This window comes from Caulobacter sp. GW821-FHT10E02, from assembly GCF_059415225.1.
Genome location: NZ_JBWKMV010000004.1, coordinates 1 through 54,619, shown reverse-complemented (window position 1 = coordinate 54,619; position 54,619 = coordinate 1). Strand labels below are relative to the sequence as shown.

Sequence of the window (54,619 nt, the reverse complement as noted above, 5' to 3'; positions counted from 1 at the left end):
GCGCCAAGGGCTTCGGCGCGGCGCGCAAGACCGCGCTGACCCAGCCCGGTCCGTGGAACATGGGCCTGGGCGGCTTTGGCGAGATCCTGCCCTACGAGGACAACCGCATCACGATGAACCACGCGGTGAAGGACGCGTTCGGCCTGCCGACCCTGTCGTTCAACGTCACCATGCGTGAGAACGAGATGGCCATGCGCCGCGACATGCAGACGGCGGCGGTCGAGATGCTGGAGGCCGCCGGCTTCAAGAACGTCAAGGGCCACGACGGCGGCTACGCCCCGGGTCTTGGCATCCACGAGATGGGCACCGCCCGCATGGGCCGCGACCCGAAGACCTCGGTGCTGAACGCCCACAACCAGGTCCATGAGTGCAAGAACGTCTACGTCACCGACGGGGCGGCCATGACCTCGGCCTCGTGCGTGAACCCGTCCCTGACCTACATGGCCCTGACCGCCCGCGCCGCCGACCACGCGGTGAAGGCTCGCAAGCGGGGAGACATCTGATGCTGAACCGACGTGACACCCTGCGCGGCCTGGCCCTGGCGGTCGGCGTCGCCTCGACGGGCTGGGCGCAGCGCGCCTTGGCCGCCGCCGCGCCCGCCCCAACCCTGACCTGGACCCCGACGGCCCTGACCGCCGACCAGGCCCGGTTGCTCGACGTGGTGGCCGAGCTGATCATCCCGGCGACCGACACACCCGGGGCCCGCGAAGCCGGCGTCCCGCAGTTCGTCGACCGCGCGGTCGGCGACTATTACGACAAGGGGCAGGTCGAGCAGCTGCTGGGCGGCCTCTCGCGCATGGACGCCGACGCCCGCGCCGCGCATGGCGACGGCTTCGTGACCCTGGCGCCCGAGCAGCAGGTGGCCTTGCTGACGACCTATGACCAGGAGGCCGGCGCCGCGCGCGGGCAGGGCCAGTCACACTTCTTCCCGGTTCTGGAGGACATGGTCACGGTCGGCTACTTCACGTCCGAGGTCGGCGCGACCCAGGCCCTGAAGTACGAGCCTGTGCCCGGCGCCTATCACGGCTGCGTGCCGCTGGCCGAGATCGGGCGCGCCTGGGCGACGCGTTAGTGGAGAAGGGAGCCTAGACCGGCTCCCCAACCGCCTGGAAGCTGGCCGGGTCGAGACCCTCGTCGACGCCCTTCACGTACAGGCCCTCGGCGTGGTGGTGGTAGTCCTCGACCTCGTAGACCTGGCCGGAATAGACGCCCAGGTGGGGCAGGCTGACGCCGGTGCGCAGCAGCATGTCGCCTTGACGGAAGATGCGTTCGTTCATCGTGGGTCCCTCTCCTGCCCGCACAGGGTGCGGCGCCGAGGCCGATCACGCCAAGACACGACTTTGTCAGTTGCCGGAAGGGAACGATCCCAAGCGATCGCGCAACTGCTGGTTTTCCGCCTCCAGCGCGCTCAGCCGTTCGCGCAGCGGCGCGACCGCGTGGGCGATCTCGGCCTCGGTGAAGCGGGGCACGATGTGCTGCGGGCAGTTCCAGTCGAAGGCCGCCAGCCGCAGGCGGAAGATCCGTTCGGGCCGGGCGCGGTAGCCCGGAACCGCGACCCGCGCCATCAGGTCGGGCTCGGCGTCCAGGGCCAGGCGCTCGGCGTGGGCCAGGATCTTCAGGCGGGCGCGGCGGGGATAGTCGACCAGGATCAGGGCCACGCGGTCGTTGGCGTCCAGATTGCCCGTGCTGATGTACTGGCGGTTGCCGGCATAGTCGGCGAAGGCCAGGGTCGTCTCGTCCAGCACCTTGAGGAAGCCGGGCGGGCCGCCGCGATGCTGCACATACGGCCAGCCGGTCTCGGACACGCTGGCCATGTAGAAGCTGTCGCGCTCGGCGATGAAGGCGACTTCGTTCTCGGTGAAGGCCTCGGACACGCGATCGACCGCGCCGGGCGTCCACAGATGGTCGACGCCCATCTCGGCCTGGGCCGCGCGCACGCTGGGCGAGCTGGCCAGGTCCAGGAAGCTGTAGTGGCTCATGGAGCAGTCTCCCGGCGTCGCACCCGGACGGAGCGCGACGCCGGAAAGGATCCTATTCGATCAGGCTGGCGTCGAGGGTGATCTCGGCGTTCAGCAGCTTGGAGACCGGGCAGCCGGCCTTGGCCTTGGCGGCCAGCTCGTCGAACTGGGCCTGGTCGGCGCCGGGGATGCTGGCCTTCAGGGTCAGGTGCGAGGCGGTGATGGCGAAGCCGCCCTCGACCTGTTCCAGCGTGACCTTGGCCGAGGTGTCCATGCGGTCGGCCTTCAGGCCGGCTTCGCCCAGGATCAGCGACAGGGCCATGGTGAAGCAGGCCGAGTGGGCGGCGGCGATCAGCTCCTCGGGGTTGGAGCCGGGCTGGCCCTCGAATCGGCTGGCGAAGCCATAGGGATAGTCGGTCAGGGCGCCGCTCTCGGTCGAGATCGAGCCCTTGCCGTCCTTGATGCCGCCGCTCCAGGCGGCCGAGCCGCTTCTGACGATCTTCATGTCGGGTACTCCAGGTGGGGGAATGACGAGCGGCATCCACCATGCCCGGGCCGATGCGGCTTGAAGGAAACCGGCTTTTCGTAGGCAGCCTAGCCGCAGGGCGCGGTCTCGCCGGTCTCCAGGTCCACGCGGAAGCACTGCTCGCGACCGGTGTCCTCGTCGCGGACGATGATCGACAGGTCGTCGCCGTCGGCGTCGTGGGCGAAGTCCTCGACATAGGCGATGGCGGCCGCCTCGGGACTGGCTTCGTCGACGGGGCGGGCGTGGTGACCGTGGAGGTGCAGGGCGCGGACGGTGAAGGGCATGAGGCTGTAACGCGTCGGAAGGCGATCGGGATTCATCGCATGCGAAAACGGCGGCGGGATTGAACCCCGCCACCGCTTCGTTTCGTGCCGACTGGAAGCTGTCGCCTCAGATCAGATTGTATTCCGGCTTGGCGTAGGTCCCGATCAGGTCGACGCCGTAGACATTGTGCGTCAGCTGGTCGGCGAAGAAGGCGTCGGCCGACTTGGCGTAGACGCCGACATGCTCGTTCTCGGCCGCCGCCAGCAGGAAGCCGACCATGGCCGCCTTGGTGCCCTGGCCGTTCGCGCCGTCCCGGCCATAGTAGGCCAGGTAGTCGGTCCGGGTCATGCTGCCGCTGCCCAGGGTGACCGTGGCGTCCAGCAGGTCGTGGACCTTCTGGTCGGTCGGGGTCGCGCCGAAGATGCTGGCATAGGCCTTCTTGGTGGCGTCGAAGAGGCTCAAGGACCCGTACGAGGCGCTGAAGGCCGAGGCGCCTTCGCCGTTCTTGCCCAGGTTCACCGCGAAGTTGATGAAGCGGTTGATGGTGTCGAACGACTGGTAATAGGCGCTGTTCAGGTTGTTCTGGTTCGCGCCGTTCGGGTCGACCAGATAGTCCATGCCGGTCGCCGTCGGCGTCTTGCCGGTGAAGAACTGGTAGGAGAGGGCGGCCACCGCGCTGGTGCCGATCGCGGCCTTGGTCACCAGGCCGAGGGCGTCCGTGTAGCTGGTCCCCGAGGCCATGGCGCCGGCGATCGACTTGGTCATGGCGTCGGCGCCGGTGCTGAAGGTCTGCAGGCGCAGGACGCTGGCCATGGCCGAGGCCACGCGGCTGTCGACGATGGCGATGGCGCGGTCCGAGAACTGCAGGCCTTCGATATTGGTCAGGCTGTCGGCGCCATCGACGCCGGCGTTGTCCTTGACCTGCCAGCCGCCGGTGGCGAGCGCGCTGATGGCGTAGTTGGCGAACCGTCCGGCATAGGCGGCGGTGTCCATGCCCGCGCCGCCGTCCAGGACGTCGTTGCCCTGGCCGCCGGTGATGCGGTTGGCGACGGCGTTGCCGATGATGGTGTCGACGCCCGAGCCGCCGATGGCGTTCTCGATGATCGCGCCGATGGCGATGGTGACGTTGCCGGTCGAGCCGCCGACGCTGGAGAAGAAGCCTTCACGCAGGTCGATCGTCTGGGCGGTCTTGTAGCCGGAGAAGTCGAAGGTGTCGGTGCCGCCGGCGTCCCAGGCGGCGAACACCAGCTTGGTCGACGACGAGGTGGCCGAGAACCAGTCGCGGTCGGCGGTGGCGTTGAAGCCATAGACCGTATCGCCGGTGCGGGTGGTCATGTTGGCGCCGTAGGCCATCTGGGCGGCGGCGATGTCGTCCAGCAGCGGGGCGGAGGCATAGACCCCGCCGAACGAACCGCCGGTGTTGCTCTCGCCGAAATAGGACATCACCGTGTACTGACGGCTGTCCTCGTAATAGGAGGCGCTGGCGCCGTAGCTGATCGAGCCGCCGGTGCCGGCATTGTATTCGGACGGGTGGGCCAGGCCGATGGCGTGGCCGATCTCGTGGACCAGCACCATGCCGCCATAGTTCGAGGCGCTGGGGTTGCTGTTGTAGCCCAGGCTGGAATTGATCCAGACGTCGCCGGAGCGGCTGCTGGCCTGGGCGTTGCCCGGATAGTAGGCGAAGGCTGCCGAGCCGGACTCGCCGGTGCTGTAGTTGCCGAACAGGATCGAGGCGCTGTCGCTGTAGGCGGCCGGGCCCGAGATTCCGACGCCGGCGCGCACGAAGGTGACGTTGGCCACGTCCGACCAGCCCTGCAGGGCCTTCTCGGCCTGGAGGATCTGGGCGCTGTTGAATTGCGAGAAGCCGGCCGTGTCGCTGGGCATCGTGGCCGGGGCGGAGGCGCGGTAGGCGTAGGTCACCGTCGCGGCGACATTCAGGGCCGGGCCCCAGCCGGGCTCGCCGCGCAGCAGCTGCGAGGCCGCCTCGGCCACGGTCAGGCTGTCCTTGCCGGCGACCACACCATCGCGGGCGTCGGCGTTGACGAAGCTGTTCGGGGTCTGATCACCCGTGATCGTCACGGGTTCCAGGTCGGCTACGGGAAAAGGTTCAATACTCACGGACATACTCCACTCGCCCAACGCCAGGAGTATGTAGAATCGGGATTTCCCCTGCAATCTCGGCTATTTGCGACATCTGCGCGCAGTTGTCCGGCCAAGCTAAGCGCTGCCGGACCGCCCCTCTGCCCGCGACCATTTTTACAATTGACCTGCCTCTGTGGCGTTTGTGCCACACCTGAATCCGTGAAGTGCGCGTTTGTCGTGCTGAGGTCCCGGGGACGTGTCGGGCCCGCGACATACGACAGAGACTAGAGAGGGTTTTTACACATGAATATGCGGTTGCTTGCCGGCGTCGCCTTGATCGCGCTCGGCGCGGCCTCGGGCGCTTCGGCTCAAAGCGCCCTGAGCGGCTTTTATGTCGCGGGCGATGTGGGCTACCACGAGCCGAGGGATGTGAAGGCCACGTCCTCGAACGGCTATCAGTGGAATTTCTCGGGCGACAAGGACTGGGCCGGCTTCGGTCGCTTCGGTTACAAGTTCACCCCGAACTGGCGCGTGGAAGCCGAATACGGCTATCGCCCCAGCGATCAGAAGAGCGTCCGTGGCAATGGTCTGGCCGGCGCTCAGCCGATCGGCCTCTGCACCCCGGGCGTCGGCCGCTCGCCGGCCGCGCCGGACTGCGGTGAGATCGACGGCAGCCTGAAGGCCACCACCCTGATGGCCAACGTGATCTTCGATCTGGCCCCGGGCGGCACGTTCAACCCCTATATCGGCGCCGGCGCCGGTACGGCCTGGGTGCACAACAAGGCCTATGGCCAGCTGTCGGGCGTTCCGGCAGGCGGCGCGCGCTTCCAGAACACCAACTTCGACGACGTCGACCAGGCCTTCGCCTACCAAGGCATCGTGGGCGTGGGTTGGAACTTCGCCGAGAACTGGTCGATGGACCTGACCGGCCGCTACCTGGAAACCAAGAACCTCAAGTGGGGTTCGGTGACCCAGAACACGGGTCCGGCCGGTGGTTCGATCACCGACGTCGGCACCTTCTCGGGCAAGTACAAGGACGCTTCGGTGACCCTGGGTCTGCGCTACACCTTCGGGTCCGCGCCGCCTCCGCCGCCCCCGCCGCCTCCGCCCCCGCCGCCGCCTCCCCCGCCGCCCCCGCCGCCTCCCCCGCCCCCGCCGCCGATGCCGGCCGCTCCGGCGTATGAAGCGCGCGAGTTCGTGGTCTACTTCCCGTTCGATCAGTCGATCCTGACGCCGGAAGCTCAGGCCGTGGTCCAACAGGCCGCCGAATACGCCAAGGGCGGCAACGCGACCAAGGTCGTGGTGACGGGTCACACCGACACCTCGGGCTCGGACAAGTACAACCAGAAGCTCTCGGAACGCCGCGCCAAGGCCGTCGCCGATGGCCTGGTCAGCCAGGGCCTGAACGCCACGGCGCTGGCCGTCGACTGGAAGGGCGAAAGCGCTCCGGCCGTCGCCACCGGCGATGGTGTCAAGGAACCGCTGAACCGCCGTTCGACGGTCTCGATCAACTTCCAATAAGGAAGTCCCGATCGAAGGATTTGGGGGCTGGCCGAAAGGCCGGCCCCTTTTTCTATGGGCGGAGGGAGCCTGAAACGGAAAGACGCTCCCGATGGGGCGTCGGGAGCGTCCGATCCGGCGGACCAAGAGGGCGGAGGACCGCCGTCACGAAAACCGGCAAATAGGGGCGCCGGCCTCATGTGGACTTGAGCGGATTAGGAAGCGCGGGAACGGCAAAGGGTCCGTCGCGAGCGCTCCGATAACCGTGTTCGACTATACGCCGATACGCGTGTCGGGCGAGTCGAAACGGCGGGACTCGGTCAGGTGCGACAATTGGCGCGGCAGAGGCGAGGGGATGTCCAGCGCCCGGGCGACCAGATGCTCGGCCAGCAGCGGCGCCAGGCAGAAACCGCGCGAGCCCAGGCCCGTCAGCACCAGCACGCCGTCGTCGCGGATCCCGGCCAGCGGCAGGCGATCGGGCGTGGTGGCGCGGATGGCGGCGCGGCCTGCGAAGGGCTTGCCGGCCAGGCGCGCGGCCAAGTCCGGCAAGCCCTTGGCCAGGGTCTCCAGATTGCGGGCGTGGTCCTCGGGGCGGACGTCGGTGGCGGTCTGGTCGCGGTCGTGGGTGGCGCCGAACAGCACGCCGGTCCGGGTGGGGACGGCGTAGCCGCCGAACGCCGTGGCGGCGGTGGTCTCGCCATCGGTCCAGCTGGCCTGGCCGCGCACGGGCTTGAGGCGGATCTCGGCGGCGAGTTCGCCAGTCACCGCGCCGCCGGCCAGGGCCACGCGGTCGGCGGTGAGGATCAGTGTGCCGGCCTCGTCGAACAGGTTCCAGCCTTCGCCTTCACGCTCAAGGCGGGCGACACGGCGGCGGATCACGTTTCCGAACCAGGCGGTGGTGACCACGGCGGGCTCGATGACGAGGGCGCAGGCCATGGCCAGGGCGTCGTCGCGCAGGACCATCGTGTCCGGCTCGAACAGGTTCTGCTCGGCGACCTTGGCGAAGCGGGCCGGGTCGCGGTCGCTGGCGGGCAGTTGCGTCACCTCGCGGGCGATGATCGCGTTGGGCTCGGCCTCGTACAGCGTCACGGCGCGGCAGAAGGCCTGGGCGTACAGCGCCGCGCGCGGACCGCCGCCAGCGTCGAGCGCCGGGGTGACCAGGGCGGCCGGATTGCCGGAGGCGGCGACGCCGTCCGGATCGTCGAGGACGGTGACGGTCAGGCCTTGCGCGTGAGCGGCGCGGGCTAGCGATGCGCCAGCGATACCGCCGCCGATGATCGCGAGGGTTTGGGGGCGCGGCACGGTCTCACGCTCGCCGGGCAGCCAGGCTTCCAGCCGTTCGCGCTTGCGGCCGAAGCCGGGGCGCTTGGCGATCTCGAAGCCGGCGGCTTGCAGGCCGCGTCGCACGGCCCCGGCCACGGTGAAGGTCGCCGCGCGGACACCGGGGGCGGAACGTGCGGCGACCGCGGCCAGCACCTCTTCACGCCACATGGCCGGGTTTAGGGCCGGAGAGAAGCCGTCCAAGAACCAGGCGTCGGCCGCGCCGTCCCAGGCCTCCAGCGCCTCGATCACGTCCATGACGGCCAGGTCCAAGGTCGCGTCGAAGCCGGGCAGGTCGATGCGGTGGAAGCCGCGCGCCTTGCCGGGCCAGTGGTCCAGCAGCACTTGGGCGGCCTCGCCCAGCTCGGGCCAGTGGGCCAGGATGCGGGCGGCCTCGTCGCGCGCCAGCGGGTGGGCCTCGATCGAGAAGATGTGCAGGCGGGCGCCGGCCGGCTTCTCGCGCCGCCACAGGTCGAGCAAGGCGGCGATGTTCAGCCCCGAGCCGAAGCCCAGCTCGCCGACCGTGAAATCCTGGCTGAACCGTTCCGGCAGCCCGCAGCCGGTCAGGAACACCGCCCGCGTCTCGGCCAGGCCGTCGACGCTGGAGAAGTAGACATCGCCATACAGGCTGGACTGCGGCAGGCCGTCCTCGCGCCAGATCAGCGGGCCGGTAGGGGCGGTGGGGTTCATGGGGCTGCTAGAGCGCCGGGAGGCGGCGGGCGTCAACGAAAAAGGGCCGCCCGAACGGGGCGGCCCTTCTGGATCGCGATCCGGAGAGGCTTAGTGCCCCGCCTTCTTCTCTTCCGGCTTCGAAGCCGCGTCAGCAGCGGCCGTGGCCGAGGTCGCGGACGGGGTGCTCGTCGCGCCCGTGGCGGCGGCGTCGTTGGCGGTCTGGGTGGCGGCGTCCGCCGGATCGGCCGGAGCGGCGGCCGCGTCGGCGGCGGCCTTGTTGGCGTCGGCGGCGGCCTGGTCCTTGGCCGAGGCGGCGTCGGTCACGGTGGAGGCGTCGGCGGCGGCGGCCTTGGCGGCGGCGCTGTCGCCCTCGGCGTCTTCATGCTTGCCGCCGCAGGCGGCCAGCGACAGGGCCGAGACGGCCACGCCGGCGATGATGAGTTTGCGGATGGTGCTCATGAGGTGTCCCCTAAACGTCGTTGACGGCAAGGAATACCGGTTCGAAAGCGCGTGCAAGTTACGACGCGCTAACGTGCGCCTACTCGTTGGGGATCTGCGACAGCGCCTCTTCCAGCTCGGCGAAGCTGGGCTGGGCGGGCGAGGGCACGTTGCCGCGGCCGATCTCGACCGAGATCTGGGCGGCGTTGCCGTGCAGGTGGGCCACCAGGACGGCCTGGATGATCTTGTAGAAGGCGCCGTCCTCGTTGACGACGGCCTGCAGGCGCGTGGCCATCGGGCCGACGATGCCATAGGCGATGAACACGCCCAGGAACGTACCGACCAGAGCGCCGCCGATCATGCCGCCCAGGACGGCCGGCGGTTCGGTGATCGAGCCCATGGTCTTGATGACGCCCAGCACGGCGGCGACGATGCCCAGGGCGGGCAAGGCGTCGGCCATGCTCTGCAGGGCGTGGGCCGGCTCCAGCGCCTCGTGGTGGTGCTTCTCGAGCTGCTTTTCCATCGCGTCCTCGACCTGGTGGGGATCCTCCAGGTTCATGGTCATCATCCGCAGGGTGTCGCAGATGAAGTCGACGGCGAAGTGGTCGTGGGTGACCTTCGGATAGCGGGCGAAGATCGTGCTCTCGTGCGGCTTTTCGATGTGGCTTTCCAAGGCGATGACGCCCTTGGACTTCATGGTCTTGGTCAGCAGGAACAGCAGGGACAGCAGGTCGCGATAGTCGGCGGGCTTCCACTTGGGGCCCTTGAAGATCTTGCCGAAGCCGCCGGCCGTGCCCTTGATGACGACCATCGAGTTGGAGATCAGGAACGCGGCCACGGCCGCGCCGAGGATGGCCATCAGTTCGTGCGGGGCGGCTTCGATGATGACGTCGAGCTTGCCGCCACCCATCAGGTAGCTGCCGAACACCATGCCGAACAGCAGGACGATGCCAATGATCTGGAACATGGTGGTGTGGCCGACCCCGAGAATGAAGCCGCATGATCGCGGTTAATGATTAATCCAAGGTTCTCACGCCGCCGACTCCCGGTCTGTGACCTGCGACACATTGCGTGCGACGCTTGCGGGGTCTAACAACTGTTTGATGACTGGGGAGTCCAAAGAAGCGCGGGACAACCGCGGGGCGTTCGCCATCCTCTTCGGCGTGTCGGTGGCGACCGCGATGGGGAACAACGGCATGCTGTCGGTGCTGCCGGCCATCGGCCGCCAGATCGGCATCCCCGACGCCATGGTCGCGGCCATCTTCTCCCTTTCCGCCGTGCTGTGGGCGATCACCTCGCCGCTGTGGGCCCGGCAGTCGGACCTGCGCGGGCGCAAGCCGCTGATCCTGCTGGGCCTGGGCGGCTTCTGCGTGTCGATGCTGCTATGCGCCCTGGTGGTGTCGGCCGGCCTGCATCACCTGGCCCCGCCGATGGTGATCTTCTTCGCCTTCCTGCTGTGCCGGGCGCTGTTCGGGACCTTCGGCTCGGCGGCCAATCCGGCCACCCAGGCCTATATGGCCGAGCGCACCAGCCGCGAGGAGCGCACCCAGACCATGGCCACCCTGGCCGGCGCCTTCGGCCTGGGCACCGTCGTGGGGCCGCTGCTGGCCCCGCTGTTCGTGCTGCCGGGCGTGGGACTGGCCGGACCGATGTTCGCCTTCGCCCTGCTGGCGGCGGTGATGCTGGTCGTGGTCCAGCGCGGCCTGCCCGAGACCTTCAAGCCGGGCAACGCCGACACCCCGCCGCGCCGGCGCATTGGCCTGCCGTGGCGGGGCGGCGACGCGGCCTTGTGGAAGGATCCGCGCCTGAAGCCCTTCCTGATCTTCGGTTTCCTGGTCGCCGCCTGCCAGACGGCCCAGACCCAGACGCTGGGCTTCCTCATCATCGACAAGCTGGGCCTGCCGCCGGTCAAGGCGCAGGGCTACATCACCCTGGCCATGGCGGCCGGGGCCGTGGCGGCGCTGCTGGCCCAGTGGGGCCTGATCCGCATGTTCCGCATGGGTCCGCGCGACCTGATGCGCTGGGGCGTCGGCTGCGCGGCGGTCGGCAATATCGTGGTGGCCTTCGCGCCCGACTACGCCGCCGTCGCCATCGGCTACGCCATCGCCAGCCTGGGCTACGGCTTCGCGCGGCCGGGCTTCACGGCGGGCGCCTCGCTGTCGGTGGAGGCCAAGGACCAGGCCGGCGCGGCCGGGGCCATCGCCGCGATCAACGGCCTCAATGTCGTGGTCGCGCCGCTGTTCGTGCTGCTCTACGAGCGCATCGGCTGGGGCCCGTTCGTGCTGAACGCGGCGATCCTGGCGGCGCTGGTCGTCTACGCCCTGCGCCAGGCGACCTTGCGGGCGGTCGACAAGGGCGGCCCGACCGAGGAAGCGACGATCGCCGGGCTGGAGCGGTCGGACGAGGGCGGGGTCTAGTCGACCTTGCGCTCCAGGGCCTTGCGGTCCTTCAGCACGATGTGGCGAACGGTCGGCAGGGCGATCAGGCCTTCTTCCTGCAGCGCCGTCAGCGTCCGCGACACCGTCTCGATCGTCAGGCCCAGATAGTCGGCCATGTCTTGGCGGCCCATCGGCACGTCCAGTTCGGCGCGGGCGTTGGTGCGCTCGGCGATGTCGAGCAGCAGGCCCACGACCCGCTCCTGGGCCGAGCGGCGGCCCAGCATCAGCACGTGGTCCTGGCTGCGCTGCAGGCCCTCGGCGGTCAGGCGGAACAGGGCCCGGGCGGCGTCGCAGCGCTTGGACGCCAGGTCGCTGAGCGCCCCGCGCCGGATCATGCGGATGCTGGCGTCGGTCAGGGCCTCGGCGGTGATGCGGTGGGTCTCGCCCATCTCCAGGCCGAAATACTCGCCGGCGAAGTGGAACTCGTCGATCTGCCGGCGGCCGTCGCGCAGGATGCGGTAGGTCCGCACCGCGCCGGTGACCACCTGGTAGACATAGTCTGCGGCCTCGCCCTCGCCGAAGATCTCCTCGTCGCGCGAGAAACGCGGGCAGGCGCCCGGAATGGCCAGGACGTCGATGGTGGTGGGGACGGCGTCGATGCGGAGCGGAGACAGCATGGAAAGACCCTTCTGTTGGTAGGGTCATGCGCCTTTTCGCGGCGGCGGGACATTCGGGAGGCGCGCCTAAGGAAACCCCCTTACGCGGCCCTGCGGGTGGGGGCGTTTTGAGGCGGATCAACTCCCGGCGGCGCGCGCGCGGGCAGGATGATGCGATGTCGAACCGTCCCCTGATCCTGCTGCTCGTCGAGGACGAGCCCCTGCGCGAGGCGCTGCGCTTCTCGCTGGAGATCGAGGGTTATGCGGTAGGGACGCGCCCGGACGGGAGGCCGGTGGCGGCGGTGGTGATCGACGATGGCGGCGAGGCTTGGCCCGATCCCATTGAGGGCCGCCCGACCATCGTCCTGACCAGCGACGCAGAGCGGCTGGTGCGGCGCGGTGTGCGTGGTGTGTCGCTGGTGGAGAAGCCGCTGCTGGGCGACGCCCTGAGCCGCGAGCTCTCCACCGTGCTGGGCCGGGCTTAAGCGCCGCCCCGCGCCGACAGCGTCATCCGCACCAGGGCCGCAAGGTTGTCGGCCTGCATCTTGGTCATCAGCTTGGCGCGGTAGATCTCCACCGTCCGAGGGCTGATCCCCAGTTCCCGGGCGATGACCTTGTTGGCATGCCCCGCCACCACGCCGTCCAGCACCTGGCGTTCGCGTTCGGACAGGGTCTCCAGGCGGTGGAGGATGGCGGCCTGGTCGTCGGTGACCGGGGCGGCTTCGGCGGCCTTGATGGCGCGGCCCAGGGCGTCCAGCATCCGGGCGTCCGAGAACGGCTTCTCGATGAAGTCCACGACGCCCGAGCGCATGGCCTCGACGGCCATCGGGATGTCGCCGTGGCCGGTGATCATCACGATCGGCATCTTGACCTTCAGGGCCGCCAGCCGCGCGACCAGCTCCTGGCCGCTCATCTCGGGCATGCGCACGTCGGTGATCACCACGCCGGGCTTGGCGTCCGGCAGGGCCTCCAGGAAGGCCGGGGCGCTGGCGTAGGACACGACCTCGAAATCGGCCGACTCCAGCAGGAAGGCCAGCGACTCGCGAGCGCTCTCGTCGTCGTCGACCACGTGCACGACTTGGGGCGTGGCGGCGTCACTCATCGACGGTTTCCTTCTTGTGATCGGCGGGCGGCAAGGTGAAGCGGAACAGCGCCCCGCCGCCGGGATTTGCCTCGGCCCAGATGCGGCCGCCGTGCGCCTCGATGATCGAGCGCGAGATCGACAGGCCCACGCCCATGCCCTGCGGCTTGGTGGTCATGAACGGCTGGAACAGGCGCTCTCGCACCTCGTCGGCGATGCCGGGGCCGGTGTCGGCGACGCTGACCTGCGACCAGCCCTGGTCGGTCACGGCGCTGGTGATGGTCAGGGCCTTGCGGCGCGCGCCGCTCTCCTGCATCGCGTCGATGCCGTTACGGATCAGGTTCAGCAGCACCTGCTGCACCTGGACCCGGTCGGCATAGACGTCGTCGGCGGCCGCATCGAGCGACAGGCGCACATCGACCTGACGGTCGCGCTCGCCGATCAGAGCCAGCGCCGAAGCTTCCTCGATCAGCTTGGACAGGCTCTCGTCGGCCCGCTCGCTGGCCCCCCGGCGGACGAAGTCGCGCATGCGGTGGATCACCTCGCCAGCCCGCAGCGCTTGGGTGGCGGCGCGATCGATGGCGTCGCGGACCTTGGCCTGGTCGGCCTCGCGGCCCCGGTCGATCAGGCGGCGCGAGCCGGTCAGCAGGTTGGCGATCGCCGACAGCGGCTGGTTCAGCTCGTGAGCTAGGGTCGAGGCCATCTCGCCCATGGCCGTCAGGCGCGAGACGTGGATCAGCTCGTTTTGCAGCTCCTGCAGGCGGGTCTCGGTTTCCTGGCTCTGGGTCAGGTCGCGGATGAAGCCGGTATAGGAGGGCGTCGAGCCCTTGGTCTCGCCGACCGCCAGCTCCATGGGGAAGGTCGAGCCGTCCTTGCGCTGGCCCACCACCACGCGGCCGACGCCGATGATCCGCTTGTCGCCCGTGCGGTGGTAGCGCGAGATGTAGCCGTCGTGGGCGGCGGCGTGCGGCTCGGGCATCAGCATCTTGACGTTCTTGCCTAGGACCTCGTCCTCCTTCCAGCCGAACATCCGCTCGGCGGCGGGGCTGAACGAGGTCATGATCCCGGCGCGGTCGATGACCACCACGCCATCCGGAACCGTGTCGAGGATCGAGCGCAGGTGGTCGTTGACCGCCGCCTCCCGCCGCCGGGCGGCGTGGAACCAGCCCCCGCCGACGGCCATGCCGAAGCCGACCGACAGGAAGATCGCCGCGCACAGGCCGCTGACCAGGTTGAACGGGATCTGCCGCGTCACCCACCAGACGCTGCCCCAGGCGAAGGTGGTGGCGAAGGCCCCGGGGCCGAGACCCCCCAGCGCGGCGCTGACCAGCACGGCCGGTACGAACAGCAGGAACGACGAGGGCGCGGTGAACGCCGCCGGCAGGTACAGGCGCGCCACCGCCGTCGCCATCACCGCGGCGAAGGCGGCCAGATAGGCGGTCGGGTGCGGATCGCTGTACAGGGTCGAGGACAGGCCCCGGGCAGGCTTCATCGGTGTTCCCAGTCTGGAGCTCTTATAGCCGGCCGGGTTTGAGCCAGGTCAAGGCGGGGTCATTGCGTAGGCCGGAAGCTCGCCGCTCCAAGCAAAGAGGAGCTTCCGATGTCGGGCGGGCAAATGGCGTATCTGGGTCTGGTGATCACGGCGTTCTCGGCGTTCGCCGTGGTGCTGTTCGTGACCTACATCCGGGTGAACATGAAGTAGTCGGGGCGCTCCCAAGTCGAGCTGGGAGCTCCTCCACCCCCGATTTCCCCGGCGAACGCCGGGGCCCAGATCCATCCGGAGCCTTTGGGGTTTTCGCGACAGCCCTCGCGTCCAATCCTCAAGCGTTGGTGGGTTCGATCTGGGCCCCGGCATTCGCCGGGGAGATCGGGTTTTTGTTTGCCTTCATTTCAATGCGGCGTCCGCACACCGTCGCCGGCGCCGCGCGGTGGCTGACCAGCACCAGGCCTTGGCCGGTGCGGTCCAGGCGTTCGCGCAACCGCTCCATCACTAGGGCTTCGGTCGCCGCGTCCAGGCCCTCGGTCGGCTCGTCCAGCAGCAGCCACGGCGCATCGCGCAGATAAGCCCGCGCTAAGGCCAACCGTCGGCGCTCGCCGCCGGACAGGCGCTCGCCGTCGTCGCCGAGATAGGCGGCCAGGCCCTTCGGCGCGGCGCGGACGCGGTCGGCGAGGGCGGCGGCTTCGAGCACCTCCCACAGCTGGGCGTCGGTCGCCTTGGGCGCGGCCAGGCGCAGGTTTTCGCGCACGGTGCCGGCGATCAGGCCGGCGTCCTGCGGCAGCCAGGCGAAGGTCGAACGGGGCAGGGCGGTTTCGCCGCGCAGGCCCAGCAAAGTCTCGATGGCGGTGGTCTTGCCGCAGCCGGACGGGCCGACGACGGCGAGGCGTTCGCCGGGGTTCAAGGTCTGGCCGAGGATTGTCAGCGCGGGGACACCCTCACGCTCCGGTGCAGGCTTCGGCTGATGCTGGAGGATCGCGTCCAACCGCTCGCGCGCCTCACGCGCCGCGCCGTCCTGGTCGAAGGCATGGGCGAGGCCCGCCAAAGCGTCGACGCTCATGGCGGCGGCCAAACCGGCCAACGCGGCCAGCGGCGCGCCAGCCGGGGCGGCGCTGGCGACGGCGGCGGCGACGGCCGCGCCCAGGATCGCCGCCTGGCTCATCAGAATCAGACCCTGGGCGCGGGCGGCGGCGAGGCGGGCGGTGTCGAGTTCGGCGGCCTTGACGTTCAGGGTCTCGCCGGCCCAGGCGTCCAGGCCGTAGGCGCGCAGCTCGGCCGAGGCGGCGACCAGGGCTGCGGTCGCATCCTTCAGCGCTCCGACCTTGGCCTGGACGGCGGCGCGGGCCGGGGTGGAGAAGCGCTTGGCCAGGGCGCGGGCGATCAGGATCGCGGCGCTTGCGGCGAGCAGGATCACCACGGCCGGCAGCCAGCCGGCGAAGGCGGCCATGACCAGGCCCGAGCCCAGGCCGGCGACGGCGCTCCATGGCGCGGAGAGACGGACGAAGCGGGTCTCGATGGCGTCGACGTCCTGCACCAGCCGGGCCGAGGCCTCGCCGCGCGACAGAGTCAGCGACTCCGAGGGCGGGGCGGCGGCCAGGCTCTCGAACACCGCCGGGCGGATGGCGGCCAGGGCCCGCAGGGCGGCGGCGTGGCCGGACAGGCGCTCGCCGTAGCGGGCGGCGGTGCGCAGGATGGCCAGCAGGCGGATCATGGCGCTGGGGATCAGCACATTGAAGGTATGGGCCACGGCCAGGCCCGCCAGGCCGGCGGCGGCGCTGGCGACGATGAACCAGCCCGACAGGCCCAGCAGGATGGTCGAGGCCGCGCCCACGACCACGGCGCTGGCGATCGCCAGCCGCAGGGCGCCGGCGCGCTCGCGCTTCTGGGCCTTGATGAGCGTGTCGAGCGGGCTCACAGGCGGATCACCTGGTCGGCGAGGGCGGCGACGGCCTCGGAGTGGGTGGCGATCAAGGTCGTGCGGCCCTTGGCGGCGGCGCGGATGGCGGTCAGCAGTTCGGCCTCGGCCTTGGCGTCGAGATTGGCGGTCGGCTCGTCCAGCAGCAGGATTGGGGCGGGCTTCAGCAGGGCGCGCGCCAGGGACAGGCGACGGCGCTCGCCGCCGGACAGGCCGCTGCCGCGCTCGTCGAGCTTGAAGTCGAGGCCGCCGGGGCGGTCGAGGATCAGGCCCACGGCGCGGGCGGCTTCCTCGATCTCGGCGCGGCTGGCGTCACGGCGGGCCAGGGCAATGTTGTCGGCGATCGAGGCCGGTAGGATCAGCGGCGACTGCCCGGCCCAGGCGATGTCGGTCCCGCCCTCGATCCGGATACGGCCGGCGGTCAGGGGCGCGAGGTCCAGCAGCAGGTTCAGCAGCGAGCTCTTGCCCGCGCCGCTGGGACCGACGAGGGCAGTGATCGTCCCGGCCTGGGCGACGAGGTCGAAGCCGTCCAGCGCCGGCGCGTCGGCGTCGGGATAGTGGACCGTGACGCCTTCGAAGCGGATGGTCGGGGCCTCGCCCGGCGTAGAGGCCGGCTTCTCCGCTGGTGCCTCGAATGTCGCGAGGCTGGCCGATGCCGCCTCCGCCGCCTGGCGATCATGATAGGCGGCGGCGAGGCGGCGCATTGGGGCGTAGATCTCCGGCGCCAGGGCCAGGACGAAGAAAGCGCGCTTCAGGTCCAGGGTCTCGGGCGCCGGGAAGGGCAGCAGGCGCAGCAGGTTGAAGCCGCAATAGACCGCCACCAGCGCCACCGACAGGGCCGCGAAGAACTCCAGCGCCGCCGACGAGATGAAGGCCACGCGCAGCACGCGGATGGTGCGCTCGGCCAGTTCCGAGGCCGAGCGGCGCAGGGCGGCGGTGGTCGTCCCCTCGGCCTGGAAGGCCAGCACCACCGGCAGGGCGCGGACGCGGTCGAGGAACAGGCCCGACAGGCGTTCCAGGGCCAGGAACTGGGCGCGGCTCTCGGCGGCGGCGGCCGTGCCGGCCAGGATCATGGCGGCGATGAACGGCAGCAGCGTGCCCAGCATGATCGCGGCGCTGATCGGGCTGGCGATCGCGGCGACGGCGATCATCACCAGCGGCAGCACGGCGGCGGCCATCCGCGTGGGCAGGAAACGGGCGAAGTGGCCGTCCAGCGCCTCGACGCCCTCGACCAGGGCGGTGGCCGCTTGGCCAGACGGACGTCGCGGGCCGGCGAAGATGGAGCGGGCCAGATCGGCGCGGACGCCGGCCTTGGCCTGAGCGGCGGCCTGGGCGCCGGCCTCCGTGGCCAGGCGGGCCAGCACGCCGCGCAGCGCGCCGGCCACGACGATGGCCAGCAGGCAGAGGCTCAGAATCAGCGGTCCACGCTGGCTCGCGATCGCATCGACGCCGAACGCCAGCCCCGCCGCGAAGCCGATCGCGGCCACGCCGTCCAGCAGCACGAACGCCCGCGCACGGCCCATCGCCGGGCCGCCCTGGCGACTCGTCGCGTCAAGCCACGCCTTTGGCTCTACGGAAAGACCAATCTGTACTATTCGGGCGCCCATGGGTTGAGTGTAGGCTGCTTTCATCCGGAAGCCTTGATCCTGATCAAGGACCGGGCGGTTGCGGTGGTCTAGGGATGAGCCCTCGATCGGCGTGATCATCGGCCGTTCGTCTCGGAGCTGTCCATGGACCCCGCCGTCATCGACCTGTCGCGCCTCCAGTTCGCGCTGACCGCCCTATACCACTTCCTGTTCGTCCCCCTGACGATCGGGCTGAGCTTCATGCTGGTCATCATGGAGAGCGTCTATGTGATGACCAAGCGGCCGATCTGGCGGACCACGACCCGGTTCTGGGGCGTGATGTTCGGCATCAACTTCGCCCTGGGCGTCGCCACCGGCCTGACCATGGAATTCCAGTTCGGCATGAACTGGTCCTACTACTCGCACTATGTCGGCGACATCTTCGGCGCCCCGCTGGCGATCGAAGGGCTGATGGCCTTCTTCCTGGAGGCCACCTTCGTCGGGCTGATGTTCTTCGGCTGGGACAAGCTGAAACCCGTCAGCCACCTGTTCGTGACCTTCATGGTCGCCCTGGGCACCAACCTGTCGGCCCTGTGGATCCTGGTCGCCAACGGCTGGATGCAGAACCCGATGGGCGCGGCCTTCAACCCCGACACTATGCGCATGGAGGTCTCCAGCTTCCGCGACGTGCTGTTCAACCCGGTCGCCCAGGCCAAGTTCGTGCACACGGTCAGCGCCGGCTACACCATCGCCTCGGTGTTCGTGCTGGGCGTCTCGGCCTGGTACCTGCTGAAGGGCAAGCACAGCGGCGTGGCCAAGCGGTCGATGACCGTGGCCGCCGCCTTCGGCCTGGCGTCCTCGCTGTCGGTCGTCGTGCTGGGTGACGAGAGCGGCTACGCCCTGACCGACAACCAGAAAATGAAGCTCGCGGCCCTGGAGGCCATGTGGGAGACCGAAGCCGCGCCCGCCGGCCTGACCGCCTTCGGCATCCCGGACCTGAAGGAGCGCAAGACCCACGCCGAGATCAAGATCCCCTACGTCCTGGGCCTGATCGCCACCCGCAGCTTCGACAAGCCGGTGGAGGGCATCTTCTCGCTAGTCGCCAAGGCCGAGGACCGCATCGAGAGCGGCGTCGTCGCCTATGGCGCGGTCGAGGCGCTGAAGGTCGATCCGAACAACATCGCCGCCCGCGCCACCTTCGAGCAGCATCGCCGCGACCTGGGCTACGCCCTGTTGCTGAAGCGCTATGTCGCCGATCCGCGCCAGGCCTCGCCCGCGCTGATCAAGACGACCGCCTGGGACGCGGTGCCCAACGTGCCGGTGATGTTCTGGAGCTTCCGGATCATGGCCGGGATCGGGGTGCTGATGATCGCCATGTTCGCCACGGCCTTCGTGCTGGTCACCCTGCGCAAGCACGACACCAAGTGGTTCCTGGTCATCGCCGTGGCGGCCATCCCGCTGCCGTGGATCTCGACCGAGCTGGGCTGGGTGCTGGCCGAGGTCGGGCGTCAGCCCTGGGCGGTGGACGGCGTGCTGCCGACTTTCCTGGGCGCCTCCAGCCTCTCGGTGCCACAGCTGCTGACCAGCATCACGATCTTCACCCTGCTGTACGGCGCGCTGGCCGTGGTCGAGGTCGGCCTGATCCTGCGCGCCATCAAGAAAGGCCCGTTCGCCCAGCACGACCCCGTCCCGGACGGGGAACCGGCCGAGCCCGAACCGGCCGTGGCCTAAGGAGACCAGAACGATGGAACTCCCAATCGACTACGCCACCCTTCGCGTCCTCTGGTGGGCCCTGATCGGCATCATCCTGATCGCCTTCACCCTGACCGACGGCTTCGACATGGGCGTGGGGACCCTGCTGCCCTTCGTCGCCAAGGACGACGCCGAACGCCGCATGGTCATCAACACCGTCGGCCCGACCTGGGAAGGCAACCAGGTGTGGTTCATCGTCGGCGGGGCGGGGCTGTTCGCGGCCTGGCCGTTCGCCTACGCCATCAGCTTCTCGGGCTTCTATCTGGCCATGTTCGTGGTGCTGGCCGCCATGATCCTGCGGCCGGTCAGCTTCAAGTACCGCTCCAAGCGGCCGAGCGCGAAGTGGCGGGCGTTCTGGGACTGGGGCCTGTTCATCGGCGGCTTCGTGCCGGTGCTGGTGTTCGGCGTGGCCATGGGCAATGTGCTGCAAGGCGCGCCCTTCCGCCTGGATAGCGACCTGCGGTCCTTCTACGAGGGCGCCTTCATCGGCCTGTTCTCGCCATTCGCCCTGCTGTGCGGCCTGCTGTCGGTGTCGATGCTGGTCCTGCACGGCGCGGCCTGGTTGACGGTCAAGGCCGAGGACGGCCCGGTCGTCGAGCGCGCCCGCCGCATCGGCGAGATCGCGGGCCTGGCTAGCATCGTGCTGTTCGCGGCCGGCGGCTTCTGGGTGGCGTTCGGGGGGCTCGGCTTCCGGATCGAAGGCCTGGCCGACGCGGCTGGCCCCTCCAACCCGCTGCGCGGCGCTGCCGCCGTGCGGGCTCCGGGCGCCTGGCTGGACAACTATGGCCGCCACGGCTGGATGATGATCGCGCCGATCATGGGCTTCGTCGGCGCGGCGCTGGCTCTCTACGGCATGCGGTTCAACAAGGCTTGGGCGGCGTTCGGCGGCTCGTCTGCCTCGGCGGTGGGCATCGTCGCCACCGTGGGCCTGTCGATGTTCCCGTTCATCCTGCCCAGCAGCTTCGACCCGCGCTCCAGCCTGACGGTTTGGAACGCCTCGTCGACCCACCTGACGCTGTTCGTCATGCTGATCGTGACGTCGGTCTTCCTGCCGCTGATCCTGATCTACACGAGCTGGGTCTACAAAGTCCTCTGGGGCCGCAGCACGACCGGCGCCCTCACCACCAACCCCGACCTGTACTGAGGAGAACGACCCATGTGGTACTTCACCTGGATCCTGGGCCTGGGCCTGGCCGTCGCCTTCGGCGTGCTGAACGGCATCTGGTACGAGTTCAACCTCTCCGACGAGGGCGACGAGGGCCTGTCGGAAGAGCATTAGCAACCAAATCTGTCATCCCGGCCAAGCGCGAAGCGCGCCGAGCCGGGACCGCCGGAAGCTCTGAGCCTGTGGCGGTCCCGGCTCTCCGCTTCGCTGCGGCCGGGATGACAGTTTTTTCGGCCCGCGACATTGCACCGCGCCCCTTCGTGCTCAGCCTTAACGGTTGTTAAAGGCCATTCGGGCTCTTCTGGCATCCAGCCACGGAAGCGCGTCGAACACGCCGCTTCGGGCCACCATTCGACCCGGGGATACCGCCATGACCGACAACACCGCGCCCGCGCTGGAACTGATCTCGTTCTGCATCGGCGAGCAGGAATTCTGCATCGACGTGAAGACGGTCCGCGAAATCCGCGGCTGGACCCCGGCCACCCCGATCCCGCACGCCCCGGCCTATATGCGCGGCGTCATCAACCTGCGCGGCGCGATCATGCCGGTCATCGACCTGCGCAACCGCCTGGGCCTGGGCGTCACCATCCCCGAGACCCGCCACGTCATCGTGGTCGTCGAGTGCCAGGACCGCCTGGCCGGCATCCTGGTCGACGCCGTGTCGGAAACCTTCACCGTGCCGCGCGACAGCCTGCAGCCGGCCCCGGACGTCGGCGTGGAAGAGCTGCGCTACATCCAGGCCATCATCTCGATGGAAAACCGCCTGATCACCTATCTGCGCATGGACGACGTGTTCCCGACGGTGATCCGCGAAGCCGCCTAAGCGTCTTATCCAGGTCAAAGAAAAGGCCGCCGAGGGCAACCTCGGCGGCCTTTTCTGTGTCTGCTGCTCGGGGATCAGCTCTTGCGGACGATCCGGGCGGCGGCGGCGTGGAAGCCGGCTTCGGCGGCGGCCAGGTCGGCCACGGCGCCGTGGCGGTCGCTGGCGACGCTCATATTGCTCTTGGTGTAGCTCTCCGAGACCTTGCGGGCTTCTTGGGCGCGCAGGGCGGCGTTGGAGGCGGCGGTCTCGTGCCATTCGGCCAGGCTGTCGACGGTGACCTCGGCGGCGGCGTCCGGATGCGGGGCCACTTCACCGAAGCCGATGGCCACGAAGCCGTGGATGACGCCGTAGTCCTCTTCCGACAGCAGGAAGGTGATCTGGCGCTCTTCGGTCTGGCCGGTATAGGCGTCCTCTTCCGGGTCGAACTCGCGCAGCACCAGGATGTCGCCGACCTTGAACTCGCGGTCGTTGCGACGGATCTCGAAGCGCTTCTGGCCCGAGCGCACGGCGGCGAAATATTTGGGCCAGGTCTTGAGTTCGTGGCGGGTCATGGGCGGCGGACTTTTTCTACGGAAACGGGAAGGCGGGGGTTCTGGCGATGGAACCCTAGCTTGAGGTTAATGGCGATCGAAAGGCTGTGGATGGCTCCACGGCCAGGTTCTTATTCGTCGATGCAGAGCCGGACGATCTCGGCCCGCAGCTCGGGCATGCCCAGGCCCTTCTCGGACGAGGTGGCCAGCACGCGCGGGAAGGCGGCGGCGCGCTTGGCGATGGCCTTCTGGGTCTCGGCGACGACCTTGTCGACCTCGTGCGGCTTGATCTTGTCGGCCTTGGTCAGGACGATCTGGTACGAGACCGCCGCCGTATCCAGGGCGTCCAGCGCCTCCAGGTCGACCTTCTTGAGGCCATGGCGGGCGTCGATCAGCACGTAGACGCGCTTGAGGTTCGGGCGGCCGCGCAGATAGGCCCGGCCCAGGTCCTGGAACTTGTCGGCGATCGAGCGCGAGACGCGGGCGAAGCCGTAGCCGGGCAAGTCGACCAGGCGCACCTGCTCGGCCAGCAGGAAGAAGTTGATCTCCCGCGTGCGGCCCGGCTCGTTCGAGGCGCGGGCCAGGTACTTCTGCCCCACCAGGCCGTTGATCAGGCTGGACTTGCCGACGTTGGAGCGGCCGGCGAAGGCCACTTCCGGCAGGTCGGGCGCGGGCATGAGGTCCATGCGCACCGCGCCCATCATGAACGCGACGGGTTGGGCGAAGAACACCCGCGCCGTCTCGATCTGTTCCTCGGTGAAGTCGGCCGCGCCTGGGAGGATGGCGGGAAGGTTGGGTTCTTCGCTCATCAGGTGGCGTTAGCAGGTTTGCCCTGGATGCGGGCGATGATCTTGTCGATCGGGTTCTCGACCTTGTAGCGGCGCATGATGATGTACTGCTGGATGATGGTCAGGATGTTGGACCAGCACCAGTAGATCACCAGACCCACGGCGAACTGCGACAGGGTGAAGGTGAAGACGATCGGGAACAGCTGGAAGATCCGCTGTTGCATCGGGTCGCCCGCCGGCGGGTTCATCGCCGTGGTCAGCCACATGGTGAAGCCGTACAGCAGCGGCCAGACGCCGATGTGCAGGGTGGTCGACAGGAAGGCGCCGATCAGCGGGGCGTGGGCCGGATCCCAGGGGATCGCGCCGAACAGGTTGAAGATCGTCGTCGGATCGCGCGAGGACAGGTCGTGGATCCAGCCGAAGAACGGCGCGTGGCGCATTTCGATGGTGACGGTCAGCACCTTGTACAGCGAGTAGAAGACCGGGATCTGCACCAGCATGGGCAGGCAGCCCATCATCGGGTTGATCTTCTCCTTGGCGTACAGGGCCATCATCTCCTGCTGCTGTTTCGCAGGATCGTCCTTGTGCTTGGCCTTCAGCTTCTCGACCTCGGGGGAGATCTTCTTGATCTTGGCCATGCTCTCATAGCTCTTGTCCGCCATCGGATAGAGGATGAGCTTGAGCAGGACGGTCAGGGCCATGATGGCCAGACCGAAGTTGCCGACCAGCTTGTAGAAGATCTCCAGGATGTTGAAGATCGGGCGCGTGAAGAAGCGGAACATACCCCAGTCGACGGCGTCGTCGAAGCGCGGGATTTCGCTCTTGGCGCTGCTCCAGAACTCCCAGATGGCCGGCGGGGTCGTCGCGCCGTACTCGTACTTGCGCAGCAGCGGCACGGTCTTGGCGCCGGCGAACAGGCGGGTCTTCTGGATCAGGGTCGCGCCCGGGTTCAGGGCTTGGGTCGGGCCAACGATGTTGACGTCATAGATGTCGGTGCCCGACGCCTGCGTGACGCGGTACTGCGCCTTGATGGTCTGGTCCTGGTTGGGGATCAGGGCCGCCAGCCAGTACTTGTCGGTGATGCCGGCCCAGCCGCCGACCGAGTCGAAGGTCTCGAGCGGCTTGTCCTTCTTCCACTTGCCGTACTTGGACAGCTTCAGCTCGTGGTCCTTGCCCGCGCCCAGCACGCCGATGGCGCCCTCGTGGACGATCTGGGTCTTGCCCAGGTGATCGGTGATGCCCTGGCGCTGGACGGTGGCGTAGGGGGCCAGCTGGAAGGCGCTGGTGCCGTTGTTCTTGACGCTGTCGGTGACGGTGAACATCGCCTGGTCGTCCACGCCGATCAGACGGGTGAAGGTCAGGCCCAGGCCGTTGTCATAGGTCAGGGTGACGGGCGAGTTGGGACGCAGCACCTGGCCCGGCGCGGCGGTCCAGACGGTGCGGCTGTCGGGCAGGCCCGGCAGGTTGGCGCCGGCCCAGCCGAAATCGGCGAACCAGGCGTGCTCTGCCCCTTCCGGACGGAAGAGTTCGACCGGCGGCGAGTTCTTGTCGATGGTCTCGGCGTACTTGCGCAGGAACAGGTCGTCGATGCGGCCGCCCTTCAGGGCGATCGAGCCCGACAGGGCCGGGGTGTCGACCACGATGCGCGGGCTCTGGGCCTTGGCGGCGTCGCGCGACAGGCGCAGCGGGGCCGGATTGCCGTTGGCGTCCAGGGTCACGCCCGGCGTGGCCTTGGCCTGGATCTCGGCGGCCTTCTTGGCGCGGGCCTCGATCTCGGCGCGCTTCTGCTGCGGACCCAGGATGAAGAACTGGTACCCGATCAGGATCACGAACGCGCTGACGATGAACATCAGCGTGTTTTTGTTGTCGTTCTGCATGGAGCGCTTAACCGGAAACTGTGGGATCGGGTTGTTGGGAAGAGGCGGCTTCAGACGATTGGCCGGGGCGACGTTGGGGAACCTTGGCTCCGCCGCGATCGTACTCGGCGGCGAGGCTTATCAGCGCGGTTTTGACGTCGTCAAGCAAACGCCCCCATTCGCGCACGGTGGTTCCTCCGCGCGCTATGAACACATAGTCGTGCGAAGGGCGCGCATGAAGGGGTAGCACCAGCCGGGCGGCCTCCCGCAGGCGGCGCTTGGCGCGGTTGCGATCGACGGCCCCGCCGATCTTCTTGGTGGCCGTGAAGCCGACCCGGACGGTGGGGTCTTCGTCGTCAGGCCGCTTGCGCATCTGGATGAAGACCGCGCCGCGCGACAGGGCCGGGGCCTTGGCCGCCAGCAGGAAGTCGGGGCGCTTGCGCAGCCGCTCGAACTTCAAGGTTGTCTGGACCTCAGACATGAAAAAAGCCGCCTTTCCGGCGAGAACCTGAAAACAGGTCTGTGGGAAAGGCGGCTTTGATCATGGTCTCGCCTCCCGAAGGAGGAAGAACAATTAGGCGGTCAGGCGCTTGCGGCCCTTGGCGCGGCGACGCGCGACGATCTTTTGACCGTTCTTGGTGGCCATACGCGCGCGGTAGCCGTGACGGCGGGCACGCACGAGCTTCGACGGCTGGAAGGTGCGCTTCACGACGTGGCTCCGAAATGCATAAACGTTGGACGCGAGGCCAAGGGCTCCGCGAGTGAGGGGCGGTGGATAAAAGAACGGGCGAGGGATGTCAACCTGAGTCGGTTCAGAGGGTTAGGAAGTTTGCTCCGCCCCCTTCTCGCGAACTCCCTATACCCGTTTCCCCGGCGAACGCCGGGGCCCAGATTCATCCGGAGCGGTTTGGGATGATCCGGGATGCGTTCCTGTCCGCCCGTCCAGCGCCCGTGGGTTCGATCTGGACCCCGGCGTTCGCCGGGGAGAACGGAGGAGGGGGATGGCTCAGGGCGTAATCACGGCCTTCCCCACCACCTTCCGCTCGCTCAGCAGCTCGAACGCCTCCCGCCACCGCTCCAGCGGCAGCTCGGCATGCACATGCGGCCGGATCGTTCCCTCATCCGCCATCCGCCAGATCGCCTCGCCGTTCTCGCGGCCCTTCTCCGGAAACTGCCGGCCGTATTCCCCCGCCCGCACACCCATGACCGAGAAGCCCTTGATCAGCGGCATGTTGACCGAGACGTTCGGGATGCGGCCCGAGGTGAAGCCGATGACCAGCAGCCGGCCGTCGAAGGCGATGCAGCGGACGCTCTCGTCGAACACGTCGCCGCCCACGGGGTCGTAGATGACGTCGGCCCCACGGCCGCCGGTGATGGCCTTCACCTGCTCACGGAAGCCGTTGGTGACGTTGACCACCGCATCGGGGGCGTAGAGCGCCTGCACCGCCGCCAGCTTGTCGTCGGAGGCGGAAGCCGCGATCACCCGCGCGCCCAGCGCCTTGGCCAGATCCACCGCCGCCAGGCCCACGCCGCCGGCTGCGCCATGGATCAGCACCCACTGGCCAGGCTCGACCCGCGCGCGGCGGACCAAGGCGACATAGGCCGTAAGATAGGCCGCGCCATAGGCGGCGGCTTCGGCGAAGGACAGCCGCGTGGACTTGGGCTTCAAGGCCTCGGCCGACAACACCGCATACTCCGCGAACCCGCCCAGCCGCGCCCCGCCGACCACGGCGTCGCCGACCTTCAGGCTGGTCACGCCCTCACCGAGCGCGGCGACCTCGCCGGCGATGTCGAGGCCCGGCGTGAAGGGCAGGGGCGGTTTGAACTGGTACTCGCCGCGCGTCATCAGCAGGTCGGGGAAGTTGACGCTGGCCGCGCGGACGCGGACCAGCACCTCGCCGGGGCCAGGCTGCGGCGTCGGGACCTCGCGGACCGCGCAGCCGGCGAAGTCCGGCGCGAGGTCCTCGACGACGAGGGCGCGCATCAGGCCGTCCGCTGATCGAACGCCTGCCGCACCAGCCCCGCGATCTCGCGGCACGCCCCGTCGGCCGCCGGGATCGCGCCCGTGAAGGCCGTGAACCCGTGCGCCAGGCTGTCGTAGCAGCGATAGAGCACCGGCACGCCGGCCGCCTGCAGGCGCTTGGCGTAGCCCTCGCCCTGGTCGACCAGCGGGTCGAAGCCGGCGGTGGCGATGACGGCTGGGGCCAGGCCGCTCAAGTCTGCGGTCTTGTCCGGCGACAGGCGCGGATCGGCCGGGTCGGCGTCGGCGCCCATATAGTGGCCCATGAACCAGTCCATGGTCGCGCGGGTCAGCGGATAGGCGTCGGCATAGGTGGTCATCGAGGCTGTCTCGCTGGCCACGTCCACGGCGGGATAGATCAGCAGCTGGAGCGCCGGCTGCGGCTCGCCCTTGCGCTGCATCTCCTGGGCGATGATGGCGGCGAAGTTGCCGCCCATGCTGTCGCCGCCGATGGCCGGCGGGACCGCCGCCGCGCCGAAGCGCGGAGCGTTCTCGCGCGCCCAGCGATAGGCGGCCAGCACGTCCTCCAGCCCGGCCGGGAACTTGTGGTCCGGGGCCAGGCGGTAGTCGACCGAGATCACCGCCGTGCGGGCGATGCGGGCCAGGATCGAACAGAAGGCGTGGCAGGTCTCAAGGTCCCCGATCACCCCGCCGCCCATGTGGGCGTAGACGATCAGAGGCGCTGAACTGTCCTGGCTCTCGGGCCGATAGGCGCGGGCCGGGATCGGGCCGTTCGGGCCTTCGATCGACAGGCTCTCGGTGCGCACGCCCGGCTCCAGCGGCCCCTGGACGGCGGCCAGGCCCTTGGCGCTGCCGGCGACGGCCTCGGCGGGCAACACGCTGCTCATCGGCGGCATCTTCTTGGCCGCGTGGGCGAAGAACTGGAAGCGGGGGTCCAGGGTGCGGCCGCCCTTGTAGACGACCCCGCCGCCCGACATGGCCCGCAGGACCGGGCTGGGCAGCGACAGGATCAGCTTCAGGATGGTCTTCTGGGCGGCGTCCGAGGCCATTTAAAACTCCCCACTCTCTGCGTTCTTGTTGTTGTCGTTCTTACAGTCTTGGCAGTGCCGGCAGCCCACCGAGGATCAGCTTGACCGCGAAGTCCGCCGCGCTCTGGGTGTCCACCGGCCGCCGCTCCAGCATCTTGTCGCCGATCTCGCGGGCCACGGCGATGCAGGCGGTGGTCAGGTAGTCGAGGTCGACGGGCGGGGCATGGGTCTGCTCCAGCACCCGGGCGAAGGCTTGGCGGACCTCGTCGAACACGGCGGTGACCTCGGGCGTGGGACGAGCGTGCGGAATCTGCTCGCCCGGCGGCCGGTTGATGCGCCAGCTCTCCTGCTCGGTGGCCACGAAGTTGAAATAGGCCAGGATCGCGCCGCGCACGAAGCTCTCGAAGTCGGTCGCCTTCTCGGACTCGGCGCGCAGGAGCGGCCGGAAGCGCCGCGCGCCGTCGTCGGCCAGGGCGTCGAACACCTCCTCCTTGGACTTGTAGTAGTTGTAGAAGGTGCCCGAGGCCAAACCCGTGCGGCGGATGATGTCGCGCACCGTGGCGGCGTCGTAGCCCAGCTCGCCGAACACCTCGCGCGCGGCGTCCAGGATCGCCTGGCGGTTAGCGGTCTTGGTGCGTTCCCGCTTGCCCGGCCGCTGGTCGATATGGGGCTTGGGGAAGTAGGCGATGTTCGACATGGACCGCGACTCAGGAGCGGGACGTTCGTGACGCCCCGTCACGATCACAGCCTTACTCCGCGGCAACACGCAAGACTTTCGCCGCTCGCGGTTGAATCGGCAGCGGGTTTCCGGCGGCTTTGGCCCGCTTCACACCGCGCTTGAGCTCCTTGCGCAGATCAAAGGCGTACTCCCCGCAATTGATCTGGATGGTGTGCCGGGCCGAGGCGACATAGTGCGACTTCACCCCCTGGTGCATGGCGTCGCGCTCGCGGGCCATGGTCGCCGGATCGGGTATCGCATAGCGGCCGGTCAGGTAGGCGGCGATCAGCTTCGACTGCTCCTCGGCGATCGGCATCATGGCGCACAGCGGCTGGACCAGGGCGACCATGAACAGGTTGTCGAAGCGCGGGTCGATCATCCGCTTCCACAGGGCGATGTCGTTGTCGGGCGCGTCGATGGTCAGCTTGTCGAAGAACGGGAAGGTGATCTTGTAGCCGGTGCACCAGATCACCGCGTCGGCCTCGACGGATGAGCCGTCCTTGAAGAACACCTGCTTGCCGTCGAACCGCTCGATGTCGGGCTTGATGGTCACGTCGCCCGAGCCGATGCGGTTGTAGAGCTCGTGGCTGATGGCCGGGTGGGAGGCGCCGAAGTCGTGGTCGGGCTTCGGCAGACCGTGGTCCTCGGGACGGCCGTGCACGGCGGCGATCTTCTTCTCGATGGCCTTGGCGACCATCTTGCCGGGCAGCAGGCGCGCCATCAGCGGCGGGTCTTGGCTCGGGTGGTTGTTGAAGAAGTCCAGCACGTCGGAGCCGAAATAGCGCGGCACCACCCAGTAGCCGCGGCGGACCGACAGATAGACCCCGTCTGTATTTTCGCGCCGGCCCAGCTCGCAGGCTAGGTCCAGCGCCGAATTGCCGAAGCCGACGATCACCACCTTCTTGCCGCGCAGGTCGTGGGGCGTGGCGGGGTCGATATAGTAGTGGCTGTGCATCTCCAGCCCGTCGAACTTGCCGGGCGGCTTGGGCTCGGGCCAGCGCGGGTCCCAGTGGTGGCCGTTGGCGACGCAGAGGGCGTCGTAGAGCCGCTTCTCGCCGGTCTCCAGGGTGATCTCCCACAGGCCGTCCTCGCGCCGCTTGGCCCAGGTCACCGCGCACTGGAAGGTGATCCGGTCGCGGAAGCCGAAGTGGTCGACATAACTGTCGAAGTACGTGGCGATGTGGCTGTGGTGCGGATAGTCCGGATAGTCGGCCGGCATCGGGAAGTCCGAATAGGCCATCTTGTCCCGGCTGGTGTTGATGTGCAGCGAGCGGTAGGCGCTGCTCATGCCGTTGGTGTTCTGGAACACCCAGTTGCCGCCGACCCGGTCCGAGGCCTCGAAGCAGTCGAACGGGATACCGGCTTCGTGCAGTTGCTTGCAGGTGGCGATGCCCGAAGAGCCCGCGCCGATGACGCAGACCTTGGGCAAGGCGAAGGCGGCGGAGCCATCGGCCATCGAGCTTCCTCCCGTCGCCTGCCGTGGCAGGGCGACTTATCGTTGTTCACCGATGATGAACCCGTTGGGAGGGGCGTCAATGTTGACGCTGGGGGAGGTCAGGACTTGATCGGCTGCTCGATCTCGTAGACCGCCTCCAGCACCGCCTCGAACTTGGTCCGGAACAGCTCCTGCGCGTCCTGGAGGCCCTGGTTGTAGTAGTGCGGGCCCAGCCGTTCGCTGATGAAGTCCAGCAGGAACTCGGCGTCGAAGCCCTTCACCTCCAGGTCCAGCTCGGTCCGCAGATAGTCGGACAGAGCGCCGGCCAGCTGCGTGCGGGTGGCCTTGTCGAAGGTGATCTTGGGCATCGGGAACTCTCAACTGGCCAGCAGCGGCTCCGTCTTGATCTCAGCCAGGGCGGCGACTGGCAACCGTCCGCCGGCCGCTTTCGCCCGCGCTTCGCCCTTGGCGATCTCCTTCTTCAGGTCGGCGCAGTAGACGTTGAAGTCGACCTGGATCGTGTGGCGAGCGGAGTCGTAGAACTGCCCCGTGTGGCGCTCCTCGTCCTTGGCGGTGATCCGGATCATCTCGGCCTCGCTCGGCGGCGCGTACTTCCCCGCCAGATAGGCCGCCGCCAGCTTGGCCTGCTGCTCGGCGAAGTTCACCAGGGTCGGCAGGGGCTGGGCCAGGCCCATGAAGAAGAGGTTCGGCACGCCCGGCTTCATCATCCGCTTGAACAGCGGCAGGCGGTGGTCGGCGTCGGGCAGCAGGGCCGGGTCGTCGAAGAACGGGAAGCTGATCTTGTAGCCGGTCGCGAAGACGATGGCGTCGACGTCCTCGACGGTGTCGTCGGCGAAGCGCACGCGCTTGCCCTCCAGCGCCTTGATCGCCGGCTTGAACTTGATGTCGCCGCAGCCGGCGCGGGTCAGGAACTCGCCCGAGACCGACGGGTGGGCCTCCAGCGGCTCGTGGTCGGGCTTGGGCAGGCCGTAGTCCTCCATCTTGCCGATGGTCTTCTTGATCACCGAGCGGGCGAGGGACAGGCCAAGCTTGCGCGGCATCCAGGCCGGCATGGCGGATTTGTCGGCCGGCTTGCCGTTCAGGTACTTGGGGAACACCCACACCCCGCGCCGGGCCGAGACCCACAGGTTTTTCGCGATCGGCCGCTGCGAGAGCTCGCTGGCGATGTCCATGGCCGAGTTGCCCATGCCGACCACCACGACGTTCTTGCCGCGCATGTCGACGGGATCGAACGGGTCGGAATAGGCGTGGGCGTGGAAGGCCGGGCCGTCGAACTCGCCCGGATACTCCGGCACGCGCGGGTCCCAGTGGTGGCCGTTGCAGACGAACAGCACGTCGTAGAGCCGCGTCTCGCCGGTCGACAGCGTCACCGACCACAGGCCCTCGTCGGTGCGCCTGGCGCTTTCGACCCGCGTGTTGAAGGTGATCGTCTCGCGCAGGCCGAAGTGGTCGACATAGTCCTTGAAGTACTGGAACAGCTGCGCGTGGTGCGGGAAGTCCGGCCAGTCCTTCGGCACGGGGAAGTCCTCGAACGCCAGCCGCCACTTGCTGGTGTCGATATGCAGGCTCTCGTAGCAGGCCGACATGCCGTTGGGGTTCTTGAAGTACCAGTTGCCGCCGATCTCGTCGGACATCTCGAAGCAGTCGTAGGGGACACCGTAGTCCTTCAGCCGCTTGATCGTGGTGAAGCCGCTGCAGCCCGCGCCGATGACGCAGGCCTTCGGGAGCTTGAGCGACATTCCACCCTCCTGACTTATCGTTGTTCAGGAGCGTATCAGCGTTATCCGGACCGGCAAGCGGACCTTAGGTCAGCGGAAAGCGCCCGCCCCTCGCGGGACGGGCGCTCCGGCTTCAGCCTAGCAGCAGGGGCCGCCGTTGCAGCAGGCCGCGCCCAGGGCGCAGCAGGCTTCGACCGCCTTGTGGACGGCGTCCGGGGCGGCGGCATAGGCGGCGGTGGCCGAGGCGAGCAGCGTCAGCGCCGCGATCGAGAAGATGCGTTTCATGATGAAATTCCGATTTTCAGGTTGATGTGTTGGTAGCCTGGAAATGCGGGTTTCAGCGGGGAGGTGGCGGCTCCGGCGTGATGTCGCGGCCGATCAGGCGCGGGATGGGCGCCTGTTCCGGGACCGGGGTCTCGAGCCGCACGGGCTCGGCCAGGGTCTCGGCCGGGGTGGGAATCGCGACGCAGGCGACGGCGCAGGCCTGCGGGCACATCGACTTGTCGAGGTCCTGGCACGGCGCGTCGGGGCAGCAGTCCATCGGCATGGCCATGGCCGGGGCGAGCGGCGCGACGACCAGCAGGACCGCCGCCAGCAGGGACAGCAGTCGGGCCAGGAAACGCGGACGGAACGCCGGGGCGGTCATGCAGTCACGATAGCCGCGCGGGCGTCGGCGGCAAGCTTGGCCGGCTACTTAGGGAGCTCAGCGGAAGCGGGGCGCGGTCCAGGTGGCGGTGCAGGAGGCAGAGCACTGGGCGAACAGGCTGCCGCAGCTGCCGTCGTCATTGTCGACGCTACAGAAGTAGAGCTGCTTGCTGCACGCGGCCCGGCACTGGCCGGCGTCGCCGCCGGGGCGCTGGGAGGCCAGCGGGACCAGCGGGGGCAGGACGTAGCTCTGGGTGTCGATCGGGGTTTGCGCGACGACCACCGGCTTGGGCTTGGCCACGACCTTGGCCGCCGGGGCGGCGAGGGCCGGGCCGGTGACGGCCAGGGTCAGCAGGACGAGCAGGGCGCGGCGCATGGGGGGATCATGCGCGAACAGGGTAAAGGGCCGATTAACCATGTTTCCCCTTCTCCCCTTGCGGGAGAAGGTGGCGGCGAAGCCGACGGATGAGGGGTTTCTCGGCGGCGCCGTGCAACCCCTCACCCGACCCACTTCGTGGGCCACCCTCTCCCGCAAGGGGAGAGGGGTTATTTGGTCAGCATCTCCCGCCCGGCCCAGACGCTGTGCGTCCCGCTGCTGAGCTTGTGCGGCAAGGCCACCCGACACACGATCTTGAAGCTCTTCGCATCGACGATCGCGCACTCGGAGGTCCCGCGGTTCTCGTCGATCAGGAAGCTCACCAGATATCCGTCGTCCTCGTCCACCGCCCCGACGCGCGGCGCGAACGGGGCCTCGCTGGCGTAGACGCCTTCGGGCAAGGCGATCTCCCAGCTCTCGCCCGTCTCCAGGTCGTGCTTCACGAAGCCGTTGAACAGGAACCAGCCCGGCTTGGACGTCGTCGAATAGGCGTAGCGGTACGGCTTGCCGGCGTATTTCTGGTTGAACATGCCGAACTCCAGCACCCGTTCGTCCAGGTGCTTCTCGGTCGTCTCGCCGGTCTTCAGGTTGAAGCGCCAGCGGTGCAGCTTGGAGCGGAAGCTGTGCTCGTCCAGATAGGCCATCAGGTGGTTGTGGCCGTCCGGCGCGGTCTCCAGCGGGCGCGGGATTGGGTTCTCCTGGAAGTAGCCGTCCAGCACCACCTCGTCGCCGTCCTCGTACGCATTCAGCCAGTGCAGCACATAAGTCGGCGCGGCCTCGAACCAGCGCGGCTCGCCGCCCTCGCGTGGCACCAAAGCAAAACGCGACGGCAGGCCCTTGTGCAGGCGCACGGCGTGGATGCCCTTGGCCATCAGGTCCTGGTCCCAGAACACCGGCAGGTCGTTGAGGATCGCGTACTTGGACGAGAAGGCCATGTCGTGCGGCAGGCGCGGACCCGGGAGGGGCACGCCCTGATAGACGCCGCGCTTGCCGTCCGCGCCGACCACGCCGTAGTGCATGTAGGGCCAGGTCTTGGAGTAGTTGAAGAACATCAGCTCGCCCGTGGCCTCGTCGACCTTGGGGTGGGCCGAGACGCCTTCCAGCGGGGCCCAGGACGCGACGCCCAGGTTCTCCAGGGTCAGGGGATCCAGCCGATAGGCCTCGCCGCACTGGTAGAAGGTGGCGATGGCCTCGCCGTTGTGGACAACGATGTCGGTGCTGGCGGTGTCCTTCAGGCCCCCATGAGCGCCGAAGCCGGGCAGCTTGGAGGTCCCCGGACCGTCCATCAGCCCGCCCCATAGACCCTCGCCGGCTTCCTGCTCAGCCTCGAAACACCGTGTACGGATGAAGCGGTTGCGGTAGGTCGCTTCCCCGCCCCGGAACTCGATCTGGCAGACCATGCCGTCGCCGTCGAACGGGTGGTAGCGGCCGACCGGGTCGTGCACCGGGTTCTCGGTGTTGCGCAGATAGACGCCGTCCAGGTCGGCCGGAATGGCGCCTTCCAGCACCTCCAGGTCCCAGGCGTTGACCTCCTCGTGCAGCGGCGTCCAGGCGCCGGTCATGTACGGGTGGTTGGTCGGCGACAGCGAGGTCCGCACCTTGGGCAGGCGATCGACTTTCATGGGCGGCTCCTCCTTAGTTGCGGAGGACCCTAGATCTAGTCAGTCCTGTTGTGCAAGTTTCCCCTTAGGGCCACGCAGCAGGATCGGCAGGCAGATCAGGCCCAGCACCGCGCCGACCGTCCAGACCAGGCCCGGGAACACGCCTCGGCTGGCGAAATAGACCTGGGCGATGACCACCGGACCGATCACCGAGGCCAGGCTCGCCAGGCTGGCCATCACGCCCTGCAGCCGGCCCTGCTGGTCCTCGCCGACCTGGGCCGACAGCAGCGAGGCGATGGCCGCGTGGCCGATGCCGCCCAGGCAGAAGAAGGGCAGCAGCGCGAAGGCCATCCAGCCCTTGCTGGCCAGGGCGATGGCGACATAGGCGAAGGCGTCGCAGACGATGGCGATGGCCAGGGTCTTGCGCTCGCCGAAGCGCTCGGCGACCGGTCCGGCGACGAAAGCTTGCGAGAGCGCCGTGAACACCCCGAACCCGGCCAGCGAGAAGCCGATGGTCCACGGATCCCAGTGGAACTTGTCCTCGCCGTACAGCACCCAGATCGTGCCGCCGACCTCGCCGACGATGGCCAGGATGACGAAGGCGGCCATCAGCGGCAGCAGGGCGGGGAAGGCCGTCGCCCAGCGCAGCGAGGCGAACGGGTTGAACGCCGCGCGATCGAATGGCTTGGCGCGGGCCTCGGCCAGGGTCTTGTGCGACTCCGGCAGGATGAAGACGGCCATCAGGAAGTTGACGCCGTTCAGCGCGGCGGCCGCCAGGAACGGTGCGCGGGTCCAGACCTCGCCGAGAAAGCCGCCCATCACGGGTCCGAGGATGAAGCCGACGCCGAACATGGCGCTGAACAGGCCGAAACGGCGGGTGCGCTGCGCCTCTGGCGTGATGTCGGCGATATAGGCCTGGGCGACGGCCATATTGGCCCCGGTGATGCCGGCGATGGCGCGGCCAACGAACAGCCAGGCCAGGCTCGGCGCCAGCGCCATGAACACATAGTCGATCGCCGCCCCGGCCAGCGAGACCAGCAGCACCGGCCGGCGGCCCAGCTTGTCGCTCAGCGCGCCCAGCACCGGGGCGCACAGGAACTGCATCAGGGCGTAGAGGCCCAGGAAGGCCCCGAACCGCCAGCCGAGATCCCCGGTGTGTCCGACCTCGCGCAGCAGGCTGGGGATGATCGGCATGACCAGGCCGATGCCGACGGCGTCCAGCATCACGGTGCCGAGGATCAGGGGAAAGGCGAGTTCGGTGCGGCTTTTCATAAAATTTATCATCGATAAAGTTCCTTATCGGCGATAAAGTCCGGATCGGCCGCGAGGTCAAGATGATTCAGATAGGAACTCCATGAAGGTCGACCGCCAGCGCATTCTCGACACGGCGCTGGAGGTGCTGAACGAGGTCGGCATCGACGCCCTGTCGACCCGCGCCATCGCCCAGCGCCTGGGCGTGCAGCAGCCGGCCCTCTATTGGCACTTCAAGAGCAAGCGCGCCCTGCTGGACGCCATCAACGGCGAGATCCTGGCCCGGGCGCATGAGGCCCGTGTGCCGAGGGCCGGCGAGACCTGGCAGGACTTCGTGCGCCGCAACGGCCGCAGCTTCCGCACGGCGCTGCTCAGCTACCGCGACGGCGCGCGGGTCCATGCCGGCACCGAGGCCGATCCGGGAGACCTGAACCACGTCGAGACCCAGGCCGCCTTCCTGGTCGCCGCCGGCTTCACGCCCGGCCAGGCCATGCAGCTGTTCGTCGCCGTCGGCCGCTACGTGGTTGGCTGCGTGCTGGAAGAGCAGGCCTCGCCGATCGACGGCTCGATCGAACAGACCCAGCTGGACGAGGCGGCCAAGGCCTATCCGATCCTGTCGGAGGCCATCGCCTACTACCGGACGAGCGGCCACGAAGGCCTGTTCGAGCGCGGGCTGGACCTGATGGTGAAGGGCGCGGAGGTGGAGCTGGCTACTGCGCCGGGCTGACCCGCCAGACCGCATTGCCGACGTCGTCCGCCACCAGCAGCGCCCCCGACGCATCCACTGTCACGCCGACCGGACGCCCCTGCGCCTTGCCGTTTTCATCCAGGAACCCCGTCAGGAAGTCCTCGACCCCGCCGGCCGGCTTGCCGCCGGCGAACGGCACGAAGATCACCTTGTAGCCCGCTTGAGGGTTCCGGTTCCACGAGCCGTGCTGGCCCACGAAGGTCCCGCCCTGATAGTGGGCCGGGAAGCTCTTGCCGCTGTAGAAGGTCAGGCCCAGCGAGGCGGTGTGGGCGCCCAGGGCGTAGTCGGGGACGCTGGCGCGCTCGACGAGGTCGGGGCGGCGGTCCTTGTCCCTGACCCGCTTGTCGACGTGGCGGCCGTAGTAGCTGTAGGGCCAGCCGTAGAAGCCGCCCTCGCGCACCGAGGTCATGTAGTCGGGCACCAGGTCGTTGCCCAGCTCGTCGCGCTCGTTGACGCTGGTCCACAGCTCGCCATTGGCCGGGTTCCAGCCCATGCCGTTGGGATTGCGCAGGCCCGAGGCGAAGACGCGCGAGTAGCCGGTGGCCGGGTCGACCTGCAGGATGGCGGCGCGGTTGGTCTCGTTCTCCATGCCGTTCTCGCCGACATTGCTGTTGGAGCCGACCGTCGCGTACAGCAGCTTGCCGTCCGGGCTGGCGATGATGTTCTTGGTCCAGTGGTGGTTGATCGGTCCGCCCGGCAGGTCGGCGACCTTGCGCGGCGTGGCCCAGATGCGGGTCACCCCGGTGGTGTAGGGGAAGGCGACGATGGCGTCGGCATTGGCCACGTAGAGGGTGTCACCGACCAGGGCCATGCCGAACGGCGAATAGAGCCCGGTCAGGAACGGCGTCTTCATCTCGGCCACGCCGTCGTGGTCGGCGTCGCGCAGCAGGGTGATGCGGTTGGCGCTGGGCACGCCCGCGCCGGCCTTCTTCATGATGATCTTCTCGAAGAAGCCCTTGATGCCGTGCGACGGCTCCTTCTTGGGAGGGCCGTTGCTCTCGGCCACCAGCACGTCGCCGTTGGGCAGGACGAGCAGCCAGCGGGGGTGGTCCAGGCCTTGGGCGAACGGCTGCACGCGGAAGCCCGCCGGGGCGCGCGGCGTGACGCCGGCCGGCCAGCCGACGACCTCGGAGACCTTGACGGTCGGGATCAGCGACTTGCTGGGCTTGGGCAGCGCCGGATTGGCGCCGTAGCCGACGCTGCTGTTCTGCTGGCCGTTACTCTGGCCGCAGGCGGCGACGGCGGTCAGCGCCACGCACGTGATCAAGATTTCGCGAAACCGACGGTGCATAGGACGCTTCCCTCTTCAGCCTGCGTTCAACGTGCAGGCCCTTTGATCTGTTCTGGTTATTGATACGGTTCGGCGATGGTGAAGTTCCAGTCCACTCCTTTTGATCGACGCGCGCTGCTGGCCAGCCTTGTGGCGCTGCCCATGCTGGCGGCTTCGCGCAAGTCCAAGCCGGCGCCGAAGCCTGCCCCGCCGCCGCCTCCGCCGGTGGTGACGGTGCTGGGTGACTCGATCACGGCGGGCCTCGGCCTGGCGCAGGACCTCTCCATGCCCGCGCGGCTGCAGGCGGCGCTGGAGCGGATGGGCGCGCCGTCGCGGGTGCGGAACCTGGGCGTGCTGGGCGACACGAGCGCCAACGGCCTGGCCCGGGTCGATCGCGTGCCGGCCGAGAGCACGGTCTGCGTGGTGGCCCTGGGCGGCAACGACCTGCTGCTGGGCGTCGACCCGTCGATGACCAAGGCCAATCTGCGGGCCATCGTCCAACACCTGAAGTCCAAGAACATCCGCGTGGTGCTGGCCGGCGTGCGGGCCCCGGGCCTGCTGGGCGTCGACTACGCCCGCCGCTTCACCCAGCTCTATCCGGACCTGGCGCGGGAGCAGGGGGTGTTCTACGCGCCGGACTTTCTCACGGGGGTGATCGGCGTCGCACGCTACATGCAGCGGGACGGGATCCATCCCAATGCCGACGGCGCGCGGATCATCGCCGATCGTCTGGCGCCGGTGGTGGCGCAGGCGTTGAAGGCTTAGGCCCGGATACGAAAACGCCCTCCGCCGAGGTCCGGCGAAGGGCGTTCTGGTTCGATCCGGTTAGGACCCTACTCGGCGACGTGCGGCTTCTTCACCGCCACGTGGTGGTGGCCGCCGAAGATCCGGCCCATCAGGCGCTCCGAGCGGGTCTTCAGGCCGTCCATCAGCACGAAGACCACCGGGATGTAGAGCAGCGACAGCAGGGTCGAGGTGATCAGGCCGCCGATGACCGCGATGGCCATGGGAGCCCGGAACTCGACTTCCGCGCCCAGGCCGATGGCGGTGGGCAGCATGCCCGCGCCCATGGCCACGGTGGTCATCAGGATCGGCCGGGCCCGCTTGTGGGCCGCGTCGACGATGGCCGTGCGCTTGTCTACGCCGTGCTCCTGCATGGCCATGATCGCGTACTCGACCAGCAGGATCGAGTTCTTGGCCGCGATGCCCATCAGCATCAGGATGCCGATCAGGGTCGAGATCGAGAAGCTGGAGTGGGCCAGAACCAGCAGGCCGAAGGCGCCGCCGATGGCCAGCGGCAGGGCCACCATGATGGTGATCGGGTGGGCGAAGCTGCGGAACAGCAGCACCAGCACGACGTACATCAGCAGGATGCCGGTGATCAGCGCGCCCAGGAAGCCGCTGACCATCTCGGCGATGAACTCGGCGTCGCCGGCGGCCACTTCCTTGACGCCGGTCGGCAGGTTCTTGACCGAGGGCAGGGCGTGGACGCGCTTGGCCGCCTCGCCGACGACGATGCCGTCGAGTTCGGCGGTGATGGTGGCCACGCGCGAGCGGTCGCGGCGGTCGACCTGCGAGGGACCGGCGCCGAAGCGGACGTCGGCGACGGCGTTCAGCGGCACGGGGCCGTTGGCCGACGGCACCTGCAGGGTCTGCAGGACGGCGATGTCCTCGCGCGCGCCCTGGTCCAGGCGCAGGCGGATCGGCACCTGACGGTCACCGAGGTTGTACTTGGGCAGGTTCTGGTCGACGTCGCCGATGGTGGCCACGCGGACGGCTTGCGAGATGGCCCCGGCCGAGACGCCGGCGCGGGCGGCCTGGTCGGGCTTGGGCGTGACGACGATCTCGGGACGGGCGATCGAGGCGGTGTTGACCACGTGGGCCAGGCCCGGCACGGCGCGCATCTCGGCCTCGACCTTGCGGGCCGCGGCTTCGAGGGCTGGACCGTTGTCGCTGACCAGGCTGAGCGTATAGCTGCCGCCGTTCGACGGGCCGCCGCCGTTGTTGCTGCCCGCGCCGATGCGCGCGCCCGGGATCTGGGCGAACTGGTCGACCATCTGGCGGCTGAACGCCTGCTGGCTGATCCGCTCGCCCTTCTCGGTCAGGTCGGCGGTCACCGAGCCCTTGTTGACGGCGTTGTTGCTGCCGACCGAGGCGTAGACGCCGACCACTTCCTTGCGGGCCATCAGCGCCTTGGTGACGCGCTGCACGACGGCGTCGGTCTCGTCCAGGGTCGCGCCCGGCGGCAGCTCGATCGAGAACTGCGACCGGCCGCGGTCGGCCTGGGGTTGGAACTCGAACGGCAGGCGGGTGGCCAGGAACACCGAGATGATGAACATCGGGATGCCCATCGCCAGGACCTTCCAGCGATTGTTCAGGCCCCAGTTCAGGGCCTTCAGGTACGGACCCATCCACGCCGGGTCCTTGTCCTCATGCTTGGCGTCGGCCTTGAGCATGTAGGCGCCCATCAGCGGCGTCAGCAGGCGGGCGACCACCAGCGAGAACAGCACCGAGACGCAGGCGGCCAGGGCGAAGGCCTTGAAGAACTGGCCGATGATGCCCGGCATGAAGCCCACCGGTGCGAACACCGCCACGATGGTGAAGGTGGTGGCCACGACGGCGAGACCGATCTCGTCGGCCGCCTCCATGGCCGCCGCGTAGGGGCTTTTGCCGCCGCGCATGTGGCGGACGATGTTCTCGATCTCGACGATGGCGTCGTCGACGAGGATGCCGACGGTCAGCGACAGGGCCAGCAGGGTGACGCCGTTCAGCGACTCGCCCATCGGCGCCAGGACCGCGAAGGTCGGGAACAGCGACATCGGGATGGCCACGGCCGCCAGCAGGGTGGCGCGCCAGTCGCGCAGGAACAGCAGCACGACCAGCACCGCCAGGATGGCGCCGATGATCAGGGCCTCCATCGAGGCGATATAGCTCTCCTCGATGTATTTCACGTTCGAGGTGATCTCTTCGATCTGGACCTCGGGGTGTTCCTTGTCGAGCTTCTCGACGGCCTTGCGGACCTTCTCGGCGGTCTGCACTTCCGAGGCGCCGCGCGAGCGGATCATCGAGAAGGTGACGACTTCCTGGCCGTCATAGCGGGCGCGCGAGCGGGGCTCGGCCCAGTGGTCGTTGACCTGGCCGATGTCGGCCAGGCGCACGGTGCCGCCGCCGGTGACCGGCACGCGGGTCTCGCGCAGCTGCTCGACCGAACCGGCCGCGCCCAGGGTGCGGATGGCGCGCTCGGCGCCCGAGATGGTCACCCGGCCGCCGGGCAGGTCGGCGTTGGACGAGACCAGGGCCTGGCTGACGGCGGCGGCGGTGACGCCGCGCGCGGCCAGGCGATCGGGATCGAGAGCGACCTCGATCTCGCGGCTGACGCCGCCTCGGCGGTTGACCTCGCCGATGCCGCGGATGGCCAGCAGGGTGCGGGAAACGTCGTTGTCGACGAACCAGCTGCGCTGCTCGGGCGTCAGGGTCGGGGCCTTGACCACATAGGTGATCAAATCATCGCCCGAGATGTCGACGCGGGTGACGGTCGGCTCCTGCATGTCCTGGGGCAGTTCGCCCCGCAGGTTGGACATGGCGTTGCGCACGTCGTTGGTGACGCGCTCGTGGTCGACGCCCAGCTCGAACTCGATGACCGTGGTCGAGGCGCCGTCGACGACGGTGGAGTTGATGTGCCGGACCTGGCCCAGGCCCGCGATCGAGTCCTCGACCAGGCGGGTGACCTGGGTCTCGAGCTCGCTGGGCGCGGAGCCCGGACGCACGGCCGTGACCACGACGATCGGCAGGTCGACGTCGGGGTTGTTGTTGATCCGCATGCTCTTGAAGCCGGCGACGCCGGAGACGCAGAGCAGGATGAACAGCAGGATGACGGGGATCGGGTTCTTGATCGACCAGGACGAGATATTGCGCATGGGGGCTCGTCCTTAGCGCTTCGCGGCGGTCGGGACGGCCTGACCGATGCGGACCAGATCGCCTTCGCCCAGGAAGCCGGCGCCCTCGACCACGACCTGATCGCCGGCGGTCAGGCCGGTGGCGGCGACGCGGTCGCCGGTGTTGGTCAGGATGGCGATGCGGCGGAAGTGGACCTTCTTGGCGGCGTCGACCACGAACACGCCGGGGCGGTTCTCGCGGTACAGCACCGAGGCGCTGGGCACGACCAGGGCCGGCTGGTCGCCGGCGTCGATCGTGGTCCGGGCGAACATGCCGGGACGGAAGCCGCCCATCGACGACAGGGCCACGCGGGCGGTGCCCAGGCGGGTCTGGTTGTTGACTTCCGAGGTGACGATGCGGACGCGGCCGGTCATGTCGCCGACCTTGTCGGAATAGACCTTGGCCGGCATGCCCGCCTTGATCGACGCCAGGTCGGTCTCGGGGATGTCGGCGTCCAGCTCCAGGCGGCTGTCGCGGACGATGCGGAACAGCTCCGCACCGGCGGTGACGATCTGGCCCTTGGTGACGCTGCGGCGGCTGATCAGCCCGCCGACCGGCGCGCGGATCGAGGTCTGGGCCACGCGGGCGGCGGTCTCGCCGCGCGCGGCTTCGGCGGCGGCCAGGTTGGCGGCCGAGGTGCCCTGGCGGGCGACGGCGGTGTCGAGGCCGGCTTGGCTCAGATAGCCCTTGGCTTGCAGTTCCTTGGCGCGGTTCAGCGCGGCGCTGGCCTCGGCGAGCGTGGCCTTGGCGCTGGCGACGCTGGCGTCCTGCTGGCGCAGCTGGGCGCTGATCAGCGCGCTGTTCAGCTGGACCAGGACCTGGCCGGCCTGGACGGTCTGGCCTTCCTCGGCGTTGACGGCGACGGCGGTCAGGCCGCCGGTCTCGGCGCCGACCGGCACCTCTTCCCACGGCGAGATCGTGCCGGTGGCGTTGATCTGGCGGGCGATCGGCTGGCTGGTCACCGTGGCGACGCTGACGGTCGCCGAGGCGCTCGGCGACGGCTTGGTCTTCTTCTCCGGCTTCTTCCCGCATCCTGCCAGAGCGATCGCGCTCACGCCCAGGACCAAGACCAGCGCGCTCAGAGTCGGGCGGCGCCCATTGATCCCGTTAAGCACGAACATTTCCCCAGCAACAAATTAAGCCCGACGGCCTTCTAGCCGACAAACCTCGGGTCGCTGAGTTAATTTGCCGTAAGACGATAAGGGGGAGGGTTTTCCCTCTCCCCTTGTGGCCCTAGAGGCGCTCGATGATCGTCACGTTGGCCAGCCCGCCGCCTTCGCACATGGTCTGCAGGCCATAGCGCGCACCGCGGTCCTTCAGGGCATGCACCAGAGTGGTCATCAGCTTGGCGCCCGAGCCGCCCAGCGGATGGCCCAGGGCGATGGCGCCGCCGTGGACGTTCAGCTTGTCCGGATCGCCGCCGGTGACCTGCAGCCAGGCGGTCGGCACCGAGGCGAAGGCCTCGTTGACTTCATAGAGATCGATGTCGCCGATCTTCAGGCCCGCCCGGTCCAGCGCCTTCAGGGTGGCGGGGATCGGAGCCTCCAGCATGATCACCGGGTCGTGGCCGATCACGGTCATGCTGTGGATTCGAGCCAGCGGCTCGACACCCAAAGCCTTCAAGCCCCGCTCGTTGACGATCATCACCCCGGCCGCGCCGTCGCAGATCTGGCTGGAGGTGGCGGCGGTCAGGCGGCCGTCCTCGGTCAGGAGCTTCACCGACCCGATAGATTCCAGCGAGGCGTCCCAGCGGATGCCTTCGTCCTTGTCGTGGGTCTCGGTGACGCCGCCCTCCAGGGTCACCTCGATCGGCACGATCTCGGCGGCGAACTTGCCATCCTTGGTGGCGGCCATGGCGCGCTGGTGGCTGGACAGGGCGTAGGCGTCGAGTTCGGCCCGCGACAGGCCGTACTTCTTGGCGATCATCTCGGCGCCGGCGAACTGGCTGAACTGGATGCCCGGATAGCGCTCTTCCATGCGCGGGCTCTTGTACGTCCCGAAGCCGTTCTTGTAGGGCAGGGCCGAGGACAGCCCCATCGGCACGCGGCTCATGCTCTCGACGCCGGCGGCGATGACCACGTCCATGGCGCCCGACATCACGGTGGCGGCGGCGAAGTGGATGGCCTGCTGCGACGAGCCGCACTGGCGGTCGACCGAGGTGGCCGGCACGCTCTCGGGCAGGCTGGAGGCCAGCACCGCGTTGCGGGCGATGTTGATGGCCTGCTCGCCGACCTGGCCGACGCAGCCCATGATCACGTCTTCGATGAGGGCCGGATCGGCGCCGCTGCGCGCCACCAGGGCGTCCAGCACGGTCCCGGCCAGATCGGCCGGATGCCAGCCCGAGACCTTGCCGCCCTTGCGCCCGCCGGCCGTCCGCGCGGCCGCCACGATATAGGCTTCGCCCATGGGATCCTCCTCTTGCTTGAGAGGAGTGAAACAGCCGTTCGAGCCTATGTCAGCGGTGACGCGGCGTCAGGGCGATAGGGCTTTGGACGTCGGCGGGGCAGGGCGCCGAAGAACAGCGCGGCCATGGTCAGGTAGCTGAAGACGCCGCCGCCCGCGATGTAGCCGGCGCGGTTGGAGAGGCGGTGGTCGAGCAGGGTGGCCAGCACTAGGATCAGGGTCAGGCCGTGAAAGCCGCAGGCCCACATCGGCCACCAGCGATCCGAACGCAGGGCGATGAACAGCAGCACCACCATCAGGGTCGAGTCGACCACGAACACGGCGGTCTGCGGGCCGAACCGCTGCAGGTTGTTGTAGAACAGGCCGGTGGCGAACCAGGCCAGGATCATGGCCGCGCCGCCCAGGCGCTCGGGCCAGCCGCCGCGCCACAGGGCCACGCCGGCCGCGGTCAGCAGCGCGGCGAGACTGGCCCATTGATAGAGATAGCTGAGCGGCGACATCGCGCCAGGGTGGCGCCATTCTCTAAGATTGCAACGACCCTCGCCGATCGAGACGGCGAGGGTCGCGCGATACTTGGTCTAGGAGGGTCAGGCGGCGACGGTCAGACGGCCGCCGGAGGGTGCCTCGAGCATGCCCGCCGGCTTGACGACCGGCTCGCCGAACGACACGGCCGACAGGCCAATATCGTGCTGGGCGACCGACAGGTGCTTGTGGGTGACCACGATGTTCTCGCGAGCCGCGCCCAGGGCCTGCATGGTGTTGATCGCCGACATCAGGGCGTCCTGACCGATCAGGGCCGAGAGGTTGGCGTCCTGGCGGGTGGACGGCATCAGGCCAGCCAGGGCGGCGGTGCTGGTGATGGCGGCGTCGATCGCCTTTTCGGCGGCGAACAGAGCTTCGGCCACGGTCTCGGCGGCCAGGCGGCGTTGCTTGAGCATGAGAAGTCTCCTCGCGCCGAGCAGTCCCGGCGCGTTGTTGATGTGAAAATCGGGATGGAATGGACGCCCCGGCTCCCCGAAGGCGGACGTCTTAGGGAAACAGGCCTTGCAGCGCGTGGAGCCCGGCCAGGATCGAACCGAACGCGAAAGCGGTCACGATCATCACGGCCGCGATGAAGGCCAATCGGAGGGGAAGGCTCAGATGATTGGGCCGTCCGCCTCCGAGTCCGAAGAGGAGAAGTCCGACAGGAACGTCTCGTCCATCACCGCGCTGGCGATGCACAGGATCTCCCGCAGGATCAGTTCGCTCGGCTTGAACGAAGCCTGCTTGCGGGTGGCTTCCACCAAGTCGTGCACCATCGACGCGCCGACCGGCGTCACCGACAGGTTCTGCAACTGGCGCTCGAGCTCGCTCCACGTGATGGGGGGCAGGGTCTCGGCCGAATTCAGCCGGGGCCACGTGTGCTGGAAGCTCTTCACTTCCTGGCGCAGGTGAGCGGCTCGGCCGATCGCGTCCTTCTGATGGGGGGTCAACTCGTTCACTGGGAACTCCTTCCTCGATGAGGTCAGCAGACCGCGAGGAAGGATGTTCGCCTAGCCGGGCCGCGTCGGACCCCGACGCGATCGGAGGGGGGGCGCCCCCCTGATGGGGGCCCTGATCGGAGCCCCCCTGACTGGCCCGGTCGAAGACACGGCGCGCCGCGTCGTAGCGGTCGGCCGCGCCAAGACGCTTTCGGGCTTTGTCCAGATGCCAGTCGACGGTGTGCTTGGAGAGGCCCAGTTCACGGGCGATCTCCTTGGAGCTCATATGGCGATCGACTAGGCGAAGGCATTCGCGCTCACGCTCGGTGAGGCGATCCAGACCGTCGGTCTGGTCAGGCAGGGTGTGAGCGCCCTTATCCATCGCCTGGGACCATATGCAAACGTAAGGGACCGGCCAAGCGCCGGAACATTAAACCTTGGCTATGAGCCGCGCGGTAGATCGCCGCCTTCCAGCGTCGAGGACACCTTCCAGAGGTCGACCCCGCCTTCCGAGGCATGGCGATCGATCCGCGCCAGCTCCTCGGCCGAGAAGGAAAGACCCTTCAGCGCGGCCAGGGAATCTTCCAGCTGGGCGACGGTGCGGGCCCCGACCAGGGCCGAGGTGACGCGCGGATCGCGCAGGGTCCAGGCGATGGCCATCTGGGCCAGGGTCTGGCCGCGCTCGGCCGCGATCGCGTTCAGGGCCTTGATGCGTTCGAGATTGTCTTCGCTCAGCAGATGGGCGCCGAACGAGCCGTTCTTGGTCACGCGGGAGTCGGCCGGCGCGCCGTTCAGGTACTTGTTGGTCAGCAACCCTTGCGCCAGCGGTGAGAAGGCGATGCAGCCGACGCCCAGGTCGCCCAGGGTGTCGAGCAGTTCGTCCTCGATCCAGCGATTGACCATCGAATAGGACGGCTGGTGGATCAGCAGCGGCACGCCCTCGCTCTTCAGGATCGCGTGGGCCTGGCGGGTCAGCTCGGGCGAGTAGGACGAGATGCCAACGTACAGCGCCTTGCCCTGGCGGTGCAGGTGGGCCAGGGCGCCCATGGTCTCTTCCAGCGGCGTCGTGGGGTCGACGCGGTGCGAGTAGAAGATGTCGACATAGTCGACGCCCATGCGCTTGAGGCTCTGGTCGCAGCTGGCGATCAGGTACTTCCGCGAGCCGCCGATGCCGCCATAGGGGCCCGGCCACATGTCCCAGCCGGCCTTGGTCGAGATCACCAGCTCGTCGCGGTGGGCCTTGAGGTCGGTCGCCAGCACCTTGCCGAAGTTCTCCTCGGCCGAGCCGTAGGGCGGGCCGTAGTTGTTGGCGAGGTCGAAGTGGGTGACCCCCAGGTCGAACGCCCGGCGCAGGATGGCGCGGCCGGTCTCGAACACGTCGGCCCCGCCGAAGTTCTGCCAGAGGCCCAGCGAGATCGCGGGCAGGTCCAGGCCACTGCGGCCGGTGCGGCGATAGGGCATGGCCTTGTAGCGGTCGGCGGCGGCGACATAGGGGGTCTGCATGGTGTTGTCCTCAAGCCTCGCGACGCGCGGCTTCGCTTTCGGTGTCGGGTGACGCGGCGCGGATCAGTTCCAGCACGTCGAAGATGATCTCGCGCATCGCGGACGAGGCGCGCTCGGCGTCGCGGGCGATGATCGCCTCGGCCACGTCGGCGTGCGACGGGATCGAGGCGGTGCGGCCCTTGATGCGGTTGGTGAAGCGGATCGAGATGCGCAGGGCGGTGTTCACCAGCTCGTGCAGCTCGCGATAGAACGGGTTCTTGGTCGCATCCAGGATGGCGACGTGGAAGGCGATGTCGGCCGCCAGCGGGTCGTCCTCGCCCAGGGCGGCGGCCTGCATCCGGGCCAGGCCCTTGCGGATCGCCTCCAGCCCGGCCTCGTCGGCGTTGCGCGCGGCCAGGGCGGCGGCGGCCGGCTCGATGCCCAGCCGCATCTCGGTGAAGTCGGCCAGCAGGCGCAGCGAGAACTTGCGCTCCAGCAGCCAGCGCAGCACGTCGGGATCGAGCATGTTCCACTCGGCCTCGGGCTCGACCACGGTGCCGTGGCGCGGGCGGGCGCTGAGCAGGCCCTTGGCGGTCAGCATCTTGACCGCCTCGCGGGTGACGGTGCGGCTGGCGCTGAACTGCTTGGAGAGCTCGGCCTCGGTCGGGAAGCCCGCGGCGGTGAAGTCGCCGGTGACGATGGCCTGACCCAGTTGCTCGACCAGTCCGTAGGTCAAACTCTGGCCGGGCTGGGTGCGCATGGACGTCCTTCTGGGATTCTCGGATGGCGTGAATACAGCCGCGCCGCCCCGGTTCGGCAAGAGTGTTCAGACCATAGGTCAGACCAAACTTCAGTCAGCCTGGCTGCGGAACCGCTCGATCAGGAAGGCGGTGGCCGGGCCGGGCGGGGTGTCGCCGCGATAGATGGCGTGCAGGGCGTAGACCGCGTCGTTGAGGTCCGGCATGTCCAGGCGCTTGAGGCGGCCGGCGGCGATGTCCTCGCGGACCATCGGTTCGGGCATGTTGCCCCAGCCGAAGCCCTCCTTCAGCAGCAGGTGCTTGGCCCCCAGATCGGCCAGCCGCCACGTGTGGACGCTGCCGACCGCGAAGTCGCGGCCCTCGGTCAGCCTTGAGCGGTCGGTGAGGACCAGCTGGGTGTGGCCGCGCGCCGCGCCGGGCGGGTTCGCGCCCAGGGCCAGCGGATGGTCCGGGGCGGCGACGGGGATCAGCAAGGTCGAGCCGACGGCGATGGTCTCCAGCGCGTCGCCGCCGTTGACGACGTCCAGCGGCCCGGCGATGCCGACCGTGGCCCGGCGCTCCAGCACCATCTGGGTCACCGCGCCCAGGCCCTCGACATGCAGGCGCAGGGTCACGGTCGGGAAGGCTTCGCGGAAGGCGCGCAGGGCGTCGACCACCCGGGCGGTGGGCAGCATGACGTCCAGCACCAGGTGGATCTCGGCCTCCAGCCCCTGGATCAGGCCCTTGGCCATGGCGCGCAGGGAGGCGACGTCGCCGGCGATCACCCGGGCCTGGGCCAGCACCACGCGGCCGGCCTCGGTCAGCACCGGGGTCTTGGCCGCGTCGCGGTCGAACAGCTCCAGGCCGAGCTGCGTCTCCAGATTGGCGATCGCGTAGCTGATGACGGAGTTGGCCCGGTTCAGCCGCCGGGCCGCGCCGGCGAAGCTGCCGGCCTCGACCACGGCCAGGAACACCGTCAGCTGGTCGAGGGTAGGGGTGCCGGGCTCGATGCTCACGATCGTCTCATTCGAAAATCTCGAACGTAATAGACGATTTTATTCGGCTGTTTCGCAAGCCCAAGCGGCGCCAAAAGGCCGCCCAACGACGGGGCATGACGCTTCCGCCTGAAGACACCGAGGAATAGCCGTCATGGCCAAGGTTCTGGTTCTCTATTATTCGTCCTACGGTCACCTGGAGACGATGGCCAACGCCGTCGCCGAGGGCGCGCGCGAAGCCGGCGCGACCGTCGACATCAAGCGCGTGCCGGAAACCGTGCCGCTGGAGATCGCCAAGGGCGCCCACTTCAAGCTCGACCAAGCGGCTCCGGTCGCGGCCGTGGAAGATCTCGCCAACTACGACGCCATCATCGTCGGCGCCCCGACCCGCTTTGGCCGCATGGCCTCGCAGGTCGCCGCGTTCTTCGACCAGGCCGGCGGCCTGTGGGCTCGTGGCGCGCTGCACGGCAAGGTCGCCGGCGCCTTCACCTCGACCGCCACCCAACACGGCGGCCAGGAAACCACCCTGTTCTCGATCATCACCAACCTGCTGCACTTCGGCACGACGATCGTGGGCATGGACTACGGCCACGCCGGCCAGATGACCCTGGACGAAGTCACCGGCGGCAGCCCCTACGGCGCCACCACCATCGCCGGCGGCGACGGCTCGCGTCAGCCCAGCGCCAATGAGCTGGACGGCGCCCGCTATCAAGGCCGCCGCATCGCCGAGACGGCGATCAAGCTGCACGGCTGATTTCAGCCATCCGGCTTTTTAGCCGGTCACATTGTTAGCGACCGGCAGTGAGGGGCCGGCCGGCTCCTTCCCCCTCCCGGGAGCCGGTCGGTCCCTTTTTCGTTGCACTAGGAAAAGGAGTCTCATCATGCGCCGCCGCAATGGCCTTCTGGCCGACCTCTGGCGAGGTTTCGTCTTCATCGTCACCATCCGGGCGATCGCCAAGCACTACCGCTCGCGCCGTCTCTACCTGGCGGAGCGCTGACCCACCCGCAGCGCCGGTCTCGGGGGAGGCCGGCGCGGGCGGCGCTGATGGTTATCGAGCACTAACCATGTCTATTTGAGTTGTGCTATTTTGATACAGGGTTATGATTCAGTAGTTAGTTGATCTGTACTTTATGATGAACAAAATAGTTTGAGTTGTTAATTATAGAATCTTGAAAATTAAACGAAGCCGTAAGCTCGTTATGCGAGGTTGGTCTCAGGCAAAACGCCTACCGGCCGTCAAAAAGACGCCGGAATACCTCGAATAGGAGTTTATCTCGTTATGGCGCTGAACAGCATCAACACGAACTCGGGCGCGATGATCGCCCTGCAAAACCTGAACTCGACGAACAGCGAGCTGCAGGTCACTCAGCAACGCATCAACACCGGCAAGAAGGTCGGTTCGGCCAAGGACAACGGCGCCGTCTGGGCCATGGCCAAGAACCAGACCGCCTCGTCCTCGTCGCTGAACTCGGTGAAGGACTCGCTGCAACGCGGTCAGTCCACCATCGACGTGGCCCTGGCCGCCGGCGATACGATCACCGACCTCCTGGGCAAGATGAAGGAAAAGGCCCTGGCCGCTTCCGACACCTCGCTGAACACCGCCTCGTTCAACGCGCTGAAGGCTGACTTCAACTCGCTGCGCGACCAGGTGCAGAAGGCCGCCGACAACGCCAAGTTCAACGGCGTCAGCCTGGCTGACGGCAAGGCCTCGAAGATGACCTTCCTGGCCAACTCGGACGGTTCGGGCTTCACTGTGAACGCCCAGACCCTGAACCTGGCCGGCCTCGGCATCACGAGCCCGAACAACACCTTCACGTCGGCCTCGTCGGCCAAGTCGATGATCGCAACCATCGACAAGGCTATCGGCACGGCTACCAACAAGCTGGCCTCGCTGGGCACCGCCTCGACCGGTCTCGACACCCACCTGACCTTCATCGGCAAGCTGCAAGACAGCCTGGACGCCGGTGTCGGCAACCTGGTGGACGCCGACCTGGCCAAGGAAAGCGCCAAGCTGCAGTCGCTGCAAACCAAGCAACAGCTGGGCATTCAAGCTCTGTCGATCGCGAACCAATCGTCGTCGTCGATCCTGAGCCTGTTCCGCTAAGCCGGACTTCGTCGACTTCAAGGTCGTCGAAAGGGCGAGTCTCCGGACTCGCCCTTTTTCCTTGCGCGCGTTATCGCAGAGTCTAGTCGCAGGTGAAGTGGAAGTGTTCCAAAGTGTGCCAAAATGGGACACTTTCTAAAATCCAGTAATGAGTCCTAACGCCTGGATCGCGCTTCTTAAGGAAGTAGTTCGTTGATTCAGTGAATGAGGCTTTTTCCATAAACTATATTGAAAGAGCGGGCGACCTAACGTGGTGACGGGCAAAATGCCCACCGGTCGTCAAAACGACACCGGGACACCTTGAATAGGAGATGTTCGTCTCATGCCGTTGAACAGCATCAACACGAACTCGGGCGCGATGATCGCCCTGCAAAACCTGAACACCACGAACAGCGAGCTGCAGGTCACTCAGCAGCGCATCAACACCGGCAAGAAGGTCGGTAACGCCAAGGACAATGGCGCCGTCTGGGCCATGGCCAAGAACCAGTCGGCCTCGTCGTCGGCGCTGAACTCGGTGAAGGACTCGCTGCAACGCGGCCAGTCGACCATCGACGTCGCGCTCGCCGCCGGTGACACCATCACCGACCTGCTGGGCAAGATGAAGGAAAAGGCCCTGGCCGCTTCCGACACCTCGCTGAACACCGCCTCTTTCAACGCGCTGAAGTCGGACTTCGACTCGCTGCGCGCCCAGGTCCAGAAGGCCGCCGACAACGCCAAGTTCAACGGCGTCAGCCTGGCTGACGGCAAGGCCTCGAAGATGACCTTCCTGGCCAACACCGATGGTTCGGGCTTCACCGTGAACGCTCAGACCCTGGGTCTGGCGGGTCTGGGTCTGGCCACGACCGGCAGCACGACCTTCACCTCGGCCAGCGCGGCCAAGTCGATGATCACGATCGTCGACAAGGCCATCGGCACCGCCACCAACAAGCTGGCCACGCTGGGTACGGCCTCGACGGGCCTGGACACCCACCTGACCTTCGTCGGCAAGCTGCAAGACAGCCTGGACGCTGGTGTTGGCAACCTGGTGGACGCCGACCTGGCCAAGGAAAGCGCCAAGCTGCAATCGCTGCAAACCAAGCAACAGCTGGGCATTCAAGCTCTGTCGATCGCGAACCAATCGTCGTCGTCGATCCTGAGCCTGTTCCGCTAAACGGAACCCCTCGACCGCCGCCGCGGTCGCACCTTCCGGGGCGGGCCTTTTGGCCCGCCCTTTTTCTTTTGGGGTAGGAATGGGCGGGTCTTCGGACCCGCCCTTTTTCTTTTTGGCCTGGTTTCTTCTTAAGGGCGCGATAAATTGGCCTGACCACTTGCCTCGCCGACCTTCGCCATGACAACGTTGTCCCACAGCATTGTCCAAAGAGCGCGGCGACGTGGCCGACGAACGAGAAGAGTTGGGGAGTATGAACACCAGGACCCTCTGCGTCGCCTTGCTGGCGTCGACCTTTCTGTCTGGCGCCGTCGCGGCCGCCGAGACGCCGCAAGCCACCGCCCACGCCGCCAAATGGCCCGCGGCCAAGAGCCAGGGCCTGGTCGATCCAGCCACCGAGGCCTTCGTCGACGGCCTGCTGGCCAAGCTCACCCTCGAAGAGAAGGTCGGCCAGCTGATCCAGGCCGACATCGGCCAGATCAAGCCCGAAGAGCTGAAGATCTATCCGCTAGGCTCGATCCTGGGCGGCGGCAGCTCGCCGCCGATCGGCGCGCCCGACCGCTCGCCGCAGAAGCCGTGGGTCGACACCGCCAAGGCCTTCCGCGAGGGCGCGGCGTCGCGTCCGGGCGGAACGCACATCCCGCTGATCTTCGGCATCGACGCCGTGCACGGCAACAACAACGTCGTCGGCGCGACCCTCTTCCCCCACAATATCGGCCTGGGCGCGGCGCACGATCCCGAGCTGATCCGCCGCATCGGCAAGGCCACCGCCTTCGAGACCTCGGCCGCCGGCTTCGACTGGGCGTTCGGCCCGACCCTGGCCGCGCCCCGCGACGACCGCTGGGGCCGGACCTATGAGGGCTATTCGGAGGATCCGGCGATCATTCGCGACTATGCCGGCCAGATGATCCTTGGCATCCAGGGGGCGGTCTCGCAGGGCAGCGTCATCCAGCAGGGCCATGTCGCCGCCAGCGCCAAGCACTTCCTGGGCGACGGCGGCACCGAGAACGGCCACGACCAGGGCGACACCAAGGTCTCGGAAGACGACCTGATCCGCCTGCACGCACAGGGCTACGTCCCAGCCATCAACGCCGGGACCCTGACGGTCATGGCCTCGTTCTCCAGCTGGAACGGGACCAAGATGCACGGCAACAAGAGCCTGCTGACCGACGTGCTGAAGGGCAAGATGGGCTTCGACGGCTTCATCGTCGGCGACTGGAACGGCCATGGCCAGGTGCCGGGCTGCAAGCCGACCGACTGCCCGCAATCGATCAATGCCGGCCTCGACATGTTCATGGCCCCCGACAGCTGGAAGCCGCTCTACGAGAACACCCTAGCCGAGGTGAAGTCGGGCGTGATCCCGATGGCTCGCCTGGACGACGCGGTCCGCCGCATCCTGCGGGTGAAGGCCAAGATGGGCCTGTTCCAGGCGGCGCGTCCGTTCGAAGGCCGCGAGGGCGTGATCGGCAGCCCCGAGCACAAGGCCATCGCCCGCGAGGCGGTGCGCAAGTCGCTGGTGCTGCTGAAGAACAACGGCGTCCTGCCGGTGAAGGCCAGCGCGAACGTGCTGGTCGCCGGCTCGGGCGCCGACGACATCGGCAAGCAGTCGGGCGGCTGGACCCTGTCCTGGCAGGGGGGCGGCAACACCAATGCCGACTTCCCCAACGCCGAGTCGATCTGGTCGGGCCTGAAGACCGCGGTCGAGGCCGGCGGCGGCCATGCGACCCTCGCGGTGGACGGCGCGTTCGACAAGAAGCCCGACGTCGCCATCGTCGTCTTCGGTGAAAATCCGTATGCGGAAGGTGTGGGCGACCTGAAGACCACGCTCGAGTACCAGCCGGGCGCCAAGACCGATCTCGCCCTGCTCAAGAGCCTGAAGGCCAAGGGCGTGCCGGTGGTCGCCGTGTTCCTCAGCGGCCGTCCGCTGTGGGTCAATCCCGAGATCAACGCCTCGGACGCCTTCGTCGCCGCCTGGCTGCCCGGCTCGGAAGGCGGCGGGATCGCCGATGTGCTGGTCGGCGATAAGGCCGGCAAGCCGCGCAACGACTTCCATGGCAAGCTGTCGTTCAGCTGGCCCAAGACGGCGGCCCAGTTCAGCCTGAACAAGGGCGACAAGAGCTATGACCCGCTGTTCGCCTATGGCTACGGCCTGAGCTACGCCAAGCCGGGCAAGGTGGCGAAGCTGTCGGAAGTCTCGGGCGTCAAGCCGGTGGCCGAGAACAACACCAGCTACTTCGTCGCCGGCAAGACGCCCGCGCCGTTCGAGTTTAAGGCTTCGCCGTCGTCGTCGGTGCAGATCGTCCCGGTCGACGCCGACAACATCCAGGAGGGCGGCCGCCAGGTCACCTTCGCCGGCGACAAGCTGGGCCGCATCACCATCGTCGGCGAAAAGCCGCTGGACCTGACCTTCCAGACCAATGCCGACATGGCGCTGAGCTTCGCGTACCGCCTCGACGCCGCCGCGACCAAGCCGATGGTGCTGGCCATCGGCGCGGGCAAGCTGGACGTCACCCCGCCGGCCGGAACCCCGACCGGCCAGTGGGCCAGCGTCAAGATCCCGCTGAAGTGCTTCCAGGCCGCCGGGACCGACGTGACCAAGGTCACCGCGCCGTTCGACCTGGGCACGGCCGGGACCTTCCAGGTCTCGATCGCCAACGTGAAGCTGACGTCGGACCCGGCCGGGGCGGTCTGTCCGCCTAAGGCGCAGTAAGGGGGAAGCGTAGATCCTCCCCCGCGATGCGGGGGAGGTGGCCCAGAGGGCCGGAGGGGGCTAACGCGGCGTTCCCCCAGCTTGCCCC

General features: G+C 68.2%; 54 protein-coding genes and 1 pseudogene (1 of these 55 cut by a window edge). 15 read left to right on the top strand and 40 right to left on the bottom strand.

Annotated elements, in window-relative coordinates:
• Positions 1-503, top strand: partial view of an FAD-dependent oxidoreductase gene (locus AC07NI_RS20070; RefSeq protein WP_494622387.1) — the 3' portion only. The gene continues 1,246 nt to the left of window position 1, outside the view; 503 of the gene's 1,749 nt are visible here — the last part of the coding sequence; the start codon falls outside the window, past its left edge; the stop codon is at positions 501-503.
• Positions 503-1,072, top strand: coding sequence for a gluconate 2-dehydrogenase subunit 3 family protein (locus AC07NI_RS20065; protein WP_494622386.1), 570 nt, complete (start codon positions 503-505; stop codon positions 1,070-1,072). The genes AC07NI_RS20070 and AC07NI_RS20065 overlap by 1 nt, the downstream gene beginning before the upstream one ends.
• A gap of 13 nt (positions 1,073-1,085) precedes the next feature.
• Here AC07NI_RS20065 and AC07NI_RS20060 read toward each other — a convergent pair whose 3' ends face one another.
• From AC07NI_RS20060 to sapA, 5 genes are all read right to left on the bottom strand, one after another.
• A complete protein-coding gene (locus AC07NI_RS20060) occupies positions 1,086-1,277 on the bottom strand; it encodes a hypothetical protein (RefSeq protein WP_494622385.1) in 192 nt (63 codons plus the stop codon).
• Between the two features lie 66 nt (positions 1,278-1,343).
• Complete coding sequence (locus tag AC07NI_RS20055; RefSeq protein WP_494622384.1) at positions 1,344-1,979, bottom strand: pyridoxamine 5'-phosphate oxidase family protein; 636 nt, start codon at positions 1,977-1,979, stop codon at positions 1,344-1,346.
• A gap of 52 nt (positions 1,980-2,031) precedes the next feature.
• On the bottom strand, positions 2,032-2,463 hold the full coding sequence (locus AC07NI_RS20050) for an OsmC family protein (protein ID WP_494622383.1): 432 nt from the start codon (positions 2,461-2,463) through the stop codon (positions 2,032-2,034).
• Between the two features lie 89 nt (positions 2,464-2,552).
• On the bottom strand, positions 2,553-2,768 hold the full coding sequence (locus AC07NI_RS20045; RefSeq protein WP_494622382.1) for a DUF5961 family protein: 216 nt from the start codon (positions 2,766-2,768) through the stop codon (positions 2,553-2,555).
• 106 nt (positions 2,769-2,874) lie between these two features.
• The gene (gene sapA / locus AC07NI_RS20040) at positions 2,875-4,866 is read right to left on the bottom strand and encodes a protease SapA (RefSeq protein ID WP_494622380.1); all 1,992 of its coding nucleotides are present in this window, start codon (positions 4,864-4,866) and stop codon (positions 2,875-2,877) included.
• 267 nt (positions 4,867-5,133) lie between these two features.
• Between sapA and AC07NI_RS20035 the strand changes: the two genes are divergently transcribed.
• The gene (locus AC07NI_RS20035) at positions 5,134-6,351 is read left to right on the top strand and encodes an OmpA family protein (protein WP_494622378.1); all 1,218 of its coding nucleotides are present in this window, start codon (positions 5,134-5,136) and stop codon (positions 6,349-6,351) included.
• 252 nt (positions 6,352-6,603) lie between these two features.
• Here AC07NI_RS20035 and mnmC2 read toward each other — a convergent pair whose 3' ends face one another.
• From mnmC2 to motA, 3 genes are all read right to left on the bottom strand, one after another.
• The gene (mnmC2, locus tag AC07NI_RS20030; RefSeq protein WP_494622376.1) at positions 6,604-8,340 is read right to left on the bottom strand and encodes a tRNA (5-methylaminomethyl-2-thiouridine)(34)-methyltransferase MnmC2; all 1,737 of its coding nucleotides are present in this window, start codon (positions 8,338-8,340) and stop codon (positions 6,604-6,606) included.
• Positions 8,341-8,430: 90 nt separating this feature from the next.
• Positions 8,431-8,781: a hypothetical protein gene (locus tag AC07NI_RS20025; protein WP_494622375.1), complete on the bottom strand. Its 351-nt coding sequence runs from the start codon at positions 8,779-8,781 to the stop codon at positions 8,431-8,433.
• Between the two features lie 79 nt (positions 8,782-8,860).
• Complete coding sequence (gene motA, locus AC07NI_RS20020; protein WP_494622373.1) at positions 8,861-9,727, bottom strand: flagellar motor stator protein MotA; 867 nt, start codon at positions 9,725-9,727, stop codon at positions 8,861-8,863.
• A gap of 136 nt (positions 9,728-9,863) precedes the next feature.
• Between motA and AC07NI_RS20015 the strand changes: the two genes are divergently transcribed.
• Entirely contained in the window at positions 9,864-11,177 is a 1,314-nt protein-coding gene (locus AC07NI_RS20015; RefSeq protein ID WP_494622371.1) for an MFS transporter, read from the top strand.
• Here the strand turns inward: AC07NI_RS20015 and fixK are convergent.
• Complete coding sequence (fixK, locus tag AC07NI_RS20010) at positions 11,174-11,815, bottom strand: transcriptional regulator FixK (RefSeq protein ID WP_494622369.1); 642 nt, start codon at positions 11,813-11,815, stop codon at positions 11,174-11,176. The two genes, AC07NI_RS20015 and fixK, sit on opposite strands and share 4 nt — an antisense overlap.
• A gap of 155 nt (positions 11,816-11,970) precedes the next feature.
• Here fixK and fixT point away from each other — a divergent pair, with 155 nt between their 5' ends.
• Positions 11,971-12,279, top strand: a complete 309-nt coding sequence (fixT, locus tag AC07NI_RS20005) for an oxygen-responsive sensory/signaling system negative regulator FixT (protein ID WP_494622368.1) — start codon at positions 11,971-11,973, stop codon at positions 12,277-12,279.
• On the opposite strand, the gene fixJ is transcribed toward fixT, so the two are convergent.
• From fixJ to cydD, 4 genes are all read right to left on the bottom strand, one after another.
• Entirely contained in the window at positions 12,276-12,896 is a 621-nt protein-coding gene (fixJ, locus tag AC07NI_RS20000; RefSeq protein WP_494622366.1) for a response regulator FixJ, read from the bottom strand. The genes fixT and fixJ overlap by 4 nt on opposite strands.
• Positions 12,889-14,367 carry a PAS domain S-box protein gene (locus AC07NI_RS19995; RefSeq protein WP_494622364.1) on the bottom strand — a complete coding sequence of 493 codons (1,479 nt, stop codon included), beginning with the start codon at positions 14,365-14,367 and terminating at the stop codon, positions 12,889-12,891. The genes fixJ and AC07NI_RS19995 overlap by 8 nt, the downstream gene beginning before the upstream one ends.
• 328 nt (positions 14,368-14,695) lie before the next feature.
• Positions 14,696-16,285 (bottom strand): amino acid ABC transporter ATP-binding/permease protein, encoded by a 1,590-nt coding sequence (locus AC07NI_RS19990; RefSeq protein ID WP_494622362.1) that lies wholly within the window; start codon positions 16,283-16,285, stop codon positions 14,696-14,698.
• The gene (cydD, locus tag AC07NI_RS19985) at positions 16,282-17,892 is read right to left on the bottom strand and encodes a thiol reductant ABC exporter subunit CydD (RefSeq protein ID WP_494623321.1); all 1,611 of its coding nucleotides are present in this window, start codon (positions 17,890-17,892) and stop codon (positions 16,282-16,284) included. Before cydD ends, AC07NI_RS19990 begins: the two co-directional genes overlap by 4 nt.
• A gap of 123 nt (positions 17,893-18,015) precedes the next feature.
• On the opposite strand from cydD, the gene AC07NI_RS19980 reads away from it, so the two are divergent.
• From AC07NI_RS19980 to AC07NI_RS19965, 4 genes are all read left to right on the top strand, one after another.
• Positions 18,016-19,581, top strand: a complete 1,566-nt coding sequence (locus AC07NI_RS19980) for a cytochrome ubiquinol oxidase subunit I (protein ID WP_494622360.1) — start codon at positions 18,016-18,018, stop codon at positions 19,579-19,581.
• Between the two features lie 13 nt (positions 19,582-19,594).
• Positions 19,595-20,746: a cytochrome d ubiquinol oxidase subunit II gene (gene cydB, locus AC07NI_RS19975; RefSeq protein ID WP_494622358.1), complete on the top strand. Its 1,152-nt coding sequence runs from the start codon at positions 19,595-19,597 to the stop codon at positions 20,744-20,746.
• Between the two features lie 12 nt (positions 20,747-20,758).
• Complete coding sequence (cydX, locus tag AC07NI_RS19970) at positions 20,759-20,881, top strand: cytochrome bd-I oxidase subunit CydX (protein ID WP_494622356.1); 123 nt, start codon at positions 20,759-20,761, stop codon at positions 20,879-20,881.
• Positions 20,882-21,137: 256 nt separating this feature from the next.
• Complete coding sequence (locus AC07NI_RS19965; protein ID WP_454714141.1) at positions 21,138-21,590, top strand: chemotaxis protein CheW; 453 nt, start codon at positions 21,138-21,140, stop codon at positions 21,588-21,590.
• A 74-nt stretch (positions 21,591-21,664) separates the two neighbouring features.
• On the opposite strand, the gene AC07NI_RS19960 is transcribed toward AC07NI_RS19965, so the two are convergent.
• The 16 genes from AC07NI_RS19960 to tet all read right to left on the bottom strand — a co-directional run bounded on the left by AC07NI_RS19960 (position 21,665) and on the right by tet (position 35,559).
• The gene (locus AC07NI_RS19960) at positions 21,665-22,141 is read right to left on the bottom strand and encodes an ASCH/PUA domain-containing protein (protein WP_494622354.1); all 477 of its coding nucleotides are present in this window, start codon (positions 22,139-22,141) and stop codon (positions 21,665-21,667) included.
• Between the two features lie 110 nt (positions 22,142-22,251).
• Positions 22,252-22,929, bottom strand: a complete 678-nt coding sequence (yihA, locus tag AC07NI_RS19955; RefSeq protein ID WP_494622352.1) for a ribosome biogenesis GTP-binding protein YihA/YsxC — start codon at positions 22,927-22,929, stop codon at positions 22,252-22,254.
• Complete coding sequence (yidC, locus tag AC07NI_RS19950) at positions 22,929-24,785, bottom strand: membrane protein insertase YidC (RefSeq protein ID WP_494622351.1); 1,857 nt, start codon at positions 24,783-24,785, stop codon at positions 22,929-22,931. Before yidC ends, yihA begins: the two co-directional genes overlap by 1 nt.
• Before the next feature lie 7 nt (positions 24,786-24,792).
• Positions 24,793-25,245, bottom strand: coding sequence for a ribonuclease P protein component (gene rnpA / locus AC07NI_RS19945; RefSeq protein WP_494622349.1), 453 nt, complete (start codon positions 25,243-25,245; stop codon positions 24,793-24,795).
• Positions 25,246-25,338: 93 nt separating this feature from the next.
• The gene (gene rpmH, locus AC07NI_RS19940) at positions 25,339-25,473 is read right to left on the bottom strand and encodes a 50S ribosomal protein L34 (protein ID WP_012284717.1); all 135 of its coding nucleotides are present in this window, start codon (positions 25,471-25,473) and stop codon (positions 25,339-25,341) included.
• 297 nt (positions 25,474-25,770) lie between these two features.
• Positions 25,771-26,748: an NADPH:quinone oxidoreductase family protein gene (locus tag AC07NI_RS19935; RefSeq protein ID WP_494622346.1), complete on the bottom strand. Its 978-nt coding sequence runs from the start codon at positions 26,746-26,748 to the stop codon at positions 25,771-25,773.
• Positions 26,748-27,794, bottom strand: coding sequence for an alpha/beta hydrolase (locus AC07NI_RS19930; protein WP_494622344.1), 1,047 nt, complete (start codon positions 27,792-27,794; stop codon positions 26,748-26,750). Before AC07NI_RS19930 ends, AC07NI_RS19935 begins: the two co-directional genes overlap by 1 nt.
• 40 nt (positions 27,795-27,834) lie before the next feature.
• A complete protein-coding gene (locus AC07NI_RS19925; RefSeq protein ID WP_494622342.1) occupies positions 27,835-28,470 on the bottom strand; it encodes a TetR/AcrR family transcriptional regulator in 636 nt (211 codons plus the stop codon).
• A 52-nt stretch (positions 28,471-28,522) separates the two neighbouring features.
• Positions 28,523-29,947: a flavin-containing monooxygenase gene (locus AC07NI_RS19920; protein ID WP_494622340.1), complete on the bottom strand. Its 1,425-nt coding sequence runs from the start codon at positions 29,945-29,947 to the stop codon at positions 28,523-28,525.
• Between the two features lie 98 nt (positions 29,948-30,045).
• Positions 30,046-30,294 carry a DUF2164 domain-containing protein gene (locus tag AC07NI_RS19915; RefSeq protein ID WP_494622338.1) on the bottom strand — a complete coding sequence of 83 codons (249 nt, stop codon included), beginning with the start codon at positions 30,292-30,294 and terminating at the stop codon, positions 30,046-30,048.
• A gap of 9 nt (positions 30,295-30,303) precedes the next feature.
• Positions 30,304-31,686, bottom strand: coding sequence for a flavin-containing monooxygenase (locus AC07NI_RS19910; RefSeq protein ID WP_494622336.1), 1,383 nt, complete (start codon positions 31,684-31,686; stop codon positions 30,304-30,306).
• Positions 31,687-31,803: 117 nt separating this feature from the next.
• Positions 31,804-31,950, bottom strand: a complete 147-nt coding sequence (locus tag AC07NI_RS19905; protein ID WP_494622334.1) for a hypothetical protein — start codon at positions 31,948-31,950, stop codon at positions 31,804-31,806.
• 52 nt (positions 31,951-32,002) lie between these two features.
• Positions 32,003-32,311, bottom strand: coding sequence for a hypothetical protein (locus tag AC07NI_RS19900; RefSeq protein WP_494622332.1), 309 nt, complete (start codon positions 32,309-32,311; stop codon positions 32,003-32,005).
• Positions 32,312-32,368: 57 nt separating this feature from the next.
• Positions 32,369-32,686, bottom strand: a complete 318-nt coding sequence (locus tag AC07NI_RS19895; protein ID WP_494622330.1) for a hypothetical protein — start codon at positions 32,684-32,686, stop codon at positions 32,369-32,371.
• A gap of 170 nt (positions 32,687-32,856) precedes the next feature.
• A complete protein-coding gene (locus tag AC07NI_RS19890) occupies positions 32,857-34,308 on the bottom strand; it encodes a carotenoid oxygenase family protein (protein WP_494622328.1) in 1,452 nt (483 codons plus the stop codon).
• Between the two features lie 39 nt (positions 34,309-34,347).
• A complete protein-coding gene (gene tet, locus AC07NI_RS19885; RefSeq protein ID WP_494622326.1) occupies positions 34,348-35,559 on the bottom strand; it encodes a Tet(A)/Tet(B)/Tet(C) family tetracycline efflux MFS transporter in 1,212 nt (403 codons plus the stop codon).
• Positions 35,560-35,641: 82 nt separating this feature from the next.
• On the opposite strand from tet, the gene tetR reads away from it, so the two are divergent.
• Positions 35,642-36,265: a tetracycline resistance transcriptional repressor TetR gene (gene tetR / locus AC07NI_RS19880; protein ID WP_494622324.1), complete on the top strand. Its 624-nt coding sequence runs from the start codon at positions 35,642-35,644 to the stop codon at positions 36,263-36,265.
• On the opposite strand, the gene AC07NI_RS19875 is transcribed toward tetR, so the two are convergent.
• Positions 36,249-37,577: a PQQ-dependent sugar dehydrogenase gene (locus AC07NI_RS19875; protein WP_494622322.1), complete on the bottom strand. Its 1,329-nt coding sequence runs from the start codon at positions 37,575-37,577 to the stop codon at positions 36,249-36,251. The two genes, tetR and AC07NI_RS19875, sit on opposite strands and share 17 nt — an antisense overlap.
• 141 nt (positions 37,578-37,718) lie before the next feature.
• Here AC07NI_RS19875 and AC07NI_RS19870 point away from each other — a divergent pair, with 141 nt between their 5' ends.
• Positions 37,719-38,321, top strand: a complete 603-nt coding sequence (locus tag AC07NI_RS19870; RefSeq protein WP_494622320.1) for an arylesterase — start codon at positions 37,719-37,721, stop codon at positions 38,319-38,321.
• Positions 38,322-38,389: 68 nt separating this feature from the next.
• Here AC07NI_RS19870 and AC07NI_RS19865 read toward each other — a convergent pair whose 3' ends face one another.
• The 10 genes and pseudogenes from AC07NI_RS19865 to AC07NI_RS19820 form a co-directional block, all read right to left on the bottom strand.
• Positions 38,390-41,473 (bottom strand): efflux RND transporter permease subunit, encoded by a 3,084-nt coding sequence (locus AC07NI_RS19865; protein WP_494622318.1) that lies wholly within the window; start codon positions 41,471-41,473, stop codon positions 38,390-38,392.
• Between the two features lie 12 nt (positions 41,474-41,485).
• Positions 41,486-42,547, bottom strand: a complete 1,062-nt coding sequence (locus AC07NI_RS19860; RefSeq protein WP_494622317.1) for an efflux RND transporter periplasmic adaptor subunit — start codon at positions 42,545-42,547, stop codon at positions 41,486-41,488.
• Between the two features lie 178 nt (positions 42,548-42,725).
• On the bottom strand, positions 42,726-43,898 hold the full coding sequence (locus AC07NI_RS19855; RefSeq protein WP_494622315.1) for an acetyl-CoA C-acetyltransferase: 1,173 nt from the start codon (positions 43,896-43,898) through the stop codon (positions 42,726-42,728).
• A 44-nt stretch (positions 43,899-43,942) separates the two neighbouring features.
• The gene (locus AC07NI_RS19850; RefSeq protein ID WP_494622313.1) at positions 43,943-44,395 is read right to left on the bottom strand and encodes a hypothetical protein; all 453 of its coding nucleotides are present in this window, start codon (positions 44,393-44,395) and stop codon (positions 43,943-43,945) included.
• Positions 44,396-44,482: 87 nt separating this feature from the next.
• Positions 44,483-44,833 carry a hypothetical protein gene (locus tag AC07NI_RS19845; protein ID WP_494622311.1) on the bottom strand — a complete coding sequence of 117 codons (351 nt, stop codon included), beginning with the start codon at positions 44,831-44,833 and terminating at the stop codon, positions 44,483-44,485.
• A 198-nt stretch (positions 44,834-45,031) separates the two neighbouring features.
• Positions 45,032-45,376, bottom strand: coding sequence for a hypothetical protein (locus AC07NI_RS19840; RefSeq protein ID WP_494622309.1), 345 nt, complete (start codon positions 45,374-45,376; stop codon positions 45,032-45,034).
• Positions 45,377-45,587: 211 nt separating this feature from the next.
• Positions 45,588-45,641: pseudogene (locus AC07NI_RS19835) on the bottom strand (hypothetical protein); the annotation flags it as partial.
• 155 nt (positions 45,642-45,796) lie between these two features.
• On the bottom strand, positions 45,797-46,858 hold the full coding sequence (gene mgrA, locus AC07NI_RS19830; protein WP_494622307.1) for an L-glyceraldehyde 3-phosphate reductase: 1,062 nt from the start codon (positions 46,856-46,858) through the stop codon (positions 45,797-45,799).
• A gap of 10 nt (positions 46,859-46,868) precedes the next feature.
• Positions 46,869-47,597, bottom strand: coding sequence for a FadR/GntR family transcriptional regulator (locus tag AC07NI_RS19825; RefSeq protein WP_494622305.1), 729 nt, complete (start codon positions 47,595-47,597; stop codon positions 46,869-46,871).
• A gap of 90 nt (positions 47,598-47,687) precedes the next feature.
• Positions 47,688-48,584, bottom strand: coding sequence for a LysR family transcriptional regulator (locus AC07NI_RS19820; RefSeq protein ID WP_494623319.1), 897 nt, complete (start codon positions 48,582-48,584; stop codon positions 47,688-47,690).
• A 139-nt stretch (positions 48,585-48,723) separates the two neighbouring features.
• Here AC07NI_RS19820 and wrbA point away from each other — a divergent pair, with 139 nt between their 5' ends.
• The 4 genes from wrbA to AC07NI_RS19800 all read left to right on the top strand — a co-directional run bounded on the left by wrbA (position 48,724) and on the right by AC07NI_RS19800 (position 54,531).
• Complete coding sequence (gene wrbA / locus AC07NI_RS19815; RefSeq protein ID WP_494622303.1) at positions 48,724-49,323, top strand: NAD(P)H:quinone oxidoreductase; 600 nt, start codon at positions 48,724-48,726, stop codon at positions 49,321-49,323.
• Positions 49,324-49,849: 526 nt separating this feature from the next.
• A complete protein-coding gene (locus tag AC07NI_RS19810; RefSeq protein WP_494622301.1) occupies positions 49,850-50,674 on the top strand; it encodes a flagellin in 825 nt (274 codons plus the stop codon).
• A gap of 322 nt (positions 50,675-50,996) precedes the next feature.
• A complete protein-coding gene (locus tag AC07NI_RS19805; RefSeq protein ID WP_494622299.1) occupies positions 50,997-51,824 on the top strand; it encodes a flagellin in 828 nt (275 codons plus the stop codon).
• Positions 51,825-52,065: 241 nt separating this feature from the next.
• The gene (locus AC07NI_RS19800; RefSeq protein ID WP_494623317.1) at positions 52,066-54,531 is read left to right on the top strand and encodes a glycoside hydrolase family 3 protein; all 2,466 of its coding nucleotides are present in this window, start codon (positions 52,066-52,068) and stop codon (positions 54,529-54,531) included.
• Positions 54,532-54,619 lie beyond the last annotated feature (88 nt).

What these genes read in the sequence shown, in the direction of transcription:
- fixK (WP_494622369.1), bottom strand. Translation starts at nt 11,815, where the DNA reads ATGCTGTCTCCGCTCCGCATCGACGCCGTCCCCACCACCATCGACGTC.
- AC07NI_RS19965 (WP_454714141.1), top strand. Translation starts at nt 21,138, where the DNA reads ATGACCGACAACACCGCGCCCGCGCTGGAACTGATCTCGTTCTGCATC.
- mnmC2 (WP_494622376.1), bottom strand. Translation starts at nt 8,340, where the DNA reads ATGAACCCCACCGCCCCTACCGGCCCGCTGATCTGGCGCGAGGACGGC.
- AC07NI_RS19905 (WP_494622334.1), bottom strand. Translation starts at nt 31,950, where the DNA reads ATGAAACGCATCTTCTCGATCGCGGCGCTGACGCTGCTCGCCTCGGCC.
- tet (WP_494622326.1), bottom strand. Translation starts at nt 35,559, where the DNA reads ATGAAAAGCCGCACCGAACTCGCCTTTCCCCTGATCCTCGGCACCGTG.
- fixJ (WP_494622366.1), bottom strand. Translation starts at nt 12,896, where the DNA reads ATGAGTGACGCCGCCACGCCCCAAGTCGTGCACGTGGTCGACGACGAC.
- AC07NI_RS19930 (WP_494622344.1), bottom strand. Translation starts at nt 27,794, where the DNA reads ATGGCCTCGGACGCCGCCCAGAAGACCATCCTGAAGCTGATCCTGTCG.
- AC07NI_RS19980 (WP_494622360.1), top strand. Translation starts at nt 18,016, where the DNA reads ATGGACCCCGCCGTCATCGACCTGTCGCGCCTCCAGTTCGCGCTGACC.
- mgrA (WP_494622307.1), bottom strand. Translation starts at nt 46,858, where the DNA reads ATGCAGACCCCCTATGTCGCCGCCGCCGACCGCTACAAGGCCATGCCC.
- AC07NI_RS20015 (WP_494622371.1), top strand. Translation starts at nt 9,864, where the DNA reads ATGACTGGGGAGTCCAAAGAAGCGCGGGACAACCGCGGGGCGTTCGCC.
- AC07NI_RS19805 (WP_494622299.1), top strand. Translation starts at nt 50,997, where the DNA reads ATGCCGTTGAACAGCATCAACACGAACTCGGGCGCGATGATCGCCCTG.
- AC07NI_RS19855 (WP_494622315.1), bottom strand. Translation starts at nt 43,898, where the DNA reads ATGGGCGAAGCCTATATCGTGGCGGCCGCGCGGACGGCCGGCGGGCGC.
- cydX (WP_494622356.1), top strand. Translation starts at nt 20,759, where the DNA reads ATGTGGTACTTCACCTGGATCCTGGGCCTGGGCCTGGCCGTCGCCTTC.
- AC07NI_RS19875 (WP_494622322.1), bottom strand. Translation starts at nt 37,577, where the DNA reads ATGCACCGTCGGTTTCGCGAAATCTTGATCACGTGCGTGGCGCTGACC.
- AC07NI_RS19935 (WP_494622346.1), bottom strand. Translation starts at nt 26,748, where the DNA reads ATGCGCGCCCTCGTCGTCGAGGACCTCGCGCCGGACTTCGCCGGCTGC.
- cydD (WP_494623321.1), bottom strand. Translation starts at nt 17,892, where the DNA reads ATGGGCGCCCGAATAGTACAGATTGGTCTTTCCGTAGAGCCAAAGGCG.
- fixT (WP_494622368.1), top strand. Translation starts at nt 11,971, where the DNA reads ATGTCGAACCGTCCCCTGATCCTGCTGCTCGTCGAGGACGAGCCCCTG.
- rnpA (WP_494622349.1), bottom strand. Translation starts at nt 25,245, where the DNA reads ATGTCTGAGGTCCAGACAACCTTGAAGTTCGAGCGGCTGCGCAAGCGC.
- wrbA (WP_494622303.1), top strand. Translation starts at nt 48,724, where the DNA reads ATGGCCAAGGTTCTGGTTCTCTATTATTCGTCCTACGGTCACCTGGAG.
- yihA (WP_494622352.1), bottom strand. Translation starts at nt 22,929, where the DNA reads ATGAGCGAAGAACCCAACCTTCCCGCCATCCTCCCAGGCGCGGCCGAC.
- AC07NI_RS19825 (WP_494622305.1), bottom strand. Translation starts at nt 47,597, where the DNA reads ATGCGCACCCAGCCCGGCCAGAGTTTGACCTACGGACTGGTCGAGCAA.
- AC07NI_RS19895 (WP_494622330.1), bottom strand. Translation starts at nt 32,686, where the DNA reads ATGCGCCGCGCCCTGCTCGTCCTGCTGACCCTGGCCGTCACCGGCCCG.
- AC07NI_RS20060 (WP_494622385.1), bottom strand. Translation starts at nt 1,277, where the DNA reads ATGAACGAACGCATCTTCCGTCAAGGCGACATGCTGCTGCGCACCGGC.
- AC07NI_RS19915 (WP_494622338.1), bottom strand. Translation starts at nt 30,294, where the DNA reads ATGCCCAAGATCACCTTCGACAAGGCCACCCGCACGCAGCTGGCCGGC.
- AC07NI_RS19995 (WP_494622364.1), bottom strand. Translation starts at nt 14,367, where the DNA reads ATGAAGCCTGCCCGGGGCCTGTCCTCGACCCTGTACAGCGATCCGCAC.
- motA (WP_494622373.1), bottom strand. Translation starts at nt 9,727, where the DNA reads ATGTTCCAGATCATTGGCATCGTCCTGCTGTTCGGCATGGTGTTCGGC.
- AC07NI_RS19810 (WP_494622301.1), top strand. Translation starts at nt 49,850, where the DNA reads ATGGCGCTGAACAGCATCAACACGAACTCGGGCGCGATGATCGCCCTG.
- AC07NI_RS20045 (WP_494622382.1), bottom strand. Translation starts at nt 2,768, where the DNA reads ATGCCCTTCACCGTCCGCGCCCTGCACCTCCACGGTCACCACGCCCGC.
- yidC (WP_494622351.1), bottom strand. Translation starts at nt 24,785, where the DNA reads ATGCAGAACGACAACAAAAACACGCTGATGTTCATCGTCAGCGCGTTC.
- cydB (WP_494622358.1), top strand. Translation starts at nt 19,595, where the DNA reads ATGGAACTCCCAATCGACTACGCCACCCTTCGCGTCCTCTGGTGGGCC.
- AC07NI_RS19910 (WP_494622336.1), bottom strand. Translation starts at nt 31,686, where the DNA reads ATGTCGCTCAAGCTCCCGAAGGCCTGCGTCATCGGCGCGGGCTGCAGC.
- AC07NI_RS20035 (WP_494622378.1), top strand. Translation starts at nt 5,134, where the DNA reads ATGAATATGCGGTTGCTTGCCGGCGTCGCCTTGATCGCGCTCGGCGCG.
- AC07NI_RS19845 (WP_494622311.1), bottom strand. Translation starts at nt 44,833, where the DNA reads ATGCTCAAGCAACGCCGCCTGGCCGCCGAGACCGTGGCCGAAGCTCTG.
- AC07NI_RS19960 (WP_494622354.1), bottom strand. Translation starts at nt 22,141, where the DNA reads ATGACCCGCCACGAACTCAAGACCTGGCCCAAATATTTCGCCGCCGTG.
- AC07NI_RS19865 (WP_494622318.1), bottom strand. Translation starts at nt 41,473, where the DNA reads ATGCGCAATATCTCGTCCTGGTCGATCAAGAACCCGATCCCCGTCATC.
- AC07NI_RS19850 (WP_494622313.1), bottom strand. Translation starts at nt 44,395, where the DNA reads ATGTCGCCGCTCAGCTATCTCTATCAATGGGCCAGTCTCGCCGCGCTG.
- tetR (WP_494622324.1), top strand. Translation starts at nt 35,642, where the DNA reads ATGAAGGTCGACCGCCAGCGCATTCTCGACACGGCGCTGGAGGTGCTG.
- AC07NI_RS20065 (WP_494622386.1), top strand. Translation starts at nt 503, where the DNA reads ATGCTGAACCGACGTGACACCCTGCGCGGCCTGGCCCTGGCGGTCGGC.
- AC07NI_RS19925 (WP_494622342.1), bottom strand. Translation starts at nt 28,470, where the DNA reads ATGTCGAACATCGCCTACTTCCCCAAGCCCCATATCGACCAGCGGCCG.
- AC07NI_RS19920 (WP_494622340.1), bottom strand. Translation starts at nt 29,947, where the DNA reads ATGGCCGATGGCTCCGCCGCCTTCGCCTTGCCCAAGGTCTGCGTCATC.
- AC07NI_RS19870 (WP_494622320.1), top strand. Translation starts at nt 37,719, where the DNA reads ATGCTGGCGGCTTCGCGCAAGTCCAAGCCGGCGCCGAAGCCTGCCCCG.
- AC07NI_RS20025 (WP_494622375.1), bottom strand. Translation starts at nt 8,781, where the DNA reads ATGAGCACCATCCGCAAACTCATCATCGCCGGCGTGGCCGTCTCGGCC.
- AC07NI_RS20055 (WP_494622384.1), bottom strand. Translation starts at nt 1,979, where the DNA reads ATGAGCCACTACAGCTTCCTGGACCTGGCCAGCTCGCCCAGCGTGCGC.
- AC07NI_RS19890 (WP_494622328.1), bottom strand. Translation starts at nt 34,308, where the DNA reads ATGAAAGTCGATCGCCTGCCCAAGGTGCGGACCTCGCTGTCGCCGACC.
- AC07NI_RS19900 (WP_494622332.1), bottom strand. Translation starts at nt 32,311, where the DNA reads ATGACCGCCCCGGCGTTCCGTCCGCGTTTCCTGGCCCGACTGCTGTCC.
- AC07NI_RS20050 (WP_494622383.1), bottom strand. Translation starts at nt 2,463, where the DNA reads ATGAAGATCGTCAGAAGCGGCTCGGCCGCCTGGAGCGGCGGCATCAAG.